This is a genomic window from Marinifaba aquimaris (genome assembly GCF_013328345.1).
GTDB lineage: Bacteria > Pseudomonadota > Gammaproteobacteria > Enterobacterales > Alteromonadaceae > Marinifaba > Marinifaba aquimaris.
In genome coordinates this window covers 1-57671 of record NZ_JABULX010000016.1, presented here as the reverse complement: position 1 = coordinate 57671, position 57671 = coordinate 1, and the positions used below count along the sequence as shown (strand labels likewise).

Genomic DNA, 57671 nt, shown 5'->3' with positions numbered 1-57671 from the left:
CGACAATGATATTAACGGCTGGATCACTCAAACCAATGATGTCGAATCCATAGCTAAAGTACTGAAAAATATTGCAACAATGACACCAAAAACCCTATCGCAAATGAAACAAGCCGCTAGGAAAAAGGCTGAGCAAGAATTTGCCATTGCCCCTATGTTAGAAAAGACGCAGGCGCTCTATCTAAGCTGCCAATAAAAAAGGCGCTAAATGCGCCTTTTTTATTGGCTATGAATTATCGAACTACACCTTAAAACTGGCAACCATTTCATTTAATTCCGTTGCAAATGCCGCCAAACTCTCACTTGATTTTGCAGTATGGGCAGCACTATCTGTTGTTTGCTCCGCCATATCATTAATCTGATTAATAATAGACTTAACTTGCTCGGTCGTAGCGTACTGCTCTTCGGTTGCTGTACTGATCATAGTATTAAGCTCAGCCACTTCCCCCATACCTTTATGCATTTGTTCAACTAAAGCGCCAGCTTCCTTGGCAAGCGATACACTTGATTCTGCTTTAACTTGGCATTCAGTCATATTACTAACCGCTTCTTGAACGCCGCGCTGTAAAGACTCAATCACATCAGTAATATTCGCCGTAGACTCTTGTGTCCGACTGGCTAAGGTTCTGACTTCATCAGCAACAACAGCAAAGCCACGCCCTTGCTCTCCAGCTCGGGCAGCTTCAATTGCAGCATTTAAAGCCAATAAATTAGTTTGTTCAGCGACACCTTGGATTGTCGATACAATTTCGCCAATGTCCTTACTTGCGTTTTCTAATGCAATAATTTGACTGGCAGAGCTTTCAACACGCTCACCTAACTGGCTAATTGAATCAATATTCTCATTCAAGACTTGAGCACAATGTCTAGTTTCATCAGTCGCTTTTCTAGTAGCGGTTAGAGTCGTGATGGTGTTTTCAGATACTTCAGCAATAGCGTGTACCATTTCATTTGAAGCCTGATCAGCCTTTTTCACATCGTCTCTTTGGCTGTTCATACCGTGATTGATTTGCTCAGTTACTGCTGATAGCTCTTCAGCTTGTACGGCTAAATCGCCCGATGACGCTGCGATACGTGTCAGTACTTGTCTAAAATCAACAAGCATTTTATTAAATGCATTACCAATTTCAGCGAGTTCGTCTTTACCCTCGGCTTTTAACGTCACAGTTAAATCGTTGTCCTTGTTAACTTGCAGCATTAAGTCGCGAATTTTATGTAAAGGCTTATAGATATTACGACCGATTAAATGTGATAACCAAGTTGCAGTGATCAAGAAAAACAGTGCAGTTGCAATCAATGTACGCGCATTTTCCCAGAAGATATCAGCCACATCATCTAAATAAATACCCGTCCCTATCACCCAGCCCCAAGGTGCAAATTCTTTTACGTAAGAAACTTTATCGACTGGCTCTTGTGCTCCGGGTTTATTCCACTGGTAATAAACATACCCTTGGCCTTCTCTATCGATAAGTTCAACCATATCAATGAAGAAATAAACACCATTTGGATCACTAATGTGTTTGACATTTTTACCCACTAAAGCGGTCTTTGGATGAGTAAGCATGGTGTAGTCTTTTGTGTTGACCCAAAAATATTCCTCCCCGTCATAGCGCATTTTGTTTAATGCGCCTAAAGCATGCTGCTTCGCTTCTTGTTCAGAAAAACGTCCTGCCCGGTATTCTTGATAAAAGTACTCAACAGTATGGGTAGCAGACTCTGTTAAATGAGCCGTTTTAATGTAGCGATCTTCAAGTAAATTAAATTTTAACGTTTTGACCGATACGGCCATGATAACCAAAAGACTGATTAAGGTGATTAGGGTTAATAAAGCAAGCTTGTAGCGAATGCTCAGCTTGCTAAGTAAGTACATCATGCTTTCTCTCTTACTTGCCTAGGCAGGGGGAATCAATGTTACAGTTTGGTTACATTCTAAAGAAAGGTAGTTTGATAAACGAATATGAAGAAAGTTAGAATTATTACAAATTGATATAAATAACGAAAACTATAAACTTCAAGCCGAAAAAAACCAATAAAAACCTTACAAAACAACAACTAATGAATTCACATTAAAACTTTAGAAATCAAACCACAATAACAAGCAAACGATAATGATAACCATTAACATTATCGTTTAGTTTAATGTAAATAAACTTTAACAAAACTGCAATAATTAATTAGTTGAACTTACCTTGAAGTACTTGCCATCTTCTAACCGATACATGGTGAGATCATTTCCCCAAACGCAGCCGGTATCAAGTGCGATCACGTTAGCATGTTGCGTCTGTCCAAGTAGAGAAGCCCAGTGGCCGAAGATGATTTGATGCCCTTTCATTTCTTCGTTTTGGTAATCAAACCAAGGATTTAGATGTGAAGAAGCCTGAGCAGGTGGATTTTTTTCTAAGAAGTCTAAAGCTAAATTGGAGTCTAAATAACGCATTCTTGTTAGTGCACTAACCGTAAAGCGAAAAGCATCTTCTTTATTGTGTTTTTTACTCCAAACTTTAGGCTCATCGCCGTACATAGTCGGCAACCATTTTTTATAACTTTTGCCTGCTAAAATTTTCTCTGCAGCCTTTGCTTGTTCCAGTAATTCGGACAAAGACCAAGCTGGATACCAACCGGCATGAGAAATTACGTGTAACTTCTCATGCATAGTGATGGTCCTAACTAACGGCTGTTTCCTGAGCCACTCGATATAATCATCAAGCTCAGACCAAGCGAGGAGATCATCTAAGTAATCTTTTCTTTTTGCTTTTCTGAGCCCGTGATAAACGGCAATAAAGTGGAGGTCGTGATTACCTAATACAGGTTGGACAGCATCACCTAAAGACAGCATCAACTTGGCTGTCGATAATGAATCACTACCACGAGCGACTAAGTCGCCAACAGGTAATAAAACATCTTTGCTTTTATCGAAGTTAACTTGCTCAAGTAACTGAACAAGCTCAAGGTAACAACCTTGAATATCTCCAACAAAGTAATGCGCCATAGGTTTCTAGTTTAAGATATTTGGAACCGCTAAACGGAAGACATCAATCGGCGCTTCAAACGAGCTACCGTCTTCAGTTTGCATTTCATAGTGGCCTTGCATGGTCGCTACAGGTGTTTCTACAACAGAGCCACTTGTGTACTGAAAGCTATCACCGGGCTCAATAACAGGCTGCTGGCCAATTACACCTGAGCCGTGTACTTCGTTTTTCTTGCCATTACTATCGGTAATTAACCAATGACGATTTATAAGCTTAGCCGTTTTCTCGCCAGTGTTTTCAATCGTGATGGTATAGGCAAATACGTAACGGTCATCATCAGGTTGTGATTGTGCCGCTACGTACTGAGTTTCAGTGGTGACTTTAATGGTATTTTCCATATTCGACTTACTTCTACTGATCGCGCTGTGAGATATATTGAGTTAATCGGATATAACTTTCAACGTCAATATTTTCAGCACGTAAAGATGGATCTATGTTTAGGTTTTCTAACTCTTCTGTGGTGATCAGCTTTTTCAAACTGTTCCTTAACGTTTTACGGCGCTGGTTAAATGCATTATGGCAAATAGAAGACAATAACTTAGCATCTAATTCTGCGCGTTCACTTACCGCTTTAGGTATTAAACGCACAACAGAGGAATCGACCTTTGGTGCAGGTTTAAAACACTCTGGTGGCACAAATAACACTTCTTCTGCATGACAGTAGTATTGCGCCATAACTGTTAAGCGACCGTAGTCTTTATTACCTGGCTCTGCACATAAACGATCAACCACTTCTTTTTGCAGCATAAAATGCATATCGTGGATAATATCGACATGGCTGAAAAGGTGAAACATTAAAGGTGTCGAAATGTTGTAAGGTAAGTTACCAAAAACTTTGAGTTTTTTATCTTTGCCTTCAACAAGCTGTGCGAAGTTAAATTTCATCGCATCCGCTTCGTGAATCGTCAGCTTATCCTTTAAAAAAGGATGATGACGCAATCGCTCAGCTAAATCTCTATCAAGTTCAACAACATTAAGGTGGTCAATTTCAGCCGCAGCGGGCTCAGTTAATGCTCCTAAACCTGGGCCAATCTCAACGTGTTCGTAGTCATTATCTGGGCCAATAGCCAAGACTATATCGGCGATAATATTTTCATCGAATAAGAAGTTTTGGCCAAAACGTTTACGCGCTCTATGCCCTAAATGAACTTTATCGTTACTCATTATTTAGCTCGTTTTGATGCCATATCAATGGCGGTATTAAGTGCGACTACAAAACTACCGTGATCGGCATTACCCGTTCCGGCTAAGTCTGTTGCTGTACCGTGATCAACCGAAGTACGGACGAATGGCAAACCTAAGGTAATGTTTACAGAGTTACCAAAACCTTTGTATTTGAGTACTGTCAAACCTTGGTCGTGATACATAGCTAATACCGCATCAGCTTGTTCTAAATATTTAGGCTGGAATAATGTATCAGCAGGTAGTGGCCCCACTAAATCCATTCCTTGAGAGCGCAATAAATCGAGAGCAGGCTCTATCGTATCGATTTCTTCTCGACCTAAATGGCCACCTTCTCCCGCATGAGGGTTTAAACCACACACAAAAATTTTAGGGTTTTCGATACCAAACTTTTGTTGCATGTCTCGATGTAAAATTTCGGTAATTTTACAAATACGTTCATGAGTTACTGCTTTTGATACGTAAGCAAGTGGGATATGAGTGGTCATCAAGGCAACGCGTAAACCTGTAGTGGCTAACATCATCACGACATCAGTTGTGCCAGATTGAGCAGCAAAATACTCAGTATGGCCACTAAAAGAAACACCCGACTGATTAATAATGCCTTTGTGAACAGGGCCTGTAACAACTGCATCAAACTCACCGTCCATGTTGCCATCACAAGCAACACGTAAGGTTTCAACCACGTAGTGGCCGTTTGCCGCGTCTAATTGCCCGGTAACCACATCTGCATCAGCTTCAACGGTTAACACCGTCAATACGCCTTTTTTCTGAGGGACAGCTTGAGCATTTTTATCATATGCTTCAATTTTGATATCTAAACCAAGTTCTTGCGCCCTCTGTTGCATCACTTTTGGATCAGCGATACAAATAAGTTGCGCAGGCCAATCTTGCTGCGCTAAAGCCAGTACTAAATCAGGGCCAATGCCTGCCGGTTCACCCGGGGTAACTGCTATTTTTAAAGTCATAAATTTATAATACTTCTATATAGGCGCTTTCACGAATTTGACGCAACCAAGCTTCGGCTTCTTCGGTAAACTTACGTTTGAAGATCATTTGATAAGCTTGGTCTTCTTGCATTTTTTCAGTTGCGTCTTGTGTGCGCTTTTCAAGTAATTGAACAATGTGCCAGCCGTGTACAGTCTTGAAAGGACCAGCGTACTCACCTGTATCAAGTGTTTTTAATGCGTCTCTAAATTCCGGTACGTAGACATTTGGGTCGGCAAAGCCTAATTCACCACCGCGAGCCGCTGAACCAGGATCAGCAGAGTGTTCTTTAGCTAGCGCTTCAAAATCGCCCTCACCAACTTTTAAATCTACGATGAATTCTTCAAGCATTTGTTTTGCTTTGTCATCGCTTAAAATAATAGATGGCTTAATAAGGATATGGCGAGCATTCACTTCTTGTACTTCTACAACTTGGCGACCGCGAACATCAAACAAGGTAATGATGTGAAAGCCAGCACCAGAGCGAATAGGCCCCATGATGTCACCTTTCTTTTTACCCGCAGCCACTTCAGCAAATAAGGTTGGCATTTCGTTGATGTTCATCCAACCTAAATCACCGCCATCAAGTGCACGAGGACCAGAAGATGCAGCAATCGCTACTTTTTTGAAATCACTCCCTGTATTTAGCATGTCTAATACTTTTTCTGCACGTGCTTTACTGTCTTCAATATCAGTTGCAGTTGCCTCAGGCGGAATTGAAACTAAGATATGACCAACGTGATATTCCTCATTTTTACTACCTTGTTCTTGAATTAAACGAACAAGCGAGTCAATTTCTTGAGGTGAAACATAAATACGACGAGAAACCGCATTTCGGCGAATTTCAGTCGTGATCATTTCAGTGCGAATTTCTTCGCGAAACACTTCGTACTTAGAGCCCGACTGCTCTATTTGATTGCGCATTTGCTCAACCGTTTGGCCTTGATTGGCAGCAATACGGCCGAGAGTTTGTTCTAACTGCGCGTCAGAAACTTGGAAACCAGCGCGTTGTGCCATTTGCATTTGTAAAGTGCGAAGAATAAGGCGTTCAATAACCTGTGTTCTCAAAGCTTTATCCGATGGCAAGCCCTGGTTCGCCTGCTCTGCTTCGCGCTTTTGCGTTTGGATCATGCTTTGTACTTCACTTTCAAGGATAACGCCTTGATCAACAATAACAGCTACCTTATCTAATAGTTCAGCAGCTTGTGCTGATGCAGTCATTAGTAATGCAAATACAATAGCCAGCTTATTTCTTATCTTCATTTCATTCTCACTGGTTAATAAAATACGGACGGCGATGACCGAAAATACCTTCTTCTAAAACATTGTGACGGTTGCCTGATTGACCGATACGACCAAAACTGAATCGTAACATAATACCGTTATCTGTTTCATTGCTGACTTCATTCGGGTTAGTGTCAGAAACTAAGTCGGTTACAATATGCGATTCATAGGCTAATTGCACACTCCAACAACAAGATTGATAAATAAAACCAATCCGACTTTCTAACTCGCGCGAGTTTTCAAAGTCGTGGTAAGTACTGCCAAACATTTGCCAGTTTTCATCAATCTCCCAACGCCCTGCTACACCTGCCATACTGATTGTATTACCAGAGACATCTCGAGCAAAACGGTGTGAAACTTGTACTACATGGGTTTCATCGAGTTTGTAGTCTAACTTGGTGTAACTTTTACGTGTCACACCTAAATCTGTGTCGTATTGCAAACCGTGGTGAAAAAACCAGGTATCGCGAATATCAAAATTAAAATCGAGTGCCAGTGCCGATTCACCACGCGCTAACTCGAGTTCTTCATCTAAAAAGTCGAGCTTAGTGTTATCTAGATAGAAAATCTGACCAATGCTAAATTGCAGCTTCTCTTGGTTTTTGTCATTGATGAGCCTAGAAGTCACACCTAGTGTTACCTGATCAGCTTCAACAATTCTATCTATACCGCTAAATGGGCTTTTGCGAAACAATCCATAGAAGTCATCTTGTAGTAGTGACGTGTCGTAAAGACCAATATCGGATTGGTCTTCATATGGGACCCATAGATATTGTGCTCTAGGCTCAAGTGTTTGCGTCATTGCCTTGCCAAACCAATTCATAGGCCTTTCTAGAATCATCCGGCTATTTAAGCGAACACGAGGAATGGCTCGAGTAATGGTTTCGTTATCTGATGTAACAGCAGTTGAACCGTCAACAGCACTCTCGATACCATCTTGGCGATAAGCACTGGCCAATAAACTGGTTTCAGCCGAAACTTCCCAGGCAGGTTGTGTCCACTGCCAAGTTAACGTGGGTTCAGTGTGTAAGCGAATGGCTTCAGGTTTTACTTGCTCTTCGTTTTCAAAGTAAGCCGCTTCCATAGGTACGGTCAATTTGAAGTTTTCATAACCTAAATCAGGTGTATATTCGGCTACAATTTCAGGTAACACTCGGTAAGGTTGTGATGTTTCACCAAATGATTGGAAGTCTCTGAAGTTTACTTCAACAAACCATTCTTTATGGTGCTGATAAAAGCTAATCAAACTTTCAATATGCGTATCAACGCTGTTAAAGCCGCGAAAACCAAAATCATTCAAATAAGCATCATCACTTACCTGGTTCAAGTCGACATTTGCTTTCCAGTCACCCCAAACGCCACCTTGATAAGTCAATTTGACGGCGTGACGATCTTCTTCAATCGGTGAATCTTTATCATCGTTAAGGTATTCACCGTAAAATTTAGTCAAACCTTGTTCACTCATATAGCGAACTTCACCGCCCATCATGGTGCCGCGCTCAGACATGTATCTAGGTGTTAATGTCGCATCATAATTTTCGGCAAGGTTAATATAGTAAGGCGTGCTGATATCTAAACCTTTTGATTTAGAACTATCTAGCTTAGGCATTAAAAAGCCAGTTTTGCGTTTATCCGTTAACGGGAACGAGATATATGGCAAATAAATAACGGGCACATCCATCACATCAAAGCGGTTGTGCCAAGCTTCGCCCCATTCTCCATCTACAGATAAAGTGATTTCGGATGAACGCAGCACCCAATCCGGTTCATCTTCAGGACACGTGGTAAATGTCGCATCGAGTAATATAGCAGAATGTTCACCTGGTGCTATGGCAATTTTTTCAGCTTCGCCATGACCGCGATAACCTGCTAATCGGTATTCAGTATCTGAAATACTCAAGGCTGAGTGCTGAACATCGACACTAAAATCTTGCCCTTCAACCACAACATTGGGGTGATTAAAGACGATCCGTCCTTGAGCTTGAAGTTGTTTCTTGTCTTTAGAGACAATGGCCTTATCGGCAACAATAGATGAGTTGTCGGAGAATATCTCTACATTGCCCTCGAATATGGCTTCATTGCCATCAGACATACGAACAGAATCTGCATCAATTGTTATATTTTGGCCAGAGAAATCGGGAGCTTGAGTAAAGGTTTTCGCTTCTTGAGTTTCAGCCTCTGATAGCTCAGCTAAAGCAGGAAAACATTGCTTAAAGTTATATTCTTGAGCGTAGGCGGGTATTAAGGAACTCAGAGAAATAATAGCAGCAGAAGTAGCAATAGTAGTTTTGGACGACATTAACGACCGGTTCCTTAACAAAATAAAACGGTTTCAAGCTAATTAACTAAGATTAATGTAAAAAATACGATTAGCATTGATTATTTGATGCTTTGCCTTATTTTATGACTGTTATAAAACTCAAGGCAATCTCTAGCCGGTTATAATACTCGATATTTAGCTGACAAGTAATGGCAAACAAGCCCAGATAAGCCTTAGTTGCTGCACTTTATTATAATAAGACAACGAATAGACATGACTTTTGACCTTAGACAACAAGAATTGTTCAATTGGATTGAAAAACTAAATTTAGGTGAGCTGACCAATTTTAGATTAATCTCAGGTGATGCCAGCTTCAGACGATACTTTCGCCTGCAAATAAACGGGGTTAACAGAATAGCCGTTGACGCTCCACCACAGACAGAAGACAACCCATTATTTGTTGCATTAGCAGAAACCTTGGCGTCGGAAAATATCATAGTACCGACAGTTGTTGCTCATCATTTCGAGCTAGGTTTTATGTTGCTTATCGATTTAGGTGATGTGCACTTAGCGAATATCATTAATCAAGAAAATTACCTTGAGCTCTATCCAACGGCGCTGGACGAATTACCGAAACTCATCAATATTCGTCAAACGCGATTAGGCGACATCCCGCAATACGACAAAAAACTAGTTCACTTTGAGCTGAGTATTTTTGTTGAATGGCTAGTTGAAAAACATTTAGGCTTAGTTTTACCTGAAACCGATCAAGCACTACTCAAAAGTACGTTTTCGCTATTAGCAGAGAATTTTCTTGAGCAACCCAAATGCTTTGTACATCGAGACTTTCACAGCCGAAACCTAATGCTACCTGATGAGAATATCGCCATCATTGACTTTCAAGGTGGTTTAATCGGCCCGATTACCTATGACCCGGTATCTCTATTAAAAGATTGTTATGTGAAATGGCCGATAGAAAAAACCAATCAACTTAGTCAAGCTTATCGACAAACCCATTTTGCTAACATCGCCCCTGCACAGTGGCAACGCTGGTACGATTTAACGGGTATGCAAAGACATATCAAAGCAGCCGGTATTTTTGCGCGGTTACACCACAGAGATGGCAAGCCTCATTATCTAGCCGATATTCCTCGAACCCTGAGTTATATCTCAGATGCTTGCCAACACTACTCTGAATTGACCGACTTTGGTCAATGGTTAGAACAGGTCGTTATTTGCAAACTCGATCAACAAGGATGTGTTAAATGAAAGCGATGATCTTAGCCGCTGGCAAAGGCGAACGCATGAGGCCATTGACAACACATACGCCGAAACCTTTACTAAAAATAGCGGGTAAGCCTTTAATTCAATACCATATCGAAAAGTTAGTCGCAGCCGGTATTACTGACATTATCATTAACATTGCTTGGCTAGCTGACTTGATACCACAACAGCTTGGTGATGGCTCAAAGTTTGGTTGTCGCTTGCACTATAGCCGTGAAGAGGTAGGCGCTTTAGAAACCGCAGGCGGTATTAAGCAGGCTTTAGATTTACTGGGCAATGAGGCGTTTTTAATCGTAAACGGTGATGTTTGGACTGACCTAAACTTTAAAATTTTACCAAACACTTTGATGCCAAATACAATGGCTCACCTGGTACTCGTCAATAACCCTGCTCATCACCCACAAGGGGATTTTGGGATAGCTGGCGATTACCTCAACCTTGAAAACAGCCAAAAGTGGACTTATTCAGGTATAGGTATTTACAGTCCAGAACTATTTTTAAACGTGAAAAAGCTTCCTGCACCACTTGGCCCTTTGCTCAAACAAGCCATTGGCCAGCAACAAGTAACAGGACAAATTTACCAAGGGATCTGGTCAGATATAGGCACACCTGAACGTTTAGCTCAGATGGAGCAAGCGTTAACAGAAAACTCACTAGGATAAATAATGCAAGTTTGGGGTAAAATTTTAGGCTGTGTTTTTGGCTTTATGTTCGCCAAAATTCCTGGCGCTATACTCGGTATTATCATTGGCCACTTTTTTGATAAAGGCTACAGCCGGGCATTTGATCGCGTTGGCGGCTTTTCCAGTTTAATAAAAAATACCGACTCACTAAAAAGTAGAGCGCTGTTCTTCCATACCTTATTTTCAATTATGGGCCATATCGCCAAATCGTCTGGCAGGGTTACTGAGGCGGATATTGCGCTTGCTAGCGCCTTAATGACGCGATTAAATTTAACAGGCGATACCAGAAAAGAGGCACAAAATGCCTACAATGCAGGCAAGAAAGCCGATTTCCCGATCAAAGAAACAGTGAAAGAATTTAAACAGTTTTGTTCTGGCCGAGCTGAATTTACCCAGATGTATCTTGAAATGCAGATTCAAGCGGCGTTGATCAATGGTGAGATTAATGACAAAGCAAGGCAGATTCTTGAGCTTGTTGCCAAAACACTGAATTACTCAAAAACAGAATTAGCGATCTTAATTAAACAAGTGCAAGCGGTAAATCGCTTTCATCAGGCTTATCAAGAGCAAGAAGCACAAAAAAAGGCGCAACAGCAACAAAATCGCCAGCAAAGGCAAGAGCGTTATCAAGAATATCAACAACAATATCGACCGCAATATTCTGCCAAGGCACAGCTACAAAACGCCTATGATATTTTAGGTATCGATGACAATACGCCAGAAAAAGCTGCTAAAAAAGCCTATAAAAAATTAATGTCGCAGCACCACCCAGATAAGTTGATGGCACAAGGCTTACCCGAACAAGCTATGGAGTTAGCAAAAGAAAAAACACAGGACATTCAAGCGGCATGGCAGATGATCAAAACACAGAAAGGTTGGTAATACTTACCAGCCCAAGTATTTAGAGTACGCGAGAATTTCTTTCATTAATCGCGCATCTCTTTGTTCCCATCCGTGATCCCCAAAAAGCTGACGCTGTCTATAATGCAAAGTCAGCTTTTTCTTTGCCATTTTTTGTCTTTTTTCTCTGGTTGCTAAAGCCCAAGGGTTATCAAAATCAGACCAAATATCCAAAATAGCAACTGGTAACTCTGCGATGGTTGTTGCCAACTTTTTATTGGCTTTAGTATCCGGTATGTAAGGTTGTACTAATACTAAAATATCGGGCAACGCATCTTCATCATCAGCCAATTTAGCAAAATGATTCACTACACTTGCCGCACCTACTCCCTGAGCAATAACTAATAAAACCCCAGGGTAATTTTCAGCTTGGTTCAATAACGCCATCAAGCGCATTTGCATTTGCATCTGATAATCTTGTTGAGCCTGTTCAGGAAAAAAAGCAAAATTGCTGTCAGCTCTTTCCATCCATTGCTTAGCACTTTCTTCATTCAGTGGCTCTGCAACTAACATAGGGTCGTGACTACTTGCCGCTAATGTCACCCAACCGTGATCATTTAATTCATGCCTTAATTGAGAAAAAGCAGCACTTTGACTAGGCGATAAAGTCCAGTCAGCTAATAAAATTGCAGTGCCTTTGACCATGAAAGTGTTTTGCTCGCTCAGCAGTGCAGGAAATTGCGAGTCACCAGCCATTAGGCTCAGAATCTCATCTTTGTCTTCAAACCGATTGATATCAACTTGTCTATATTGCGCTAAAGAGGGAGCTTTTACATTCTTGGGCATTTTAGACTTTGATGCGTTATTGCTTTGACTTGTTTCAGGAGGCTGCTCAGCTTCCTCTTGAGCTTGCAATGACCAAGCTAAGCTGAGAGAAAAGACTAGAGTTAAGGAATAAATAATCTGCATAGCTAAACTATCGACCAAATCTTTTAAGTCTTTAGTTTAAGAAAGCGCTAAAAGCCGTCATTCGTTTAAAATCTTTTATGGGATATGGTCAGGCGTACTAGAGGAATAATAGCTAATGGCACTGCCCCAGATAGTGCAGTGTAATGGTCAAAAGATATAGGTTTTAATGGTGCTTAGAAACCAACAGTACTCATTCACCAATCTCAACCGAATGCAAAATGAAAGACCTGACACCAGAGTTTTTAATCAATTATCTCAAATCTTAAAATACAGATTTGGTCAACTTTATTATTACCCATTTCAAAGGGAGGATACACAGATTTAGGAAAGTTGATGAAGTCCATTCGAACATATTTATTATCTATATCATCAATATACTTGATGAACTCTGCCCAGCACCCTTTTTTAAGTATGTTTTTGTGAGGTAATATTCTTATAAAAGAGCTCTTGTCAATCTTAAACTTATCTAAGCCACCTTTCTCATTTTTATCAAGGTAGAGTACACCTTTAATAGTTTCGTATTCACCTTGAATATAACTTTTTTTGTTATCTTTTAACTCTGCGTTGTTATCTTCTAATGATAAATAATTTACTAATGAGAATAAAATTCCAAAACAACAAAATACTCTCAATCCAACAGTTTGACTCCTGGTTTGAGAGACTATCGTTTTATGAGAAAGCCAATAATATATAAAAACAACTGTAGGGATAGCCAAAAGCCATCCCCAAGTTAAAGATGCTGTTTGTGTGGATATATCGTAAAGCATATTTACCTCGTGAATCAGCAACTCTGAGGACAGAGCTTTCTTTTTACATCGTTGATTATTCTACTTATTGTTGAATAAAGCACACTAACATAATCGGCTAATTTCATCTGATTATAACCACCACTTTGATAAGCTTTTGCTATTGCATCATTGCGTTTCGGGTAATGAGTTTGGTTATACCGTAATGGCTTAGCCTCTCGCCTTTGTTGTACCTATGCACTTCATTTGGTGGTGTGGCCAATATGCCCTAATTCAGCAAATTATCAAAAAGGAGCGGGACTGTAAAAAGATAAGTTCTTACCCGTTACAGGGTGAGTAAAGCTCAATGCTTGTGCATGCAAGTTTAATCTAGGTGCGGCATCAAAGGCCGCTTGATGGGCGTAAAACTTATCACCGAGTATTGGGTGCCCTAGGTGTAACATATGTACCCTTAACTGATGAGAACGTCCCGTAATTGGTGTTAATTCAATCCGACTACTTACATCATTGGTGCTAAGTACTCGCCATAATGTCGTTGAAGGTTTGCCATTTTCAAAACAAACCATTTGCTTAGGGCGATTTGGCCAATCGCAGATAAGCGGCAGCTCAATTACGCCTGATTGTGTTTTAGGCTTACCCCAAACATTAGCAATATAAGTTTTAGACGTTTCCCTTTCTTGAAATTGCCTGGCTATTGAACTGTGGGCAGGTTTATTTAGTGGCATGACCATAATGCCAGAGGTCGACATATCCAATCGATGCACTATACCAACAGTAGGTAAAACGGACTGTAATCTGGCTTCCAAACTATCTTGATGTTCTTTCGCTTTACCACGAACAGATAATAAGCCACTCGGTTTATCACAAACAATCAAATCATCGTCGCGATAAAGAATGTTTAAAAAAGGCTCAGTTGGTGGGTTGTAAACAAAAGACATGTATAAATTTTAGAAAAAGATGGTGATTAATGTAAAAAATGTATTCTACGTTAAGCAGTTGTTAATTGCATGGCCAGAATGATGTCTTTGCTTACAATTTAAGCATTGCTACACAAGTTAACGATCTAGATACTCAATAAATACAAAAGCTTGGGTTGTAGGAGTAGTAGATGTACAAGCTAGTAAGTTTTATTTTGTTATGTATCAGTTTCAATGCAAGCGCCAATTTAATTTTAAATGGTGACTTTGAAGACAAGCAAATCAAACGCAAATGGCAGTACCTTAACGCTGATAAAGTGAATGGTTGGCAAGGTGAGCGCATTGAAGTTTGGCATGGTCTGTTTGGTTTAAAGCCCTACTCAGGCAAACAACACATCGAACTCAACTCACACAAAAAAGATAACGAATACGCTATCTATCAAACATTTAATAGCCAAGCAGGCCAAAGCTATGATTTGAGCTTTGCTTATGCTGCACGTACCCGTAAAAATGAACAATTTTTAGTTGAGGTATTTTCAGGTCAAAATTTAGTGATGAGTCAATTAATAAACGACCATGCTTACAGAGAGTGGTCAGTATTTACCGATAACTTTGTCGCTACAGATAGCCAAACCACATTGAAGTTTACAGGTATTACCCCAAAAGGCTCTGTTGGTAACTTACTTGACGATATTCAAGTCAATGCACTAAATATTACCGCGCCACAAGGGTTGGCAAACGCTGTAGATGCACCAGCGACAATAGGGTTGTTATTATTAGCAGGCGGGTTATTAGTGATGCGACATAAAAGAGCCGCATCAACTAAATAAACGAAACTCAGCTTAATGTGAAACCACAATTAAGCGAACAGCGTCTAACTGAAGGCCGGCTTGATTAACATAGTTAATTAAGTCGGCTTTTTGGTTTTCAAGCGCTTCAAGTTCAACTGCACGGATGTTCGGGTTTAACTTTTGTAATGCCTGTAATCGTGCTAACTCTGTTGAAAGTTCAAGCTCTATCTTTTCAATGGCTTGCTCAATAATTTGTTGCTTTTGTTGCTCGGCAATCGCTTCTGAGCTCGCAATTAAATTCGCCATATCCGTTTGCAGTGCTGTCGCTATGTTAGAAGCAATGTGTTTACCAACAGGTTTTAATTGTTTGTTAAACCCTTCGTAAGCCACTTTTGCTGCTAGGTTATTACCCGCTTTATCAAGTAATAAACGCACAGGTGTTGGTGCTAAAAAACGCCCTGGTTGAAGCGATTTTGGTGCAGACGTTTCTACCACATAAATCAATTCAACAAAGAAAGTGCCTTCTGGCAGTGCTTTATTTGGCAATAAACTCACTGCGTTGTTACCCACATCAGAGGCAGCAATCATTTCAAAGCAGCCTTGAACCATAGGGTGATCCCAGCTGATAAACCTGACATCATCACGACTTAAAGCGGTATCGCGTTCAAAGCTGATGGTCATGCCTTCATCTGTCAGCTCAGGGAAATGCGGTTCAAGCATGTGCTCTGTTGGCTTTAATATTAAACACTGCTCGCCTTTATCTTCTTGCTGAACACCGTACACATCGAACACTTGGAACATATAAGCAATAAGCGAAGTATCATCATCAATTTCAGCAATCGCTTCGGCAATTGCCTCACCATCAGTACCTTTAGAGTTAAGCTCTAATAAGATATCTCTGCCTTGTTCCATTTGTTTGTTCAAATCAGCTACGTGCTCTTTTGCTTGGCTAACAAATGGAGCAATGACCGCATCGTCATGATCAATTTGGAACAGTGCTTGAATCAGTTCATCCGCTTGCTGTTCAAATACAGTCACGCCCGCAGGACACGTATCAGCAAAAGCATTGATACCGTGATCTAGCCACTTGAAGATAGATTCTGATGCAGTACCTGTGAAGTAAGGGATATGGAGCTTGATATCATTGAGCTGACCGATACGGTCTAATCGACCAATACGCTGTTCCAGTAAGTCAGGGTTAAGAGGAATATCGAATAACACTAAATTACTAGCAAATTGGAAATTACGACCTTCAGAGCCGATTTCCGAACAAATTAAAACCTGACAGCCTTCATCCTGATCAGCAAACCAAGCGGCAGCTCGGTCGCGCTCAACAATAGTCATCCCTTCGTGGAAAACAGCAGAGTTAATACCTTGTAAAGTACGCAGTGCTTTTTCCATTGTTAATGCTGTCGAAGCTTGGGCACAAATTACTAAGAACTTCTGATCTTTTTCTGCTTTTACTTTTTCGCTTAGCCAATCCACTCTCGGGTCGATTAACCACCAAGGTTGTTCATCATTACTACCAACAGCTTCATAAATAAACTCTGGTGTTAATAACTTAGCTAAGTCTTGCTGATTAGGCGCCTCTTGATGCTTATCAATCCACCAACGTGTAGCAGGCATAAATTCTTCAGGGTAAGTCAACTCAACAGGGTAAAGTTCACGCTTAGGGAAACCTTTAACTGAGGCACGCGTATTTCTGAATAACACTCGGCCTGTGCCATGGCGGTCGATTAACGCTTTTAGAATGTTATCTCGACTCGCTTTTCTTTCATCAGCATCATTTGAGTTAACGGTTAATAAAGCGTCATTTAGCAATGAATCTTCTTTTTGTAATTGCGCAAGTTCAGCTACTTGCTGATCATTTAGCGACTCATCACTAACGAGCGTTTTAGCTAATTCAGCAGTTGATTGGTAACCCGCTTCTTCTGCGACAAATTTTTCATAATCATAAAAACGATCGCGATCTAGTAGACGCAAACGTGCAAAGTGACTTTCATGACCCAACTGATCTGGAGTAGCTGTAAGAAGCAACAGGCCTTTACAAATGCCGGCTAATGCTTCAACCGCGGCGTATTGCGGACTGACTTGCTCTGGGCTCCACTTTAAGTGATGGGCTTCATCAACAACCACTAAATCCCAATTAGCTGCACAAGCTTGATTTAAGCGCTTTTCTTTATCGGCAATTAAGGACAATGGACAAATGATTAATTGTTCGGTTTCAAATGGGTTTTCATCTGAACCGTCATATTCAGCACAGCGCTCTTCATCAAAAATAGAAAACTTTAAGTTGAAACGTCTTAGCATCTCAACTAACCACTGATATTGCAGAGATTCAGGTAGTAAAATTAATACGCGAGAAGAGCGACCCGTTAAGAGTTGCTGATGAATGATCATACCCGCTTCAATGGTTTTACCTAAGCCCACTTCATCTGATAACAAGACACGCGGTGCAACCCTCTGACCGGCTTCTTTTGCAATGTGTAACTGATGCGGAATCAATGCTGTGCGAGCACCACTTAATCCGATCAAGTCAGAAGATTGATATTTATATTGATATTGTCGAGATTGATAGCGTAAGTCGTACCAGTCGTTCCTATCGATTTGACCGGTAAAGAGTCTATCTTGCGGTTTATTTAGCTTGAGGTGATGGTTGATACGCGTTTCTATTAAATGCGTCAGTTCACCTGTTTCAGAGTCGGGGCCGGTGTAAATCATTAAGCCATCCGTCTCATCTGCAGATTCAACCGTTATTGACCAACCATCAGCAGACTCAACCGTGTCACCAACATTGAAGCTCACTCGCGTTAGCGGCGCTGAGTCAATGACGTACTCTCGGGTTTCCCCTGTCGCTGGAAATAATAACGAAACACGGCGGCCTTCAATACCTACAACCGTACCTAAACCTAAATCAGATTCTGAATCACTGATCCATCTTTGACCTAATGCAAAATTCGACATAAAAATGTTCACCTAATTAAGTGATAACACGCTGAGCTGACAATGATAATGCACAATTTGTGCGAGGGGCGCGTATGCTACCTAAAGCACAGTTAAGTTAATAGCTGTTTTTGTAATTAAAGTTGAGATCTACTTAGTTTCATAGTTTTAATTCCAAATAATCTTCATCAATTGTTCACAATTTAACTCAAATATCTTTGCTATTGGTTAATAGGCAAAATTATTTAACTGACTGAAATTTGTATAAATCAATAATTCGTTGCTAAACCTAAAGTAATGCAAAATTTTTTGCTGCCATTCAAGGAGAGTTGAATGCCCCCAGAACTAAGAAAAAAATATGTCTTAGACACCAATATCTTACTGCATGACCCCTTCGCTTTTTTAAACTTTCAAGAACACGACGTCGTTATCCCAATGACGGTTTTAGAAGAACTCGATCATATTAAAGATCGTAAAAAAGATGTCTCTCGAGATGCGCGCATCGCGATAAGAGCACTAGAAGAGTTAATGCGTGATGCAACACCTGAAGAAATCGCTGAAGGTGTTCCACTGAAACACGGCGAAGAAGACGATGAAGATGTCAAAAAAGGCAACTTATCTATCTATCCCGATCATCAACTCACTTTACAAAAACACTCTTTACCTGGCCCAGAAAACGACAATCGCATCATTAACACAGCGATTCATTTACAAGAAACCTGTGTACCTAATAAGGTCGTCTTAGTCACAAAAGATATCAATATGCGCCTTAAGGCTAAAGGTGCAGGTTTAGACAACGTTGAGGACTACCGAACCGACCAATTAATTTCGGATATCAAATACCTGACGAAAGGTCATCATCAGTTTGAAGGCGATTTTTGGCAAAATATTCAAGACTGTGACAGTGAAACACATGGCCGCCACACCACGCATACAATTAGCCGAGATAAATTTCCTAAAACCATCTTTGTGAATGAATATCTATATGACGATACCAGTAATTTTGCGGCTAAAATTCTGGCTCATGATGATCATTCAGTGACAATCAAAGACTTAGGATTTGAACGAATGATGAGCCGAGAAGCTTGGGGGATCACACCTAAGAATTTCGATCAAGCTATGGCATTGGATGCATTACTCGATACCGACATGGATCTCGTTCTACTAACGGGCCCTGCTGGTTGTGGTAAAACTCTACTCGCTTTGGCAAGTGCACTTGAAATGGTGATTGAACAAAACATCTATGAAAAAATTATCGTCACCCGCAACACGCCAGAAATTGCAGAGTCAATTGGCTTTTTACCGGGAACAGAAGAAGAAAAGATGGCGCCTTGGCTTGCCGCGATTAATGACTCTCTCGATTTTCTACATCGCAATGATGAATGCCGTGAAAGCAGCATGAAATACATTATGGAGAAAGCCAACATTCAATTTAAGTCAGTCAACTTTATGCGAGGTAGAAGTTTACAAAAATCTATCGTGATTTTAGATGAGTGCCAAAACATGACCGCATCACAGTTAAAAACGATCATCACCCGTGCAGGTGAAGGCACTAAATTAATTTGCTGTGGTAACTTGGCACAAATTGACAGTAATTATTTGTCACCACTTACTTCAGGCCTGACTTATATCGTCGAAAGGTTTAAAGATTTTGAAGGCAGTGCAACAATCAACATCGCAGGTGTTATGCGCTCTCGCTTGGCCCGCTTTGCTGAGCAGCATCTTTAATCACTTTTAACCTGATTTTACTCCGTTCAACAATGGCTTGTTGCTCAGTATCGGAAGAAAAGATCCAATCATTTCTTTCCTGCTGAGTACGGCCACAACCAGTACAAATACCGTCTTCATTCAGACTGCAAACGGCACGACACGGATTATTTACAGTGCTTTTCATTGTGTTATATCTTTAAAACTACAGCGTAATTATATCTTTGAGCCTATACTTTTATCATGTGCGACAGCATCATGGAATACTCATTATTTTGCAGCAATTTAATTTAGGAGTGTAATCACTTTGGAAAAAGCGACAGTACTAGTCGTAGATGATGACCCACTAAATATCCAATTACTCGGTCAGGCTTTATCTCAACACTATAAAGTTAAAACCGCGATCAATGGAGAGGTTGCTTTGAATGTCGCTAGTGCCGAACCCAAACCTGATCTGATCCTGCTCGATGTGCAAATGCCACTGCTCAGTGGGTTTGAAGTACTCATTCAATTGCGTAGCCAAGATGCCACTAAAGACATTCCCGTCATTTTTATTACGGGTAATGATGCCGTTGAAGATGAAGCCAAAGGTTTAGAGTTAGGTGCAATGGACTACATTACTAAACCGTTTAACGTTCCTGTTGTACTTGCCCGCGTTCGAAACCAAATAATTCTGAAGCGAAAAAATGATTTATTGGAGCAGTTAGTTTCCATCGATGGCTTAACTGAAATCCCCAATCGCCGAAACTTTGAAGAAGTATTTGCTCAGGAGTGGCGACGCTGTTTACGCAATCAAACACCTCTGACAATGATCATGATTGATATCGATTTTTTTAAACAGTACAACGACAATTATGGGCATACTGCAGGTGATGAAGTATTGAGGAAAGTCGCGCAAACCCTTGATGCACAGCTAAAACGCGGTGCTGATTTTGTTGCTCGTTTTGGTGGCGAGGAGTTTGTCGTCGTTTTACCGGAAACAGACTTTCCTGCTAGTTTAAAATTTGCCGAAAGCTTGCGTTCAGCAGTTGAACAACTGGCCATTAAACACGAATACAGCGAGGCGGCTAAAGTAGTGACAATTAGCCTTGGACAATCGACGATAATTCCAACTAAGCAATTGTCAGCTATTGAACTTCAAGAAAGTGCAGATAAAATGCTCTACCAAGCTAAGGAGCTAGGAAGAAACCAAACTAGCGCCGTTGATACCCTTTCTAGTTAAGATTGAAAATATGACAGATAGCAAATCGGATTTATTATTAAAAGCTTTTAAAGCCATCTTGAAACAAGAGACATATGGCTCACAAAGTGAAATTGTAAACGCACTAAAAGAACAAGGCTTTGATAATATCAGCCAATCGAAAGTCTCTAGAATGCTAAGTAAGTTTGGCGCCGTTCGTACTCGAAATGCCAAACAAGAAATGGTTTACTGCCTCCCTCCTGAACTTGCTATCCCAACTGCACAAAGCCCATTAAAGCACTTAGTACTGGACATAGTTCACAACAATATGATGATTATCATCAGAACTTCACCCGGTGCAGCTCAGCTTATTGCTCGAATGTTAGATTCATTAGGACAAAACGATGGTGTACTTGGGACAATTGCAGGTGATGATACGATTTTTATCGCCCCAACCAATACAGATAAAATTGATGAGACGATAAAAACGTTAGAAGATCTGTTTGCTAATGCTTAATCGTTATTGAGTAAACGATAAAGTAATTGCTTTACTGTGGCAGGTTCAAAAGGCTTGTCACAGATGGCGTTAACGCCTGACTGCTCAATATTCGCTAAATGAGTGTCGTTCGCTTCTGAACTGACCATTAGTACAGGAATATGTGATTGCGCACTTTTATTGCGAATAAATTCTGTTAACTCACGCCCATCAACTTCTGGCATGTTATAATCCGTTACGACTAAGTCAAACATTTCATTTTCTAAAATAGCTTTAGCTTGACTGCCATCTTCCGCTTCTTGCATGCGTTGAATACCCAGGTTAGATAAAACGCGTTTAATATGATTTCTGGCTAATCGGCTATCATCAACAACTAAAACGCGCACATCTTGGACATCAAATAAATCGAGTTCTAACTCTTCAGATTCCAGTAAATCAATAGTCGCATTAATCGCTTTACCAAGATGATCTGGCGTAAAAGGTTTCGGCAAAATAGCGACGACACCCGCTTGTTTAAACTGCTCAAGTTGCTCGCGGCGAAACTCACTAGACACTAACATGAACGGAATATCCGCATCACCTTCTCGGTGGCGAATGTCATTTAATATATCTAAGCCCGTTCCATCTGAAAAATGCAGTGCTGAAATAATTAAGTCAGGAACGTGATTAGTAATAATTTGTTTAGCTTGTTCAACCGACTCAGCTTCTTCAACTTCGTTTATTCCTTCTTGCGCTAAATGCTTGCGAATGACCTTTCTTTGCATAGAAGAAGGTTCAATTAATAAAATGGATAAATCTGCCGGAGATAATGCGTGCATGAGGCCCCAAAAAATAAAAATTAGTCTAGTAATAACTTAATCAAGATTTCGTAAAAAAGTCACTAGCAAAATAATGATTCGTTACAAAACAGTAACCTTAGGTTGCCAAAATAGTGTATAAAAAAGATATATTTAATAAAAATTAAAATTAATCGTTAATAAGCGACTAACCCCCTTGATATTCATCAAAAGTTTATTAAATTTTAGTTAGTACAATTATTTTCATGGAAATGTCTTAGGAATCCATCAATGAGCTTGACTACCAACCTATCTGCCGACGGCAAAAACTTCACAATCCAGATCAAAGGCAAATTCGACTTCAACCTTGTACAAGAATTCCGCAATGCCTATGCCGACATTGGTGAGCAGACTCCAAAAATTGTTATCGATTTGCGTGAAACTGAATATATGGACTCTTCTGCACTAGGTATGTTGTTGAATATGCAAAAGAACTTAGGCACACGTGTTGAGAGCATTCGCATTGCTAACTGTCGTCCACAAATCAAAAAAATCTTACAAATTTCACGTTTTGATAAAAAATTCGATATCGATTAAATAACAATAATTAGCTGTATTCCCCCTCTTTTTTTAGGTGATTAAATGCAAATATTGGTCGTTGATGATCAGGAATTGAATCGCACTATGCTCCAATTCATGTTGGAGTCAGAAGGTTTTAAAGTATCATTAGCGGCAGATGGTGAAGCAGCCATTGAATCGTTCAAAGAAATCGAGCCAGATATTATCTTACTCGATGTCGTGATGCCCAAAATGGACGGTTACACTGTAGCCCCCATTTTGAAAAAAATGGCTGGTGATAAGCACTTACCAATCATTTTCATAACGGCACTGGATGATCAAAAATCCATGCTTAAATGCCTAGAAGTAGGCGGCGATGATTTCTTAGCAAAACCTTTCGATAAAGTTATTTTATCAGCCAAAATAAAAGCTCACAGCCGCAGCCGCGAACAATCTGCTCGTATCTCGAAGCAAAACGCAGCACTGATTTATCACCAAAACCAAACAGAACGCGAACACCAAATTGTTGAGCATATCTTCTCTAATGCACTAAAGAGCAATAACTACGAAGAGCATATTGTTCGTCACCACCTATCGCCTGCCAGTATGTTCAATGGTGATTTATTCCTGACAAACCGAAGCCCAATGGGTGGTGCCTATATCTTATTGGGTGATTTTACCGGCCATGGTTTAGCTGCTGCGGTTGGCGCATTGCCCACAGCTCAAACGTTTTTTACCATGACGGCTAAAGGTTTATCTGTTGGTGATATTGCACAAGAAATCAACTTGCAGCTGCTTCACCTATTACCTGATGACATGTTCTGTGCGGCCTGTATTGTCGAATTATCATCAACCGGTAAAACACTTTCTCTTTGGAGCGGTGGTATGCCCGATAGTTTGTTGCTCTCGAGTAAATCAGGGCTGAAAAAGCGAATCCCTTCGCAGCACATGGCTCTGGGTATACTCGAAGCAAACGAGTTTGATAACGATGCATATCACTTGGAAGTAACGCCAGAGGAAAGCATCATCCTGTATACCGATGGTGTGATTGAAGCTTCTAATGAATCTGGCGATATGTTCGGACAAGAGCGCCTTGAAGCTTGTTATCAAGCAAACCCGACAGCGGCTATTGAAGATATCATCCGCTCGCTGAAACGCTTCAGCGGTACCGCTGAGCAAGAAGACGACGTATCTATTGCCCAAATTCATTGTTTAGCCGCTACAGAAGTTGAGCAATCTAACGATGATGAGCTGGCTAACCTACCATGGCAATTTCAAGTTGAAATTGGCCCAGAAGAAATAAAAAGTACCGACCCTGTCTCTCATACACTCGATATGGTCAGTGCTTTTAAAGGCGTCCAGCAACACAGATCTGCGCTATTTTTATTATTAGCTGAACTCTACAACAATGCGCTCGATCACGGCTTACTCAACCTTGACTCTTCAACGAAAAACGACACTGAAGATGGTTTCTTTCAATATTACTGCAATCGACAAGAAGCATTAGATAACCTCAACGAAGGGCTCATTCGCATTGAAGCCAAGTTTTTACCACACGAGCACATTTTGCAGTTTACCGTACAAGATAGTGGTCAAGGCTTTGATTACCAAGCCATGGCTAACCTTGATAACTTAAATAATCAACATGGCAGAGGTGTGAGCTTGATCAACGAAATTTGCCATCATATTGAATACAGTAACGGTGGTTCTACTGTGGTAGTTCAATATAAGATTGACCAGCAACAACCTACCGCAAATCTGCTGTAGAAGCTGTTGCGCAAAGGAATGACTAACATGAATAAACTTACCCAATCTCTTTTTTTAACGAGCTTAATGCTCTTATCTCCTGCGCTTTTAGCCAATGATTGGCAATTATCGGAAAAAGTTTTAAATAAACTGAATTTATCTGAACAACAACACTCTAAAATTTTAGAAATTAAAAATTCATATAAATCAACATTTAATAACTTAAGAAAACAAATAAAGCAGGACAAAGATGCCTTATCTCAGCTAAACGCTGGCAGTGCTAACTATTTACAACAAACCGAGCAAATCGCCGATAAGATTGCTAGTTCAACCTCAGAGTTAACTAAGCAAAGGATTATGCTTGATGCGGAATCAAAACAAGTACTCAGCACAGAGCAAAGAGATAAACTCAATAAATTGCGCAACAAAAAGCGCAATAAAATGAAGAAGTGGCAAGACAAAATCCAAAGCTTTAAGCAATAAGGACCATTATGGCTGCATCAAATCAAGTTTGGTTAATTGACGATGACACGACATTAACTGAGTTATTGTCTGAATACTTAGAACAAAATAACTTTTCAGTGCGATGCTTTGATAATGGTGAGCCGTTACTCGCCGCTCTAAACAAAGATGAATCTCCCGATATCATGGTTTTGGATATCATGATGCCAGGTTTAACTGGTTTACAACTACTGCCTGCAATTCGCAATCATGTCGATACCCCAGTGATTATGTTAACGGGTCGAGGGGACGAGATAGATCGCATTCTTGGCTTAGAACTCGGCGCAGACGACTACATGGCAAAACCTTGTAACCCACGTGAATTACTTGCACGTATTCAAGCGATTGTCCGTCGTTATCAAGCTGCTCCAACACAATCACAAGGTGGCCAACAAATTGATCACCAAGGTGTCAACCTAGACATGGGGATGCTGACATGTAGCTACCAAGATCAAACCGTCGATTTAACCGGTATCGAGTTTTCAGTTTTAGCCGAACTTGTAAATAACGCCGGCAACTTAGTCAGCAAAGCTGATTTAACTGAACGCGTTTTACACCGCAAGTTAACCGCTTATGATCGAAGTATTGACGTTCATGTCAGTCGAGTGAGACAGAAATTGAAAGCCGCCGGTTTAGAAAACGACGTCATTAAGACAGTTCGTGGTAAAGGCTATCAGTTTATAAAATAATGAAAGTATTCGACTCATTGTTTTGGCGTATCTTTTTTGTTTTGTGGCTAACCAATGCCACAATCATCACAAGTGCAGCTGTTTTAATCATTCTAGATATAGAAAGCAGCCGCCAGCAACTACTGCAAGAGCAACGTATGGAACGCAGCATTTCTCCTCTCGTTGGCCTTTATGAGCAAGGCATGCCCATAATGAGCAATAAAGAGCAAAACAATGCTGTGGCTCATTTTTCTGAGATGTACAACCTAACAAAAAATGTAAAGGTTTACGGTAATATCCCAGAACAAGAGCGTCACAAAATACAAAGCTTCACGTTTACCAGTAAAAACGATCAAGAATACAAAATTAATTACTTGAGCTTGCCCCATAAAACCGAAATATGGGTAGCACTCAAAGCTTATTTCTCCCCTATTCGCGGTTTTTTTGCATTGCTCATTATCAGTTTGTTCAGTGCAGCTTTAAGTAAAACCATCATAAAACCGATCAAACAACTGAGGAGACATGTCAAAAACCTTGCTACCGGTGAGCAAGAAGTTGAAATGAATCAAAAATTGTTAGCAAGAAAAGATGAAATTGGTCATCTTGCAATTAGTATTCAACAAATGTCGACCCGCATTAACCAGCTAATTAATGACAAACAAAATCTACTCTATGACGTCAGTCACGAGCTAAGAGCACCTATTGCGCGTATGCAGGTTGCTAATGCCCTAGCGGCACAATTTGCAGAAAGCGCAGACTTGCCACAAAAAAGTTATAATCAGATTGATAAAGATATCGAATCATTGACCAAAATGATTGATGAGATTTTAACGCTTGCCAGAATTGAACACACTCCAGATAGTGGCAATACAGAATGCTTTTCGGTTAAGGCCTTTTTAACAGAGCAAGTTAATAATGCCCAAGTCACACACGCCGATAGAGTTATTAATTTATCTGGCCAAAATGTCGAGATCACAACAGATAAAAGCCTATTACAAAAAGCCATCAACAATTTTATTGCCAACGCATTAAAACACACCGATGAAAAACTCGATCTGAGTATCGATTCTGATGAGCAAAGTGTCACTATCACCATCAGAGATCACGGCCCCGGCATTGATGAAGAGAAGTTGAAAACCATCTTCAAACCTTTTGCTCGTGGAGAGACTAACGCCAAAGGTTTCGGTTTAGGTCTTGCGATTGCAGCAAAAGCCATCGACCGTATACATGGCAAATTAAATGTACAAAACGTAGTAAATTCAAGCGATACAGGCCTATCTATCTCTATTACACTACCGTTACATATCACCTGAAAATACATGTTATTGCATCGAAAAGACATATAAAATCGGCTATCTATTCTTTTTATATCTAATGAAATCAATTTATTTAACAAACGTAAAGATATGATTAGACAAGCTCATTTGAAATGATATAGTTAATTCTCAGCTCTAATTTTTAGACACGTTTTTCAGATCAACCAAAGAGTAGTTATATGAAGTCAGTTGCTAAATTTGCTTTACTAGCAAGCTCACTTACTTGCCTATCCAATGCTCATGCTGCAGTTTACCAATGTAAGGTCAATGGAAAGACTGAGTACAGGGATACGCCATGTAGCTATCAGAACGCAGGTTCTAGTGGTCAAGAAATCGAAGTTAAAACGACGAAGAAATCTGGAACGGTTTACAAAATTGCCGGTAACTGGTGTCAGTACGCTAAAGCAGATCAAAGAGGTGGCTCTCGTTCAATGGGCGACCCTAAAGACTGGCTTTTCTCTCAAGGTACAGTGAGTTACAGCACACCGCATGTAAAAGATAAGCAAACAGGTCAATACACAATTGCAAGTGACTTTATCCAAGTTAGCAACGCGGCTATAGGTAGTTGGTTCATTGAGCAATACTCATCAAGTGCAATGACGTTAACAAGCTCAAACCAAGGTGTGCGTTATCTAAAACGCGGAACTTGTGTAGTCAGACAAGTCAGCTAATACCAAACAGACATAAAAAAAGCGTTCATGTTTGAACGCTTTTTTTATGTCTGCTTTTCCTGTTTAGAATAACTCGATATCACCGTCATCCTCTTCTGGTTTTTCAGCGAGTCGGGCTCTGAATATTTCTAACGCCTCTTTTGCCGTTGCACCTTGCATGATGGTTTCATACATTAAATGCTCTTCTTTCATTGTGTAATGAGCGCGAATATGCTCTCTTAAACGACGCCAGTCTGCTGGATTCTCATTCTCAGTTTCTTGCAGTAAATCAGATAGCCCTTCTAAACTTGCCGCAACATGCTCCAACCTTTGACACAGCCTATCGTAAAATTGAAAAGCAACAATTGCCGCATCAACATGCGAACTCATGCTTTCTGCTTCTTTAGAAACAAGCGCTAAAGCGTCTTCACTTTGTGACTCTGCACTGTGGGTCAAACCTTCAACTTTCGAACAAATCGTTGCGAGCTCTTGGAAAGAATTAGTTAAGGTGTTAATTGAATTGTCACCTTCGGTCAGGCTCATGTGAATCTGGGCAATGGATAAGCCAAGTAAACGCGTTGTCTCCGCTCGATAACACCAGTTTTCAAGTTCTTCAGAATGTTTTATGTCTGTCATTTATAACCCCTAGTCGACATATATTTATCAGGTCCCACTTGTCTGGCCAATTTTGAAAAAGATAATCTAAATAAAACAGGCTCTTATCAGTATAACGAGGTTTTAGCAGAGCGAAAGTGATATAGAAAAAAATGCCATTGCCCGCTTTACCTTCAAGGTTTACCATTAATATCATCAATAGGGATTTGGAGCGGTTATGTTAGATTGGAATGATTTACTCAGTGGGCAGCGAAGAAAAGATAAACACGGCTCGGGTAGTACAGTTGCTTCGGCAAATGGGCGAATTGAACTGGAGCGAGATTACGACCGGATTTTATTTGCCACCCCAACTCGCCGGATGGCAGATAAAACACAAGTTTTTCCACTTGAACGAAATGACAGTGTCCGCAACCGATTAACGCATTCTCACGAAGTATCCAGTCTTGCTAGAAGCATAGGCATACGCTTGGCGTTTGATTATGGCAATGAACTGTTCCCACATCCTGAGCAAATTGAAATTGTCCGTTGTGTTCCCGCTTTATTATCAGCAATTGGTTTAGTTCATGATTTAGGTAACCCTCCTTTTGGTCATCAGGGCGAAACAGCGATTCAAGCCTGGTTTAAACGCAAGCAACGCGATGGATTGTTTAACCAATGCCCAAATTTAGCCGCTGACTTCACGCGTTTTGATGGCAATGCACAAACGTTCCGGTTGGTCACTAAATTACAAATATTAAACGACAGCTATGGTTTAAACCTCACTTATGCCACTTTGGCATCTATGCTCAAATACCCAGCATCTACTCAAGATCTCGCTAATACCAAATGGAAAAAACACGGGTTTTATTTATCTGAACAAGATATCGTCGAGGATGTATGGCAAGAAACAGGGCTAAGTTTAGGTATCAGGCATCCTTTTACTTATATTATGGAAGCGTGTGATGACATTGCCTATTCAGTGCTAGATGCCGAAGATATCGTCAAAAAAGGCTTTGCATCATTTTCCGATATTATCGACCATCTCGAAACTCATAGCCAAGACGATGAGGTAACCAATAAAGTCATTGGTAATGCCAAAAATAAAAACACCGAATTCAAACAAGCATCACTGAGTCCAAAAGAGCTAAATGATGTTTCGATGCAGATGTTTAGGGTATATGCAATTAGCGCCATGGTTGATGCCGTCGTTTCTTCATTCGTCGAGCAAAAAGACTTTATTTTATCGGGTCAAGCAAACGAATCTTATGACTTAATCAGCGCATCAAAAGCCCATGCTTTTTGCAGTGCAATGAAAGCATTTGATAAAGCACACGGCTACAATCACAAGTCTGTATTAGAGTTAGAGTTAAAGGGTAATAATTACATTTCCAATATGATGGATATGCTATGGCAAGGAATAGAGCAAAATAGTAATTCTGAAAATACTCGCAATGCGGATTTATTTAGTAAATATGCCTATCAGCGTATCTCTGAAAACTACCGCCGTGCATTTGAACAAGCCTCCAATGATTTACCATCAGATTATCGAAAAGCGCAATTACTCGTAGATGCGGTATCGGGAATGACAGATAGTTATCTGATTCAAGTACACGATGAGCTAAGTGCTTTAAATGGCTAACGTTGCACACTCAGCCCCGGTTTTGAAAAAACGCCTTCAGCGTTTTTTTCAATCACACAATACCGGCCGTCAACAAGTTCAGTTAGTCGTGGATCAGTTAGAAGCACTCGGCCCGACTTATCTTTTTGGTGGTGCAATCAGAGATATTGCTCTAGAAGGGATGAGGAATTTTTATTCGGATTTAGACTTTGTTGTTGATTGCCGCATCAACAAATTAGATAAGTTGTTGGATAAACTCAGCTTAGTATATAAAACTGAACGTAATAAATTTGGTGGCTACCGATTGTATTGCGCTAAATGGTGGTTAGATATATGGGCAATAGAAAATACTTGGGCATTTCGTCAACAAAAAGTCGTTTATCAGAACCACCTGTCATTACTAGATAGCACGATAATGAATTGGGACGCAGCTCTTTATCAACCTTCGTCTAATAAATTGCATACCCCAAAACACTACTTTGATCACTTAACTCAAGGTCATTTACAGGCAGTTTTACTGACCAATCCTAATCCTAAAGGCGCATTAGTCCGTATATTAAGAACACTAGCTGGCAAACAAGTAAAGCAGCTCGATGCAAAGCTTGCAGAATTTATTGTGCAAGAGCTAAATCATACAAGTTTAGAATGCTTGTTGGCCTATGAAATTGATCACTATCAAACGGCTCTACTGAAACAATTAGATAAGGTACAATTGCAACAAGCCTGTTCCAACCCAGAACAAAAAACGGTACTGGCATGGCAGCAAAAGAGAACCACATTTAATTTACCTTGGTAGCCTCATTTATGAATATTCGTTTTAGTGCCAAACTTATCATTCCTGTATTGGCAGTTGTGTTTGTTGTAATGAGTTATTTGTCATTGCATTTTTGGTGGCAAGATAACAGTCAACAAATCAACCAACAGTTAGATTTAGCTAACCATGCAGCCATGGAATACGCCCAAGAAAATACGCAACAAGCTTGCTTTGAAAAGACAATTGAAGACAGTCTAACTTGTCGAGAAGGCGCTTGTACGATGGAGCTTAAACACTTTTTAGCGGTGTGCTTTGAACACGCCAAGCCAGATGTTAGTTTCTGTCAAAGTACACCGAGCGCTCAAGATTACTTTGGCAATGTCAGCTGGTCGGTTTCGCAGTGCCGTAAACGCAAAGTAAAAAATGCTAACTGCCCCAATATAATCAATAACACAGCAAAACTTTGCGCCCAGTACACACCAGAGGCATTTGATGAACAAAGCTAAATTAACCATTTTCTTAGTTGCGATTGCATCGCTCGCTGTTGGCTTATTAAGCTACCAACAAATAAATCAACCAAAAGGCATCACCGCAACAGGAATATGGCAACACAGCTTTGAAAGTAATCATAACCAAATGAAGCTAGCAGACTTTCAAGGTCGTTACCTGATTGTCGATTTTTGGGCGACTTGGTGCAAACCCTGCGTTAAATCACTACCTTATTATCAAACACTTTTTGCCGATTACTCTGAGGAAGAGCTCAGCTTTGCAACCATCAACATTGACATGGAAAGAGCCGATGCAGACGCATTTTTAGCTAAAAACGCGCTGAACGAAATGAATGTTTTTTATGATAATCAAGGATTAGCAGAAAAAGCATTTTCAGTAAAAGGTTATCCAACCATGTTGATTTTCAACGAAAAACGCGAGTTAATTGAACACTTATCAGGCTACACTCAACAAAATAAAGAAGCGTTAAAACAGCGTCTAGCAGAGCTCAGACAATAAGCTAGCACTGCTCTATTTGGCGAGTCACATACTCGGCTAGTTGGTGACTCGTTAAAATACTTTGATACTGTTCATTCGGCGATCGGCCTACTTCAACCTGCTCAAAGAAACTCGACAACATGGCGTTAAATCCACGCTTTTCTAGGGTTGAGCGCCAATCATTTGCCGATACTTTTTTCTCTTCACTACCTGCATAATATTCAGTATCGGTAAGGTCTCTCACCTGCCAAGTTTTGTTTTCACCATAACAAGTAACGTGCTCTTCGGTTCGCCCATTCAACCGATTCATTTGCGCGGTTAACAGCATGCCTTGCTGTTGCCACTGAACTTGAACATGTGCCAACTTTGAGGTTTGTTTATGATTAAAAACCTGCAAATTATCATAACTAAGCTGGGTGTCGATACCGGCAAAAAAACACACACTATCTAAGACATGAATAAAGTCATCTAACACAAAAATTCGAGGCTCATCGGGCAAGTTGTATCTGTGCTTTTGGTAGTTGATATGTACTGGATTATTTCCTGATAAATCAGCTTTTAACGCCTGATGAGCCGGTGCATAACGGCGATTAAAACCAACAAATAGAGGCTGATTTTTTTGGCTGGCTAAATTTACTAATTGCTCAGTTTCAGCCAGCTTATAGCTGACAGGCTTATCAATAAAGACAGCAATTCCCGCCTCTATCGCTTGTTTAGCTAGTTTAAAATGGCTATCTGTTGCACTGTGAATCATTATGGCGTCAGGTTGCATCTGCAGTACTTGTTGATAGTCAGTCGCAACCTGTGCAATTGCATATTGTGCTTTTAGTTTTGCCAATGTTTGCCCATTACGGGTAGATAATATGGGCTCGACCTGTTCTCTCATGCCAGCAATTACCGGTAAATATGCTTTTTGCGCAATATCACCTAACCCTACCATAGCCACTTTTAACATGTTTACTCCCTAACAGAATAAGGCCAGCATAGCTGGCCTTATTTTTTATAAAATAAAATTGCGTCTGAATTAAGCAACCGTTTTTAGTTCACCACTTTCATCGCGTAGCGCCTGCTGCTTTTTATCTTTACGGCGTTCAAAGAACGCACGCGTATTGACGCCCATCATTAGCATACAAGGCGTAAGTACTAAGGTTAACAATGTTGCAAAAGCGAGACCACCAGCAACGGCAGTGGCAAGTTGAGACCACCACTGAGTTGAAGGCGCGCCAAATGAGACTAGGCGATTCATTAAATCAACATTCATCTCAAGCACCATAGGCATTAAACCTAAGATGGTAGTAACCGTTGTCATCAATACTGGGCGTAACCTTTGAGCGCCCGTTCGAAGAATGGCTTCTCTGATTTCAATACCTTTTTTACGCATTTGGTTAAACGTATCAATTAATACAATATTGTTGTTTACCACAATACCGGCTAATGAAATCACCCCAATACCTGACATCACAATACCAAATGGTTTTTGCGCAATAAGCAAACCAAGAAATACCCCAACCGTTGAGAATAATACGGCACTCAAAATTAAGAACGCTTGATAGAAACTATTAAATTGCGTAACCAAAATAATGGCCATCACAAAAAGAGCGACTGCAAAAGCGTTAATCAAGAAAGCTGAAGATTCCGCTTCTTCCTCGTTTTGCCCTTTTACTTCTATTTGCACACTAGGATCAATGCCAAGCGATGGGAAGACTTCCTGCATTCTAGGTAACTCTTGATTTAATAACGCGCCAGGAGCCATATCAGCCATAACCGTAATGACTTTTTTACTATCAACCTTATGAATAGATTCAACTTTTTGTGCGGCTTTACGCTCAACAAAATAACTAATTGGCACTAACCCATATGGAGTTTGGACATTAAGTGAATCGAGTTGACCTAAGTGACGATTTTCCACAGGTAAACGAACGCGAATATCCACTTCGCGATCGGCATCATCAGGACGATAATCGCCAATTTGCAGTCCGTTTGTCACCATAGAAACAGTATTACCGACCAAACTTGCATCAGCACCAAAGCGAGCCGCATCGGCACGATCAACAATCAGTTGCCATTCAATACCTGGTTTTGAAGCGTCATCTTCAACATTGGTAAATTTAGCATCGTTAGCTAAGGTCTTTTTCAAGATATGCGCAGCTTCGACGACTTTATCTGGGAAACGAGAACTCAATTGAATTTTTAAGTCTTTATCAGAACCACCAGGACCATTTTCATCTCGGCGCACTTCTAAATCGATACCGTAAATATCTGCCGTGCGTTCACGAACTTCTGCCACAATATCGTCTAACTTACGTCGCTGTTGCCAATCAACAGGGTTAAGACGCATCTGACCAATATCACCATCGGCACCCGTTAACGTATAAATCGTTTCAATCTCATCCATATCCATCAAACGAGATTCAATTTGACGCATCACTTTATCTTTTTCATAAACTGAGTAATCGCCATACGAACGAACGCTAATGTTAATGCCACCGCCATCAACATCTGGAAAAAATTCAGCACCTAAATCTGATGCGCCATAAGCGATAAACACACCAATTGCGATACCGATACTCGCGAATAATACTTTCACCGGATGGCGAATCGCTTTATCTAACGCACGAACATACTTACCAGTAAAACCCGTTAACTTAGTTAAGTCACCTTGCTCAGCTTGTAACATCTGCTTTCTAGCTTTAGCACTGAGTGGGCGAGCCTTGCCAAAAATAGATCCCAAAGTGGGTACAAAAACCAGTGCCATAAATAAAGAGGCAGCTAAGGTAGCAATGAGGGTAATAGGTAAGTACTGCATAAACTCACCCATAATGCCTGGCCAGAATAGCAGTGGAGCAAAAGCAGCAAGTGTCGTTGCAGTTGATGCGGTAATTGGCCAAGCCATACGTTTTGCAGCTTCTAAATAAGCTTGGCGCTTTTCCATGCCTTCACTCATACATCGGTCTGCATATTCGGTGACCACAATCGCACCGTCAACCAACATACCAACCGCCATAATAAGCGCAAAAAGCACCACGATGTTAATGGTCAAACCAAAGATGGCAAGCACCAAGATCCCCGTTAAAAACGAACCAGGGATTGCAATACCCACTAACGCGGCCGTTCGCGCACCTAAAATAGCCACAACGACAATAACAACCAAAATAACCGCAGATAACACATTGTTTTGTAAGTCAAACAACATCTCTTTTACGTCTTTTGATTGGTCGCCTGTATAAGTGATATTCATTGCATTTGGCCAAATAGCCAATTGAGACGCGCCATTGACAATCGCTTTAACCTTTTGCACCGTTTCAATGGCGTTTTCACCTGGGCGCTTTTTCACTTCAAGTGAGATTGAACGTTCACCATTCAAGCGAGCAAATGTGCTTGGATCCATGTAAGAACGACGAACTTCCGCTACATCTTTAAAAGTAACAATTTTATCGCCATTGACTTTTACGGGTAATTCCCAAATATCTTGTACCGTTTCAAACACTGAAGGGACTTTAATCGCAAAACGACCAGCTCCCGCATCCATAGTACCTGCGGCTATAAGGCGGTTGTTCTTACTCACTAAATCAAAGATAGCGGACTGATCAAGACCATAGCTTTCTAGCTTGAGTGGGTCGACAATGATTTCAAGAATATCACGACGGTCGCCACCAATATCGACTTCTAGTACTTCGCCTAACGTCTCTAATTTGTCTTTTAATTCACGCGCAACCATCAAGATACCGCGCTCAGAGATAGGGCCAGATAAAATCACAGTAATCACTGGGGTTTCATTGGCTAACGTGACCTGATGAACAGTTGGCTCTTCTGTATCAGACGGTAAATAACCTTTTGCTACCGCGACTTTTGCTCTGACATCGGCCAAAGCGGTATCGACATTAAAACCTGCAACAAACTCCATAGTGACAGAGGCATGCCCTTCACTGGCCGTTGCTTTCATTTCTTTGATACCTTCAATGCTTCTTAGCTCTTTTTCCATCGGGCGCACTAACATACGCTCAGCATCTTCAGGAGAGATGCCAGGATAAGGAATAGAAACATAAATGAAAGGGATCGTAATATCAGGATCGGCTTCTTTTGGAATTTGGCTATAAGTAATTGAGCCCGCTACCAAAAGCAGCATAAAAATCATTAAAACGGTTCTACCTCGACTGATAGCAGCGTTTATCATTCCTAACATGACTGGCTCCTAGTTTACCGCTTTGTAGCTAACATCAACTTGGTCGCCTTCGCGAACAAAGCCTTGTCCCAAAGTGATGATGTCAGCTTGATCGCCTAAGCCCGATAACCAAACACCGTCTTCTTCACTTTTAATGATTTCAATTGGGCTAAAGTTCACAACGCCATCTTTAACAGACTTGATCCCAATAGAACCATTTTCATCCAGAGCTAATACCGCTGGAGTCACTTTAATGGCCATTTGCTTATTTAAAGCAATATCTACTTCAGCACTCGCTCCTGCTTTCCATTGGCGGTTATCATTATTTATCGCAATTTCAACTTCAAAAGTATTGGTGTTCGTATCAGCCAAACTGGCGATATAGCGAATCTTACCAATCTGATGCTGACCATTTACAAACTTAGCATCGGCTGCTTGGCCTTTAGATAAGTAATTAACGTCAATCTCACTGGCTTGCACACGAATAATTAATGGATTTAAGTCAACGACTTGAGCGATGGGATCCGCGCGCTGAACAAAATCACCTACTTCGACAAAACGTTCATTCACCACGCCGTCAAAAGGTGCAACCACCAGTGTATTTTCAATAGAGATCTCTAACGCTCTGACTTCTGCTTTTGCCTGTGCAAGGTTAGCTTCTGCTAATGAAAGACGAGATTCATCTTGTAAGCCCTTATCAGATAAAGACTTTAAGCCTTTGTATTCCATTGCTCTTTGTCTAACCAACGCTTTAGCACTCGACAAACGTACCTCTAAGTCATTAATGGCGATACGTGCCAACGGCTCACCTTTTTTAACTTCTGCACCACGTTTTTCGAATACTTCAACAATTCGACCATGCACTTCAGCTTTAAGCGTTGCCTGACGATCAGGCTCACTGCGACCATATAAAGCGATTGTTTTTGCGATTGGTTCAGCGATAAAACGTTCAGCCTGAACTTTTTGTAAAGCTTGCTCAGCTTTTTCTTCAGGTTGTTCTGCTACCTGCTCTGCTTGACCACTAGACATCCAAACAATTAGCAACAAGGAAATAATTAAAGCGAGAATCCAAGGTTTATTACTCAGATTGGTTCGAATGGTTCCCATAGGAAAATCCCTCTATCAATTTTTTTAATTTTGTTAAATTAGCCATACCAGCATGTTATTGCACAAAACAAGCCAGAAAATAAAAGGCTTACTTTTCAGTGAGATGCAATTTCAAACTTTCTATTATTAAGCTTTATGACTAATAATTGGTAAATTTAACCAAACTTAACATTCGTTAAGGCACAGCTAAGATAATGACCACTACATAGTGCCAAACAATCATCTACTTAACCTTATAGATCCGCCCAAGTGACTTTTCAGCAAGGTAAAGATAATGAAGATGGTATCAGCATGCCAAAGTCCGTTTTTTGACTATAGTGACAAATGTAATGGATTTATAAAAAGGTAGGAAAACTCAGCAATAAAAAAGGGTGAAAAAATGGCAGGTATTGTCAAAAAAAGTGAACAAAAACAATAAGAGGGAGCCTTCTCCCTCTTAAAACACAAAGCGCATTAAATTAGTCTGTTAACGACTCAATCGCTTTATCAAGATCTTGCTCTGCTTTGAATGCTTTAAACTCTTCGTATAAGAACTTTTCTTGCTGTGGATCAATTGAACGCTGGCTTTGTTTTAAAATATCAGCAAATAATAATTTAGTTTGCTCAGGGTTTAACGTCATTAATGCACAGTAATGGTCTTTATCACCAATGTTGATAATATCCGTTTTAACCACTTGTGAACCATTTAGCTTTTGATTAGTAATTTGCTTAGACACAGAGCTAAAGTTCATACCTACAGATGTTTCTTCATTTGAGTCTGTACGACGGGCATAAGTTTTATCTAACCCTTGAACACGTGTTTCAATTTGCTGGGCTAAGGCAAGACGAGTATTAGCCGTCACAATTTTGCGATCTAATGAAATATTGCCAGAGTATTTAACGCAATCTGCAGCAGCAATACCGTTTTCAACTTTTGGGTTTAATACCCAATCTGGGATCCCAGCTTTTGACTCAGAAGCTTTAGTCGAATCTGGCGCACTACTACAACCAGCAAGAACAGTTGCAACCGTAGCTGCGAGTAATAGCTTAGAAGCTTTCATGACATCATCCTTATTATTTGTTTGTCAAATTAGTTACAGAATAGCTGTTGCCAGTATATTATGGCAGCTTAATCTTACAAGTTATCAATAATTTAGGTTCAACGACAGAGTCGTTATTTGAAATTTAAGTTAATTTAACAATATCTTATGGTCAGCAAGGCGTGTGCAATTAAATGTTAAAAATAGTCCAACTGTTTTTGCTCATTAGCTTGCTGTCTGCCTGCGCCAGTGGTTTTCAACCACATGCCGACCCCATCACAGAATTAAAAGCCGGTAATTACACCCAAGCTGAACAGGCCATTAGCCAAAGATATTCATCAACCGGTCGAAACCAGCTGCTCTATCACCTTGAAATGGGTATGCTCAAGCACCTTCAAGGTCAATATCTGGTCAGTAACCAGCACTTTGATAAAGCTGAAGATATTGGTGAAAAGCTCTTTACGACTAGGTTGACTGAAGAAGTGTCGGTATTGCTGACAGGCCCTAACCTGAGAAACTACAAAGGCTTTGTTTTTGAAAACACCTATATCAACTACTACAAAGCACTCAATTACCTAAAACTGGCTGAACAAGAAGCCGAATTAGATCAAGCAAAACTAGATGCCGCTCTAGTAGAAGTGAGACGATTAGCCATTAGGTTGAACGAGTTAAAGCACAAAACGGGTGGCTATCAAGCACCGCGCCAACCTAATCGCGAAGCGACATTAGCTTATCAAATTCTACAAATTTTCAAACAATCACTGGGCCGGGATCACCATGTCGATAAGTTTGTTTATCGAGACGATGCGTTTGCCCATTATATGTCTGGTATTTTGTATGAAATGAGTGGCGAATTAGACAGTGCCCGCATTGAATACACACAAGCGGCACAAAGCTATGAAAACGGCTTTGCTCAGCAATACAAGCTTGGAAATCAAGGGTTACAACAAGTTTGGTTTGATGTTGCAAAAACCATGACCTTAGCAGGTGGTTATCAAAATGAACTCGATATCATCACCAACAATAAGCTCAATAACCAACAGCGCGCACAACTGGCATCCCTAACGCCAGAATCGACCGATATCATCGTTATTCAACATGCTGGCACGGCGCCAAAAAGACAAAACTTAAACATGCTGCTGAGAATCGATAAAGACACCAAGTCTTTAGTGTTAACACCCATTGTCACCGGTAGCTATAAAGAGCGACAAGCCCAATGGCGCTGGTTCGAAATGCTGTATGCCGATACCGACATCATAGATATTCTGCAAAACTACGCATTGGGTGATTTGGGTAACGTTGTCATGGGGCAATTTACCAAACGCATACCACTGAGTTTTATTTGGGACGATGTTAAACGCTTAGGCTTACTCGATGCCTTACAAATTGGTGCGCGTATTTCGGTGCCTTATTACCCACCGCCAGAGCAAAAAATTAGTAAAACCCAAGTTTGGCTCAACGGTCAATTGCAAGGTGAATTAATGCCTGCCAGTTCAATTGCTCGCATCGCATTACAAGAGCAGTTGCGCATTGCCAACAGTCAGATTCAAGCGGCATTGGTCAGAGAATTAGTAAAAGCACTCATGGCGCAAAAAGCAATTAAAGAAGTGGGATTACACAAACAAGGTATTTGGGGCGATTTAGCTAAAATCGCTACAGCGACAATAAACGCGATAAACGCCTCGGCCGATACTCGAAATTGGCTCAGTTTACCTGCTAATATCAACTTTAAAAGGATCCCAGTTAAAGCTGGTCTTAACCAAATTAAGTTAGTGACCTACTTTAACTCTGGACAAATTAACACGCAAAGCACTGAAATTAATGTCAAACCTGAGCGACCTAGCTTGTGGCATGTCAGAACCTTTGCCGATACACCTATATCCAATCACTTGAATAAAAGTGGCACTTTATAAGGATGTCAAAAATGATCAATTCAAAATCTACACTGGCAATGGCGCTGCTAGCGAGCTTAACACTGAGCGCTTGCCAATCGACCTCAACAAAAGTTGAACGCATCGATGCCAATGAAGAAAGAGCATTAACCGATAACTGGAACGGCAAGGATTCACAATTAGTCGCAGAAGCGATGATAGACGATATGCTGAGTTTTCCTTGGGTCAGCCAACACTACCGCAACAATGACAACCGCCCAGCGATTATCGTACAAAACGTGCGTAATAAATCACATCAACACATCTCGGTAGAAACCTTTATCAATGATTTAAAACGCGCAGTATTAAGAACAGGTAAAGCAGACTTTGTTGCTGATGCGGATACTCGAGGTGACATTCGCCAAGAGCGTAAAGATCAAGAAATTAACGCAAGTTTAGCGACGCAAAATGAAATGGGACAAGAGCACGGTGCAGATTATGCGCTATCGGGTTCAATTAACTCTTTTGTCGATCAGCTTGAAGGGAAACGCGTTACGTTTTACCAAGTGGACTTAAGATTAATTGATATGACGACCAACCGAGAAGTGTGGAATGGTCAGAAGAAAATCCAAAAATATCAGGAGCGCGCAAACGTTGCGTTATAAACACTTCTCCCTACTGGGTTTGCTTTCGCTTTGTTTACTTTTATCTGCTTGCAGCAGTACAGATAAAACGCATAGTAATAGTCGCCAAAGCAAGCCTTTGTGGTTAAGCCAAACACCACAAGATAGTCGTTATATCTACGCAATTGGTATTGCCACTATCACTGACTCTGTAGCAACGGCTCAACAACGAGCAAATGATGCTGCACGCGTTGAATTGGCGAAAACGATTGCAGTCACATTAGCAGCAGATAGCCAATTACATCAGGCGGGTAATCAGCAGCAATTTGATTATCAAGTGACAGAAAATATTCAAAGTTCAACATCGGCTGAGAACTTACAAGGTGTGCAATTAATTGAAAGCTATCACGATAAAAGCAACAAAACCTTCTATGTCTTAGCTGCTTTTGATAAGGCCAAAGCCATTGCCCTGTTAGAGCATGAAATTGCTCAAGTTGATCTACAAATTGATCAGCTCGAACTCACCCAAGCGCAAGACAAACTTAAACAGCTAAAATTGGCCGCTCAAGTCAAACAGAAAATGGCACACAGAAATAAGCTCAACCAAGGCTTAGCGCAATTTCAAAGCCAAAAAATAATGTTGAGCGAACTTACGCGTGCTCAGTTAAATCAAGCGAATGCGATTTGGCAAAATACCCAATTTGCGATAGTACAAAACGTTAGTCGCAGTTCCCAAACCGATGCTTATAGCCAGCTATCAAGTGCACTGACCAAACAAGGCTTTTTATTAACCGATCGCCAGCAGGCTGACTTTATTTTGGATTATCGAATTGACTGGCAGCTACACGAGCAAAGTAATACCCATTTTGCTACGGCTCTTTGCCCAATAAGCTTATATTTTTCAGATAAGAAGATTGCAGAATTTAGCTTTAAAGCCAAGGCAGGTTCAGGTAAGCCATCACATGCCAAACAAAAAGCCATTGCTAAATTAGGTGAACGATTTAACCAACAACTTGGTCAGCAAATACAAGCCAGTTTCGCAAATTAGCTTATGTAGGGCTGTGTTGCTTAATTGTATTGACTGGAATAAAAAAAGGTCTGGGTGCACAACACATCCAGACCTTATTAAAAAAAAGGAGGTAAAATTCTTTAAGCGATTAACGATTAATCTTAAGTATTAAACTCGCCAACTTATCAAATTTCACTTTTACTCGGCCTTGGCCATTGAGCACCACCAAATTTGCCGTTTGCTCACCGTAAAGCTGTTCAGTTAATCGGTATTCACCATCCGCTAAACCTAACGCTTTGATATTCGATTGTGGGACCAACAGTTCAATCTCACCTAAATCTTTATTGGCAAAATTAGCGGTAATTAATAGCTTTTCGTTTTCATCAAAACGCAGATAAGTAAACAAACGGTCGCTGTAGTTTTGATTGGCCGAGCGGTTAACCGAATGCAGTTCTTGGTATTGCCCCATTAAAGCCGTGCTGGTTTGGCTAAAGTTAAGTAAACGCACGTAAAAATCGCGTAATTGCTTTTCATCCGCCGTTAACTGACCACCGTCAAACTTGCCATTGTTCATCCAGCGTTGGTGAGCAGGTACGCCAGCGTAATCAAAAATAGTGGTACGGCTTGGTTTGCCAAAGCCCATATCTTCTGAGCCATCTTCACCAACTTCTTGCCCAAAGTAGATCATCATAGGCGCTGATGAAATCGTCGCAGACACTAACATCGCAGGTTTGCCTTTATTGGCGTCCCCAGCAAACTCAGGGCTGGCAATACGCTGCTCGTCATGGTTATCTAAAAAGTGTAGTAAGTTATGCTCGATATCATCAAAGCGATCGGCAATCGAAACAATATTATCGGTACTGCCCTTACCTTGCATCACAGGTTTTAACGTATCGTATAAATCGACTTTATCGTATAAGTAATCCATTTTGCCTAAATAAATATAATCGCGATAAGCGTTCGGGTTATAAATCTCGGCCAGTAAAAAAGCATCAGGGTTTTGCATCTTGATATGCGAATTCATATAACTCCAAAATTCAACCGGCACCATTTCGGCCATGTCGTATCTAAAACCATCAACGCCTTTGGCTGTCCAATAAAGTGCGATGTCTTTAAATTTCACCCAAGAGCTAGGTACGTCTTTATCAGCCCAAAACGCATAATGCGCTTGATAGTTTTTATCAGCAAAACCTACTGGTAATTCAGGAAAATCTTTACTGCCATCTGGACGTACACCGTAATTCACTTTTACCGTTTCGTACCAATCACCGGCTTTTGGTTGCGCTAAGCGCGAGCCATTACCTGTCCATTTCGCTGGGTTTTCATCAAACTGACCATCGGCAAGTGGATGACGTTCTCCACCTAAAGGCTGATAATCATTTTCAGCTTCTGGTACTTTAAACGCTTCACCAACAACATAATAAAAATTGTTATCGCGCTTATAAGCCACAGACGTATCATCGCTGATGCCAAAATCTTCAACACCCGCTGGTTTTGCCAACGACTGATAATTACGTGCCACGTGATTAGGCACAATATCAATGATCACTTTCATATCATTGTTATGTGTGCGGGCAATTAAAGCTTCGAACTCAGCTAAGCGATTGGCAGGGTTTTCTGCTAAATCTGGATTAACCGTGTAGTAATCTTTAACCGCATAAGGTGAACCTGCACGGCCTTTAACCACATCGGGGTCATCATTGCTAATGCCTTCGGCGGTGTAATCGCGGATCACGGCATGATGTGGTACACCTGTGTACCAAATATGAGTGACCCCTAACTCTTTAATGCCTTGAAGGGCTGTATCGGTAAAGTCATTAAATTTACCCACGCCATTTTCTTCAATCGTACCCCAAGGTTTGTTGGTGGTATTAGTGTTTCCAAATAAGCGGGTAAACACTTGGTAAACAATGGCTTTTTCTTGTTTTACCTGTTCTGCTTGGTTCAATTGCGCGTCCTGTGAAGGCTTATCATGACTAATCTGACTACAAGCCGTTAACGCTGCAACCGATAAACCTAGCATGAGTTTTTTTGAAAATTGTTTCATCATTATAAATCTATTTTGTTAGTGCAACGGGTGAATAGAGATGTCAGTAGCTTGTTCAACATTCCAGTTAAGGAAAACCGTTAAGCCATCATCAGTAAGTTGATAACAAGTTTGCAGCTTAGTACCCACGCATTGTAATACCGCAGTGGTGTTTTGTTGGTGGACTTTGACTTGGCTTATTGGTTGATTCCAATGCTTAATTGTCAGGGTCAATTGCCTATTATTAGGCATATCATACTGGGTATGTTCAGCGGCTAGTGAGATTGTCAGAGCTTGGTCAAAGGTTGCGGTAAAATTCAATTTTTGATTAGCCTGACCTTGCTCAGCATAAGGCGTGATACCGTCGTCGTGATAGAGTACACCACGTGAATTTTTTACTGAGCTATCGTGGTAATAATCCAAAATTAACTGTGTAGTGTCGTATTGCTCAGTTGAAGACATTGCACTCGCTTGCGGTACAAAACTACCGGCTTTAACAAGTACTGGAATGGTTTCAAGCGTAACGGCAATTTCAGTATCTAAGCCACCTTTTTTCCCTTGGTATTGCTGACCACTCCAATAATCAAACCAAACGCCTTGTGGTACTTTTACCATTTGTTTAGTTGCACCAGCATCAGTTACAGGTGCAACTAAAAATGCATCGCCCCAAAGATAAGCATCTTTGTAATCAATCAGCGCTTTAGTCTCATCAATGAAAAATAACGGACGCATCAACGGCGTACCTTGAGTGGCGTTTTGGTAGGCTAAGGTATAGTTATAAGGCAGTAATTGATAACGTAACTTTATGAAATTACGCACGATATCTTGGGTTTCTTTGTCGTGAAAAACTGGCTCTGGCGCGATATGCTCTTGTGCATGCGGACGGTAAATCGGTTGGAAGACACCGTATTGTAACCAGCGGATATAAAGCTCTTTATCAAAGCTATCGCCGCCGGCAAAGCCACCTAAATCAGAGTGAATATAACCTAAGCCAAACATTCCCATTTGCAGTGCCAATTCCACTTGCGGTTTTAAGCCACCCCAGGTGCGGTTAACATCACCTGTCCAAGGGATCAAACCATAGCGCTGTGAACCTGCAAAACCGGCGCGCATTAAAATAAACGGACGCTTTTGTGGGTTCACTTTTAATGTTTGCTGATACACCAATTTTGCCCATTCGTGACCATATACATTGTGTAATTCATCGGCTGTGTATTGCTGGCCATTCAAGGTATGTAACATATCGTGTGGATGTACTTCAGGCTCACCGAGATCGCCCCACCAACCTTCAACACCTTGTTCGAGTAAAGGCTGATATTGTGACCAGAACCAGTCTCGTCCTTGATCATTAAAAACATCGACTAAACCCGTTTCGCCAAAATAGAAATTAAATACTTTAGGGTCGCCCGCTAAATTGGTGCCTAAAGCATCGGCTTGAACGGCACTGTCCCATTTACTCGATGTGGTTAAGATAAAAGGCTCTGAAATCAGTACTGTTTTAATGCCATCATTTTTAAAGTCTTTGATCATTTTCTCAGGAGTTGGAAAGGCATTGCGATCCCAATCTAAATTGCCCATATGACCTTGAATGTCAGGACCAAACCAATATAAATCAAAGATGATGGCATCCAGTGGAAAATCTTGCGCTTGGTGCATTTTTACAACATTGCGCGCTTCAGCTTCATTGCGATAACCAAAGCGAGATGCAAAATTACCCAAGGCCCAACGCGGTAATAACGGTTGCTTACCCGTCAAATCAGTGTAAGTGCTAACTAACTCTGAATAACTATTATCAGTTGCAATAACATAAGAAGAACGACCACCAACTGCTTCAAATTGCACGATATTTTTCTCGGCATGAGCAATATCAATGGCACCTTTTGCGGTGTTATCAAATAGCACCAAATACTTTTTGCTCGACATTAATGCGGGCAAGCTGTAATTCATTTGATTCGATTCAGTTTCATAACCGTAATGGGCGCGGTTATAAAGTGGAATGCGATGACCACGTCTGTCCATGCCTAATACGCGCTGACCGCCACCTAAAAATTTTTCATCTTCATCGACTTTAAAGCGAAAACCTAATAAACCAGTATGAGAGAAAAAGCCTAACTCTTCTGCAATTAATAATTCTTGGTCTCGGTAAAATGCAATATTAAAAGGGGATTTAGTGATCACCGCAGTCAAACCTGAAGTGGTAAACACCAGTTCTTTTTTATTGTTTTTCAAACGAGTTTGCGGCTGATTTTTTTGCTCAATCAAGGAAAAAGACGGCAAGTTTTTCACCCCAACTTTTTGGTAAAGCACTTCCATGGCTTGCGAATGAATAGCTTTGATTTTGACTTCACCTTGGTCAGTTTTGACGATCAAATTTGAGTCAACAACTTGATGCGAAAGATATTCTCTCGCCTCAAGTAGGCCAGTGCTGAAAATGAATATCAGCGCTATGCCAAGCAAGCGTGGAAATAACATTAAAAAACTCCTGTGTTATTGCGTAGAAAAACTCTCGAGTGTTTTTCGATGAGATTGAAAGTTGAGTGAACAACGGTGAATGAAGTCCAGTATGTGAGCCGGGTTATGCTGACTGGCAATGTCTTTGGGCGCCTGTAGTTGCTGCGCATCGGGATATATGCCATAGCCAGCTAATAAGCAATGCCATGAAATAGAGGGGTAGTAATCGCCTATGTTTTGGCGATCGATTTCATCGGATAAGTTTTTACCTTGCATCCAAGTCGATAAAATATCGTACAGTGAATGTGATAACTTGTTGTTATTCGCATTGGCTAACCAGTATTGACTATCGGTACGAGAGTTAATGCGATAATGCCCAACAATATAATCGCGAATGGCTTCAAATCGGCGATTAATATTTTGGTTGTAGCTCGCTTGATACTGGTCAGTAAAATCACCTTTTTGGTAATGCTCAATAAAACCTTGAATGGTTTCCTGAACGATATGCAGCGCGGTAGCCTCTAGTGGCTCAATAAAGCCTTGTGATAAGCCAACCGCCACACAGTTTTTAGCCCAGTGCTGTTCAACTCGTCCCACTTTCATTTTCAAGTGTCTTGCTTGCACGTCTGAATCTAATAAACCTAGGTGAGCTCTTAATTCAGTTTCCGCTTGATCACTATCAGTAAAGCTCGAACTATACACATAGCCATTACCGGTTCGGTTGGTCAGAGGAATTTTCCAAGCCCAGCCATTTTTAAGCGCTGTTGACTCGGTTTGAGATGCAATTTCAGCTGAGGCTGACGTTGGCAGCACCACTGCAGAATCGTTAAATAGATTATCTTTATAAAATTTGAAAGGGACTTTAAGTGTGTCTTGCAATAACAAACTGCGAAACCCTGTGCAGTCGATAAAAATATCAGCTGCAAGTGTATTGCCTTGAGCCGTTACGATATTGGCAATGTCCCCACTGGTGTTTTGATTGACTTGATTAACTGTACCTTCGATTCGCTTCACACCTAGTGTTTGGGCATTTTCCGCTAAAACTTGCCCTAATAAATGAGAGTCAAAGTGATAGCCATAATTCATTTCAAACGGAAAAGAATATTGTGCCTTCGGTGCTAATTGTTTATTAGCTAGATACGTTGCTAAAAAGAAGTGATCAGGGTGACCTTCTAAATTGACCCCCTGGCGGCGTAAAAAGCTATTATGGAAAAACGCAGGCGCCGTATAGTCATCAGGTTGAGCGGGAAAAGGGTGAAAATAGCTCTCATAACCAGGTTTTGTTGACCAATTATTAAAACGTATACCATTTTTAAACGTCGCATTACATTTTGGCATCCAGTCTTTTTCAGCTAAACCTAAAAAATCCATAAAGCCCTTAAGTTGAGGTGTTGAGCCCTCTCCTACGCCGATAATGCCAATATCTGACGATTCGACCAAAGAAATATCAACACCTAAACCTTGCCAACTTTTAGCAATTAAATTAGCCGCCATCCAGCCGGCAGTGCCACCACCTAAAATAACAATGCGTTTACCTTTTGCTTTTGAAAAATCCATCCAGTTCTCCTACTTGCTCATTTATTGAGTTTAAAAAAAGCCACTCAAGATCTCGCCTTGAGCGGCTTTAAGTTTAGTAAACCTCTGTAACTATTGATGAATTTAATAGCTAAAGTTAATACCGAAGTAGAACTGGCGACCAAACTCTTTGTAGGTACCTGTAGCCAAAGAGTTGCCATATGTAGTGATATTAGCTTCGTCAGTTAAGTTATTAACTTGGATAACGGCATCAATACCATTTTCAAAATCATAACTGGCTTGCCAATCGACCACTGTATAAGCTTCTGCTAATTGTTTGCTCGAACCGCCCGGTGTTGCACCATCATAGATATAGTCATCGCGACAACGTGCATTAAAGTGCGTACTAAAATTGCCTATATCCCAGAAAATAGTACCGCTCCATACATGTTCAGAGAGCCCTGGCATATCGACCATTTCATTGCCTAAATTAAGACCACCATTAACTTCAACATCCGTTTGGGTAAATGAGTAGTTTGCATTCAAACCTAGACCAGCGAAAATACCCGGTAAGTTGTCAAATACCGTTGTATAAGCAAACTCTAAACCGCGGATATAGCCACCTTCATCGGTGTTTTGTACCGTTTGATATTGACCTTCAACATAACCTTCTGGTGCTTCAATACCAATTTCTGACCAGTCGACTTCACCTTCTTGATACACGATGGTTTCAATTAAAGACTCGACATCTTTGTAGAAAGCCGCAACTACATAAGCACTGCCATCATCAGCATAATGCTCGTAAGAAATATCAAGTTGTGTTGCGCGGAATGGGTCTAGGTTAGGGTTACCTTTAGACCAAACGTTGTATCTTGGGCTCGTACCATCATTTGCAGTATCAACCCAAGAACCGGCACCACCGCGAAGTTGATAAACAGGTGGGCGTGCCATTACCTTAGCAGCAGCTACACGAAGCTGATCATTTTCTGATAATTGGAAGTTTAAATTGATCGATGGCAAGGTATCTGAATATTCAGGACCGTATTTAATGTTTTGATAATCTGTGCGTGTTACGCCATTATCATCGGTAATTTCATCACCGATTTCACCTGCAGGTAATTGTTGGATACCAATCGATTTGGTGTCAGTTTCAACATAACGCACACCCACGTTACCTGTTACTGGAATATTGCCAACTTCCGCTTCAAAGTTCGCCATAAAATAAAGTGCAGTCACTTCTTCTTCCAACGCGCCACTTTCTATTAACGTCCAGTTATGTTCCCAAGTTTGTTGTGCATCGTAATTGCCAGGGCCAAAGATATCGTTAGCAATACCTGGTAAATCCAGCTCTAAAAACTGCAAACCTTTAACATTATCTACTTTAACAAAACCGTCTAAAGAAGCAGGTTGGCAAGGGTGATTCATATGGTTGAATTCACAACCTTTAATGTTGGTGATATTGCCATTTGCATCAACATAACCTTGTTGACCTTCGCGTGTACCCCAACGGAATGTTGAACGTTCATCGGTAAATTTACGCTCAGAGTACCTAAAGCCAGTCTCAATTGAAGTGATAAAGTCACTCGCAAGGTAATATTTAAAATCAGTTTTAAAGCTATCAATTTCGTCAGTGTATTTATGCGGGAACTGTTCCCAAATACCTAAACGCATATGACTAAGGTCAGTGTAATCTGTGTTTAAGCCAATAATAGGCGCTTGCCCACTGCGGTTTTGGAATGAGATCTCTTGGCCTTCTAACTCTTGCCAAGTATCAACTGAGACACCATCAATAACATCAGAGCCAAATTGGTAAGCATGCATTGACGCAATGCGATCGAGCCTTGTCTTCTCACCTTCACTGTGCGCTACATCAACACTGATCTCAAATTTATCAGTTACATATTCAATTTGAAGGCCTATGCTATCCGTCGTCGATTCGGTTGATTGATCCTCAGAGCGCATTTCAAACCAAGGACCATCTGCGGCTATGTTAGTGACCGTACCACCTGATAAGTAATCACCGGTAAAACTTGGGTTTTCCAATTGGTATAAACCGCCCAAGTCTTTTGACATACCTTCAAAGTTCAGGCCATTTTTCTTGTCTTCGGAATCAAATGATGAATGGAAATAATCAAATTGTGCTTTGAAGTTATCATTCGGTTGATAAACTAAAGTCGCTACTGCGCCAACACGTTCATCCGTACCTTTAGCTGCGCGAATTTGATAGCCATCACCAGAGCGATACATAGTGCCATTGCCAGCGTAATCTTGTTCGCGTTTCACTTCATGACCTATGATGTCATAAGCACTGTTAGGTTGCTCTAAGACGGCAACACCTAAACCGACACCAAAAGTATCGTCGGCAAATTTACCTTGATAAGAAAAGCTAACTCGATGTCCGTTTTCATCAGCCCCTACATCTTCAGCAGCGTCGTTGTATGATAAACGCAAAGCGCCTTTGAAATTATGGTCCTTTTCAGCCATTAATGGGTTAGCCGTTTTCATCTCAACTGTACCGGCAACGCCACCTTCAACCAATGATGCTTTTGGTGATTTATAAACCGCAGCTTGGTTGATAAGTTCTGCAGGATACTGGTCAAAGGCAATCCAACGACTCCCCGCCGTATAACCAGATGTTGAGGCTTGCTCTCGGCCATTTAATGTAGTTTGAATAAAGTCGCCATTCATACCACGGATGTTTAATTGCGATGATTGACCGCTGTCTCTAACGGCTGTTACACCAGGTAAACGACCCAAAGCATCAGCGATAGAGACATCAGGTAGCGAGCCTAAATCACCGGCATCAACAAATTCACTGACCGAGTCGGTATAACGTTTTTTATCAATCGAGCCAAGAATACTTTGGCGGATACCGCGAACTTGGATAACTTCCTGTACTTCGACATTTTCTGTATCAGCAGATTGTTCTTCTGCTGCAAATGCATACGAGCCGTAGGTCAAACCGCTCGACATCATGGCTAGCGTTAATAAATTAGGTTTGAATTTATTCATGTGCTTGGTCTCTTTTTGTTTAGCGAATTTTTCAACTCACTACCCTGAAAATTGTATTTTGTGTCTCTGCACAAATTTGGTGTTACTTTTCTTCTAATTAGTGCAACCCGTTAAGGCATATATTCATCTTAGGTGGTTTTGAAAGCCCTACAATCTTCTGCATACGTATGAATAAAACTACAAATGTAATAAATTATTACTAAAAGCAATAAAAACGCACTACTAAGGTGCAAAACAAGGGTTTATTTGCTTTTCAACTGAACAATTAAGAGGCAAACAGTAAATTTAGGTAAGGAAGATGTAGTCGATAGTTAAGTGAAGCGAATGCTGTCAGCGCAAAAAGGACGGTTAAAAACTAAAACTAAGCAACAATATTGAAATAAAATTACAGAAAAAGTGACAATTCTCTTCTAGAAATGCACTTGGGGTTATTAAAGAAATCGATTCGGGCATAAAAAAACCCATGCATTTGCATGGGTTTTTAAAGCGAATAGCTCTAAATCTAACGAGTTTAATTACTCACCGTCAAACGGGTTAACTAATACAATCGTCTCTACGCGATCTGGGCCTGTTGAGATAATATCAATTGGCGTTTCACATACTTCTTCTAAACGCTTGATGTAGTCTTTAGCTGCTTGCGGTAACTCATCGTAGCTTTGAACACCGAACGTGTTTTCAGACCAACCAGGAACAGTCTCGTATACTGGCTCAACTGCCGCGTAACCTTCAGCATCTAAAGGCGTAACGTTAGTTACTGTACCATCTGCTAACTTGTAGCCAGTACAGATCTTGATTTCTTCTAAGCCGTCTAATACGTCTAACTTAGTTAAACAGAAACCAGTAATTGAGTTAAGTTGAATTGCACGGCGCATTGCCACAGCATCAAACCAACCTGTACGACGTAAACGACCTGTTGTGGCACCGAACTCGTGACCTTTGTCACCTAAGTGTTTACCAACTGGGTCTTGCTTGTCTTGACCGTCGTATAACTCAGTCGGGAATGGGCCTTCACCAACACGCGTAGTGTATGCTTTAACGATACCTAAAACGTAATCTAAGTTACGCGGACCAAAACCACAACCTGTCGCAACACCACCAGCAGTCGTGTTAGACGAAGTTACGAATGGGTATGTACCGTGGTCGATATCTAATAATGTACCTTGTGCACCTTCAAACATGATACGGTCGCCATTGCGGCGCGCTTGATCTAATGTCTCAGTTACATCGATGATCATGTCTTTTAAGATAGGTGCTAATGCTAATGCATCGGCTAAAGTCTTATCGTAATCAACTGCTTCAGCTTTGTAGAATTGCGTTAGCTGGAAGTTGTGGTATTCCAATACTTCTTTTAATTTTTCAGCAAAACGCTTTTCACAGAATAAATCACCAACACGTAAACCACGACGAGCCACTTTATCTTCGTACGCAGGACCGATACCACGACCAGTTGTACCAATTTTCTTGTTACCACGCGCCGCTTCACGAGCTTGGTCTAATGCAACGTGGAATGGCAAAATTAATGGACATGCTTCAGAGATTTTTAAACGCTCACGTACTGGTACGCCACGTTCTTCAAGCATAGTTACTTCTTTCATTAAGGCTTCTGGTGATAACACTACACCGTTACCAATAATACAAGTCACTGAATCACGTAATACGCCTGATGGGATCAAGTGTAAAACGGTTTTCTCACCATTGATTACTAAAGTATGACCAGCATTATGACCACCTTGATAACGCACTACATATTTTGCAGTGTCTGTTAGTAAGTCAACGACTTTACCTTTACCTTCATCACCCCATTGGGTGCCTAGCACGACTACGTTTTTACCCATTTTTGACATTCTTTCTAAAAAATAAGGGCGGGGATTTTACCAAGATGTCGTGACAAAATCACCAATGGATTTTGATTTAAGCCTAGTTTCTCTGTCATTTTTAGTACCATTGAGTGATAAAGTATTCCCAATAATGCTTTATTGAGAATATAAAATGATGCAGGCAATCAGCAACATCACTAGCCCGTATCCCCTAAAATGCTCTGCAGGTAATGTCGACAGCTGTTTTAAATAACGGCTCCAACGCTTGGGAAATAAAGCAGGGCCTATGCCTTCAATAATCAATACTAGTGCTATTACCTTCAGCCAAACTGCATCCATCTTTTTGCTCCTATTGTATTTTTTGCCAGTGTAGATAAAAAAAGCCCCACAACCAAGGTCGTGGGGCAAGTGCTATTAAAGGAGCAATAAATAGCAACAACAGAGAAATAAGTCGGTTAGTTCAACTTGGCAAATAACACACCTAATGCAGGTAAGTGCAGTTGATGTTGTTCGAGTTCCCCCTGCTCAATTAGCAAGTCGAGATAAATTTGTTGGTAATTGGCCTCAACATTTAGCTGGGCAACTTCATCCGTTAAATTAAAAACACATAACCAAGTTTGACCTAGGTAATGCCTGTTAAACATCAAAATACCCTGATATTCAGCATTAATAAATTCGATGTCACCATATTTCAAAACAGGTGCCGTTTGACGCCAACTAAACCATTGACGATAAAAATTCAGCACAGATTCAGTCTGTTTTTCTTGCTCAGCTACTGCTAAAGCAAAATGTGACTCTGCTACCGGTAGCCAAGGTTGATTGTCACTAAAACCAGCATGTTCCGCAGTTTTATGCCATGGCATAGGTGTTCTGCAGCCATCACGACCTTTAAATTTAGGCCAAAATTCAATTCCGTAAGGATCTTGTAACTGCTCAAACGTTAATTCAGCTTCTGTTAAACCTAACTCTTCACCTTGGTAGCTACAAATTGAACCTTTTAAAGACGTAACCAATGCAGTAAACATTTTTGCTTTTTGCGCAAAGCTATTGTTTTTCCCCCAACGAGAAGCGACACGCTCTACATCGTGGTTACTGATAGCCCAACATGGCCAACCATCAAGTACTTTCGCCTCTAGTGCTTGAACCGTATTGCGAATATGCTCGGCAGAGAAGTCATCGGTTAATAACTCAAAGCTATAGGCCATATGTAGGCGTTGCCCTTTAGTGTAATCAGCCATAGTTTGAATGGAATCTTCAGAACTGATTTCACCTAACGCCACCGTCCCCGGATAACGATCTAACAAAGCGCGAATCGCTTCCATGAAGGTTTCATTTTCAGGCTGAGTATTGTTGTAATAATGGTACTGATAGGCATAGGGATTATCAGGCGAAAAGCCACGCCCTGCTCTTTGATCAATTGGCTTAGCGGGATTGTCTTTTAACTCAGCGTCGTGATAACAAAAGTTAATCGCATCTAGGCGTAAACCATCAACGCCTTTTTTCAGCCAAAACTCTACATTGTCCAGCACTGCCTGACGAACTTGTGGATTGTGAAAATTTAAATCGGGTTGCGAGGACAAAAAGTTATGTAAATAGTATTGCTGACGACGAGAATCCCATTGCCAGCCAGGGCCGCCAAAAATAGATAACCAATTATTAGGCGGCGCACCGCAGGGCTTTGAATCAGCCCAGACATACCAATCGGCTTTATCATTGTCTTGTGATTGGCGACTTTGCTCAAACCAAGCGTGTTGATCAGAAGTATGACTTAATACCTGGTCTATCATCACTTTCAGTCCAAGGGCATGAGCCTTGTCTAGCAAAATATCAAAGTCATCCATGTCACCAAACATAGGATCAATAGCTCGATAGTCACTAATATCGTAGCCAAAGTCTTTCATTGGCGATTTGAAAAACGGTGATATCCAAATAGCATCAACGCCCAAACTGGCGATATAATCTAATTTTTGAGTAATACCCGCTAAATCACCAATCCCATCGCCATTAGCATCAAAAAAAGATCGCGGATATATTTGGTAAATGACAGCACCACGCCACCACGCCAATTGATTCATATTGTTTAACTCCACCACATCTGGCTTCCATGCTCTTGCTTTAATTTTTTTAGCATAGGGGATGGTGAACTTAACTGGCAATGAACTGCAAACGTATGCAAAAAACAAAGCTCAGAGCGCAAACACATAGAAACCACATAAGAAAGATAAAATAAACCCTTTAAAATAAGCAGGTTATAAAGACTTCGATTTACCTATTGGCATTTGACAATAGATGATAACGAGAGTGAATACGTATGCAGTAAGTTGTTGTTATCTATAACAAGAAGATACATTCAAAGCTAAGCATTAAATTGTGGCGTGAATCTGCAGAACAAATAAAAGTCTCCTAGACTGATATCAAAACAAGACAAATAACGCCGCTGACAATACTAGAGAACAATATGAAGCAACCTAAACTTTCCTTTTGGCAAATGTGGAATGTCAGTTTCGGCTTTCTTGGTGTGCAGTTCGGCTTTGCCCTGCAAAATGCCAATGTCAGTCGTATTTTGTCAGACTTAGGCGCCGACCTACATTCATTATCACTGTTTTGGTTAGTCGCCCCAATTATGGGTTTGATTATTCAACCGATTGTTGGCTCTGCATCTGATCGCACTTGGACCAAGCTAGGCCGTCGTAACCCCTTTATCCTAGCAGGTGCACTAGCAGCGGCAATTGCCATGTGCATGATGCCAAATGCACCTATTTTTGTAGCCTTTATGGCTCCAATGATTTTTGGTGCGGTAATGTTAGCGGTAATGGATGCTTCATTTAATGTGTCATTCCAACCTTTCCGCTCTTTGGTATCGGATATGGTTCCGGGCGAGCAAAGAACCAAAGGCTACTCCATTCAATCGTTATTGATTAATGTCGGCGCCATTATTGGTTCGATTCTGCCATTTTTATTAACCAATGTAATTGGCCTTGAAAACGCGTCTAAAGCAGGTGAAGTAGCGCCCTCTGTGACTATTGCTTTTTATGTCGGGGCAACGGTGATGCTAGGGTCAGTATTGTGGACAGTGATTCGCACCAAAGAGTACGAACCCGCGCAATATTATCAGTACAAAGGTCTAGACCAAGCGAAAGTTGAGGCTGAAAAAGCCGAGCAACAACAACGTACTCTGGGGCAAAAACTCGGTGCATTTTTTGGTTTAATGCTGACTATGCCAAAAACCATGAAACAACTAGCCGTAGTGCAATTTTTCTCTTGGTTTGCGCTGTTTATTATGTGGGTTTACACCATGCCTGCTATCACTCAACACGCCTGGGGTTTAGAAGCTAAATGGTTCGATTCTCAGTACCTTGCCTCTTTACCTAGCGTGCCTGAACATATCTCTCAAGCAAAAGGAGCAGCAGGTGATTGGGTTGGTATGTTATTCGCCGCTTATTCACTATTTGCCGCGTTATTTTCAATTGTCTTAATCAAAGTAGCCGATAAAGTTGGCCGTAAACTGACCTATAGCTTGTCTTTGTTAGCAGGGGGATTAGGCTACCTGAGCTTCTATTTATTTAACGACCCAACCATTGTTGAAGCAAATGTGCTAGTTGCTACTGTCAATATTCCACAAGGTGCCTTGAATTTACTATTGCCTATGGTTGGCATTGGTATTTCATGGGCCGCTATTTTAGCCATGCCCTATGCCATTTTAGCCGGTTCATTACCTGCAGAGAAAACAGGTGTTTACATGGGGATCTTCAATTTTACGATTGCTGCTCCTCAGATTATTTCTGGCTTATTCTCGGGCTGGATATTGCATTCAGTGTTCGAAAATCAGGCCATTTACATCATTATGCTGGCAGGTGTGTCTATGGTACTTGGGGCTATTTCGGTTTACTTTGTCAAAGACGACAACTAAATAAAATCGAACAATTAGCAGTCGGTATCCACTTATCGACTGCTGATTTTTTGTATTTGGGTTCTTAAGCCTGACTGCCGCATGATTCTCTAACGATCAGTTCAACATCCATTAAATAATCATCAACCTGCTAACCATTAATTAAATCAATGAGTTTAGTCACCAGTAGCTCTCCGGCTTTATTGGTGTTTTGCTTAATGGTTGTTAATGGCGGCGAAGTAAAACGGGCAATCGGAATATCATCAAAACCAACGACCGCGATATCCTTAGGAACCTCTAAGCCGCGTTCTCTAATGGCTCGAATCGCGCCAATCGCAATTAAATCTGATGCCGCAATGACAGCATCAAATTGATGGCCGGTATCGAGTAAATCCAACATAGATTGATAGCCTGAATCCTCACTCGAAACCGCGTCTATATCTAATTCAGAGTGCAAAGGTAAATCAGCAGCCACTAATGCATCACAAGCACCTTGATAGCGAGCTTTAAATTCAGGGCTACCATCGCCTCGACCACCAATAAAACTGATATGACTATGACCAAGCTTTAATAAATGCTCTGTCAGCTGATAACCACCTGCGTAGTTATCACACGAAATCGCTACACCGGCATGTTCTGCAGGTGAGCCCCAACGAACACAATGGGTTTCTTGTTCTGCTAACTGTTTTAACTTATCTTCAAAATCTAAGAAGTCCCCATAGCCCAATAAAATAATACCATCAGCGCGTTTGCTATCTTCGTAATCCGCATGCCAATCATCACTTAATTGCTGGAAAGAGACGAGTAAATCATAGCCATTTCGAGCGCACGTACGCGTAATACTACCTAGCATCGCAGTAAAAAAAGGGTTAATTAATGAATCGTCAGATGTTGGATCTTCGAACAACAACAGGGCCAAGGTTCGGCTATTTTGCGTGCGCAAGCTGCTCGCATGTTTATCCACTTTGTAGTTAATTTCTTTGGCAATAGCTTGGATTTTAGCGCGTGTTTCTTCACTCACCAGCGGTGAATTACGCAATGCACGGGACACCGTAGACTGAGATACTCCGGCTAAATGGGCGATATCAAAAGAAGTCGCTCGGGATTTCATTTACTTCAACCTATCAATTCAGATAAACCTTTATATAAAAGGTAAACTATAGAGTAAAGCAGGCTATTTAGCAGTAAAAGTAGTAATAAAAAAGGCCGGTATTGGCCGGCTTTTTTAAACATTTTGACCCGTCCTGAATAAGGTTGACACTTTTCCAACTTCAATTTGGAGAAGATAATGAAACCAATAACTAAGCGTACACAAAAAGATTATTCACTTGCCTTTAAATTATCCGTCGTTGATAAAGTAGAAAAAGGCGAATGTACTTACAAACAAGCTCAAAACCACTATGGAATACAAGGGGCTTCAACCGTTTTAACTTGGCTTCGCCGGTATGGTCAACTAGATTGGAGTAAAGGTACACCCAATCATATGAATGAGCTTCCCCTTATGTCTAAACCCAATGACTTAACACCTGAGCAAAAAATCAAAGCCCTCGAAAAAGAGCTAGAAGATACCAAGATAAAAGCACAATTCTTTGAAACGATAGTCGATGTACTTGATAAAGATTTCGGAGTACGTATCACAAAAAAGCAACGCAACGCGTTATTGAAGAAAAAAACATAACCAAGCTATCTGTCAGTAGAGCTTGT

General features: G+C 40.8%; 47 protein-coding genes and 2 pseudogenes (1 of these 49 running past the window's edge). 23 read left to right on the top strand and 26 right to left on the bottom strand.

The features are described 5' to 3' along the window. Nucleotides 1-196, top strand: partial view of a glycosyltransferase family 4 protein gene (locus HR060_RS11335; RefSeq protein WP_174200410.1) — the 3' end only. Its footprint begins 917 nt before the window's first position; 196 of the gene's 1113 nt are visible here — the last part of the coding sequence; the start codon falls outside the window, past its left edge; it ends in the stop codon at nucleotides 194-196. Between the two features lie 45 nt (nucleotides 197-241). Here the strand turns inward: HR060_RS11335 and HR060_RS11330 are convergent, their stop codons facing one another. The 7 genes from HR060_RS11330 to HR060_RS11300 form a co-directional block, all read right to left on the bottom strand. Further along, the gene (locus HR060_RS11330) at nucleotides 242-1873 is read right to left on the bottom strand and encodes a methyl-accepting chemotaxis protein (RefSeq protein WP_174200409.1); all 1632 of its coding nucleotides are present in this window, start codon (nucleotides 1871-1873) and stop codon (nucleotides 242-244) included. A gap of 297 nt (nucleotides 1874-2170) precedes the next feature. Continuing rightward, the gene (locus tag HR060_RS11325) at nucleotides 2171-2989 is read right to left on the bottom strand and encodes a symmetrical bis(5'-nucleosyl)-tetraphosphatase (protein WP_174200408.1); all 819 of its coding nucleotides are present in this window, start codon (nucleotides 2987-2989) and stop codon (nucleotides 2171-2173) included. A gap of 6 nt (nucleotides 2990-2995) precedes the next feature. Then, nucleotides 2996-3367, bottom strand: a complete 372-nt coding sequence (apaG, locus tag HR060_RS11320; protein ID WP_174200407.1) for a Co2+/Mg2+ efflux protein ApaG — start codon at nucleotides 3365-3367, stop codon at nucleotides 2996-2998. 13 nt (nucleotides 3368-3380) lie between these two features. After that, nucleotides 3381-4193 (bottom strand): 16S rRNA (adenine(1518)-N(6)/adenine(1519)-N(6))-dimethyltransferase RsmA, encoded by an 813-nt coding sequence (rsmA, locus tag HR060_RS11315; protein ID WP_174200406.1) that lies wholly within the window; start codon nucleotides 4191-4193, stop codon nucleotides 3381-3383. Then, on the bottom strand, nucleotides 4193-5179 hold the full coding sequence (pdxA, locus tag HR060_RS11310; RefSeq protein ID WP_174200405.1) for a 4-hydroxythreonine-4-phosphate dehydrogenase PdxA: 987 nt from the start codon (nucleotides 5177-5179) through the stop codon (nucleotides 4193-4195). The genes rsmA and pdxA overlap by 1 nt, the downstream gene beginning before the upstream one ends. Nucleotides 5180-5183: 4 nt before the next feature. Beyond that, nucleotides 5184-6461 carry a peptidylprolyl isomerase SurA gene (gene surA, locus HR060_RS11305; RefSeq protein ID WP_174200404.1) on the bottom strand — a complete coding sequence of 426 codons (1278 nt, stop codon included), beginning with the start codon at nucleotides 6459-6461 and terminating at the stop codon, nucleotides 5184-5186. Nucleotides 6462-6468: 7 nt separating this feature from the next. Beyond that, the gene (locus HR060_RS11300; protein WP_174200403.1) at nucleotides 6469-8781 is read right to left on the bottom strand and encodes an LPS-assembly protein LptD; all 2313 of its coding nucleotides are present in this window, start codon (nucleotides 8779-8781) and stop codon (nucleotides 6469-6471) included. A gap of 234 nt (nucleotides 8782-9015) precedes the next feature. Here HR060_RS11300 and HR060_RS11295 point away from each other — a divergent pair, with 234 nt between their 5' ends. From HR060_RS11295 to djlA, 3 genes are read left to right on the top strand one after another with little or no spacing between them, the layout of a single operon-like run. Beyond that, complete coding sequence (locus tag HR060_RS11295; protein WP_174200402.1) at nucleotides 9016-10011, top strand: aminoglycoside phosphotransferase family protein; 996 nt, start codon at nucleotides 9016-9018, stop codon at nucleotides 10009-10011. Then, a complete protein-coding gene (gene murU / locus HR060_RS11290; protein ID WP_174200401.1) occupies nucleotides 10008-10688 on the top strand; it encodes an N-acetylmuramate alpha-1-phosphate uridylyltransferase MurU in 681 nt (226 codons plus the stop codon). Before HR060_RS11295 ends, murU begins: the two co-directional genes overlap by 4 nt. Nucleotides 10689-10691: 3 nt before the next feature. Continuing rightward, entirely contained in the window at nucleotides 10692-11591 is a 900-nt protein-coding gene (djlA, locus tag HR060_RS11285) for a co-chaperone DjlA (RefSeq protein WP_174200400.1), read from the top strand. Nucleotides 11592-11594: 3 nt separating this feature from the next. Here djlA and HR060_RS11280 read toward each other — a convergent pair whose 3' ends face one another. From HR060_RS11280 to rluA, 3 genes are all read right to left on the bottom strand, one after another. Further along, nucleotides 11595-12518: a DUF3530 family protein gene (locus HR060_RS11280; protein ID WP_174200399.1), complete on the bottom strand. Its 924-nt coding sequence runs from the start codon at nucleotides 12516-12518 to the stop codon at nucleotides 11595-11597. Between the two features lie 242 nt (nucleotides 12519-12760). Continuing rightward, a complete protein-coding gene (locus HR060_RS11275) occupies nucleotides 12761-13285 on the bottom strand; it encodes a hypothetical protein (protein ID WP_174200398.1) in 525 nt (174 codons plus the stop codon). A 263-nt stretch (nucleotides 13286-13548) separates the two neighbouring features. Further along, nucleotides 13549-14202: a bifunctional tRNA pseudouridine(32) synthase/23S rRNA pseudouridine(746) synthase RluA gene (gene rluA, locus HR060_RS11270; RefSeq protein ID WP_174200397.1), complete on the bottom strand. Its 654-nt coding sequence runs from the start codon at nucleotides 14200-14202 to the stop codon at nucleotides 13549-13551. A 170-nt stretch (nucleotides 14203-14372) separates the two neighbouring features. On the opposite strand from rluA, the gene HR060_RS11265 reads away from it, so the two are divergent. After that, nucleotides 14373-15011 carry a DUF642 domain-containing protein gene (locus HR060_RS11265; RefSeq protein WP_174200396.1) on the top strand — a complete coding sequence of 213 codons (639 nt, stop codon included), beginning with the start codon at nucleotides 14373-14375 and terminating at the stop codon, nucleotides 15009-15011. Nucleotides 15012-15023: 12 nt separating this feature from the next. Here the strand turns inward: HR060_RS11265 and rapA are convergent, their stop codons facing one another. Then, nucleotides 15024-17936, bottom strand: a complete 2913-nt coding sequence (gene rapA, locus HR060_RS11260; protein WP_174200395.1) for an RNA polymerase-associated protein RapA — start codon at nucleotides 17934-17936, stop codon at nucleotides 15024-15026. A gap of 312 nt (nucleotides 17937-18248) precedes the next feature. On the opposite strand from rapA, the gene HR060_RS11255 reads away from it, so the two are divergent. Then, nucleotides 18249-19643 (top strand): PhoH family protein, encoded by a 1395-nt coding sequence (locus tag HR060_RS11255; protein ID WP_174200394.1) that lies wholly within the window; start codon nucleotides 18249-18251, stop codon nucleotides 19641-19643. Here HR060_RS11255 and HR060_RS11250 read toward each other — a convergent pair. Continuing rightward, nucleotides 19600-19809, bottom strand: coding sequence for a DUF1289 domain-containing protein (locus HR060_RS11250; RefSeq protein ID WP_174200393.1), 210 nt, complete (start codon nucleotides 19807-19809; stop codon nucleotides 19600-19602). The genes HR060_RS11255 and HR060_RS11250 overlap by 44 nt on opposite strands. A 120-nt stretch (nucleotides 19810-19929) precedes the next feature. On the opposite strand from HR060_RS11250, the gene HR060_RS11245 reads away from it, so the two are divergent. Beyond that, on the top strand, nucleotides 19930-20844 hold the full coding sequence (locus HR060_RS11245) for a diguanylate cyclase (protein ID WP_217434910.1): 915 nt from the start codon (nucleotides 19930-19932) through the stop codon (nucleotides 20842-20844). Nucleotides 20845-20854: 10 nt separating this feature from the next. Beyond that, nucleotides 20855-21319: a transcriptional regulator ArgR gene (gene argR / locus HR060_RS11240; protein ID WP_174200392.1), complete on the top strand. Its 465-nt coding sequence runs from the start codon at nucleotides 20855-20857 to the stop codon at nucleotides 21317-21319. On the opposite strand, the gene HR060_RS11235 is transcribed toward argR, so the two are convergent. Beyond that, the gene (locus tag HR060_RS11235; RefSeq protein WP_174200391.1) at nucleotides 21316-22116 is read right to left on the bottom strand and encodes a response regulator; all 801 of its coding nucleotides are present in this window, start codon (nucleotides 22114-22116) and stop codon (nucleotides 21316-21318) included. The two genes, argR and HR060_RS11235, sit on opposite strands and share 4 nt — an antisense overlap. Nucleotides 22117-22365: 249 nt before the next feature. Here HR060_RS11235 and HR060_RS11230 point away from each other — a divergent pair, with 249 nt between their 5' ends. From HR060_RS11230 to HR060_RS11205, 6 genes are all read left to right on the top strand, one after another. Further along, nucleotides 22366-22671: an STAS domain-containing protein gene (locus tag HR060_RS11230; protein WP_174200390.1), complete on the top strand. Its 306-nt coding sequence runs from the start codon at nucleotides 22366-22368 to the stop codon at nucleotides 22669-22671. A gap of 45 nt (nucleotides 22672-22716) precedes the next feature. Continuing rightward, a complete protein-coding gene (locus HR060_RS11225; RefSeq protein ID WP_174200389.1) occupies nucleotides 22717-24399 on the top strand; it encodes a fused response regulator/phosphatase in 1683 nt (560 codons plus the stop codon). A 27-nt stretch (nucleotides 24400-24426) separates the two neighbouring features. After that, nucleotides 24427-24861, top strand: a complete 435-nt coding sequence (locus tag HR060_RS11220) for a Spy/CpxP family protein refolding chaperone (protein ID WP_174200388.1) — start codon at nucleotides 24427-24429, stop codon at nucleotides 24859-24861. 8 nt (nucleotides 24862-24869) lie between these two features. Beyond that, on the top strand, nucleotides 24870-25568 hold the full coding sequence (locus tag HR060_RS11215; RefSeq protein ID WP_174200387.1) for a response regulator transcription factor: 699 nt from the start codon (nucleotides 24870-24872) through the stop codon (nucleotides 25566-25568). Beyond that, nucleotides 25568-26860, top strand: coding sequence for a sensor histidine kinase (locus HR060_RS11210; RefSeq protein ID WP_174200386.1), 1293 nt, complete (start codon nucleotides 25568-25570; stop codon nucleotides 26858-26860). Before HR060_RS11215 ends, HR060_RS11210 begins: the two co-directional genes overlap by 1 nt. Nucleotides 26861-27042: 182 nt before the next feature. Next, the gene (locus tag HR060_RS11205) at nucleotides 27043-27534 is read left to right on the top strand and encodes a DUF4124 domain-containing protein (protein ID WP_174200385.1); all 492 of its coding nucleotides are present in this window, start codon (nucleotides 27043-27045) and stop codon (nucleotides 27532-27534) included. Nucleotides 27535-27597: 63 nt separating this feature from the next. On the opposite strand, the gene HR060_RS11200 is transcribed toward HR060_RS11205, so the two are convergent. After that, nucleotides 27598-28149: a hypothetical protein gene (locus HR060_RS11200; protein ID WP_174200384.1), complete on the bottom strand. Its 552-nt coding sequence runs from the start codon at nucleotides 28147-28149 to the stop codon at nucleotides 27598-27600. 196 nt (nucleotides 28150-28345) lie between these two features. Between HR060_RS11200 and HR060_RS11195 the strand changes: the two genes are divergently transcribed. From HR060_RS11195 to HR060_RS11180, 4 genes are read left to right on the top strand one after another with little or no spacing between them, the layout of a single operon-like run. Beyond that, the gene (locus HR060_RS11195) at nucleotides 28346-29746 is read left to right on the top strand and encodes a deoxyguanosinetriphosphate triphosphohydrolase family protein (RefSeq protein WP_174200383.1); all 1401 of its coding nucleotides are present in this window, start codon (nucleotides 28346-28348) and stop codon (nucleotides 29744-29746) included. Continuing rightward, a complete protein-coding gene (locus HR060_RS11190; RefSeq protein ID WP_174200382.1) occupies nucleotides 29739-30521 on the top strand; it encodes a hypothetical protein in 783 nt (260 codons plus the stop codon). Before HR060_RS11195 ends, HR060_RS11190 begins: the two co-directional genes overlap by 8 nt. Nucleotides 30522-30529: 8 nt before the next feature. After that, nucleotides 30530-30985, top strand: coding sequence for a hypothetical protein (locus HR060_RS11185; RefSeq protein WP_174200381.1), 456 nt, complete (start codon nucleotides 30530-30532; stop codon nucleotides 30983-30985). After that, nucleotides 30972-31487 carry a TlpA family protein disulfide reductase gene (locus HR060_RS11180; RefSeq protein WP_174200380.1) on the top strand — a complete coding sequence of 172 codons (516 nt, stop codon included), beginning with the start codon at nucleotides 30972-30974 and terminating at the stop codon, nucleotides 31485-31487. Before HR060_RS11185 ends, HR060_RS11180 begins: the two co-directional genes overlap by 14 nt. A gap of 1 nt (nucleotide 31488) precedes the next feature. Here HR060_RS11180 and HR060_RS11175 read toward each other — a convergent pair whose 3' ends face one another. The 4 genes from HR060_RS11175 to HR060_RS11160 form a co-directional block, all read right to left on the bottom strand. Further along, entirely contained in the window at nucleotides 31489-32421 is a 933-nt protein-coding gene (locus HR060_RS11175) for a Gfo/Idh/MocA family protein (protein WP_174200379.1), read from the bottom strand. 69 nt (nucleotides 32422-32490) lie between these two features. Then, entirely contained in the window at nucleotides 32491-35649 is a 3159-nt protein-coding gene (locus HR060_RS11170) for an efflux RND transporter permease subunit (RefSeq protein WP_174200378.1), read from the bottom strand. 9 nt (nucleotides 35650-35658) lie between these two features. Continuing rightward, nucleotides 35659-36735: an efflux RND transporter periplasmic adaptor subunit gene (locus tag HR060_RS11165; protein ID WP_174200377.1), complete on the bottom strand. Its 1077-nt coding sequence runs from the start codon at nucleotides 36733-36735 to the stop codon at nucleotides 35659-35661. A gap of 458 nt (nucleotides 36736-37193) precedes the next feature. Continuing rightward, nucleotides 37194-37775 carry an LPP20 family lipoprotein gene (locus HR060_RS11160; protein WP_174200376.1) on the bottom strand — a complete coding sequence of 194 codons (582 nt, stop codon included), beginning with the start codon at nucleotides 37773-37775 and terminating at the stop codon, nucleotides 37194-37196. A gap of 173 nt (nucleotides 37776-37948) precedes the next feature. Here HR060_RS11160 and HR060_RS11155 point away from each other — a divergent pair, with 173 nt between their 5' ends. Genes HR060_RS11155 through HR060_RS11145 form a run of 3 tightly spaced genes read left to right on the top strand, consistent with a single transcriptional unit; the run spans nucleotide 37949 to nucleotide 41296 of the window. Further along, nucleotides 37949-39667, top strand: coding sequence for a COG3014 family protein (locus HR060_RS11155; RefSeq protein WP_174200375.1), 1719 nt, complete (start codon nucleotides 37949-37951; stop codon nucleotides 39665-39667). Between the two features lie 11 nt (nucleotides 39668-39678). Further along, complete coding sequence (locus tag HR060_RS11150) at nucleotides 39679-40290, top strand: penicillin-binding protein activator LpoB (RefSeq protein ID WP_174200374.1); 612 nt, start codon at nucleotides 39679-39681, stop codon at nucleotides 40288-40290. Continuing rightward, nucleotides 40280-41296, top strand: a complete 1017-nt coding sequence (locus tag HR060_RS11145; protein ID WP_174200373.1) for an LPP20 family lipoprotein — start codon at nucleotides 40280-40282, stop codon at nucleotides 41294-41296. The genes HR060_RS11150 and HR060_RS11145 overlap by 11 nt, the downstream gene beginning before the upstream one ends. A gap of 109 nt (nucleotides 41297-41405) precedes the next feature. Here HR060_RS11145 and HR060_RS11140 read toward each other — a convergent pair whose 3' ends face one another. The 7 genes from HR060_RS11140 to HR060_RS11110 all read right to left on the bottom strand — a co-directional run bounded on the left by HR060_RS11140 (nucleotide 41406) and on the right by HR060_RS11110 (nucleotide 54153). Then, nucleotides 41406-43307, bottom strand: coding sequence for an alpha-amylase family protein (locus HR060_RS11140; RefSeq protein ID WP_246283147.1), 1902 nt, complete (start codon nucleotides 43305-43307; stop codon nucleotides 41406-41408). A gap of 15 nt (nucleotides 43308-43322) precedes the next feature. Then, nucleotides 43323-45755 (bottom strand): glycoside hydrolase family 31 protein, encoded by a 2433-nt coding sequence (locus tag HR060_RS11135; protein WP_174200372.1) that lies wholly within the window; start codon nucleotides 45753-45755, stop codon nucleotides 43323-43325. A 15-nt stretch (nucleotides 45756-45770) separates the two neighbouring features. Further along, complete coding sequence (locus HR060_RS11130) at nucleotides 45771-47291, bottom strand: tryptophan halogenase family protein (RefSeq protein WP_174200371.1); 1521 nt, start codon at nucleotides 47289-47291, stop codon at nucleotides 45771-45773. Nucleotides 47292-47393: 102 nt separating this feature from the next. Continuing rightward, the gene (locus tag HR060_RS11125) at nucleotides 47394-50261 is read right to left on the bottom strand and encodes a TonB-dependent receptor (protein WP_174200370.1); all 2868 of its coding nucleotides are present in this window, start codon (nucleotides 50259-50261) and stop codon (nucleotides 47394-47396) included. 515 nt (nucleotides 50262-50776) lie between these two features. After that, the gene (locus tag HR060_RS11120; RefSeq protein ID WP_174200369.1) at nucleotides 50777-52096 is read right to left on the bottom strand and encodes an adenylosuccinate synthase; all 1320 of its coding nucleotides are present in this window, start codon (nucleotides 52094-52096) and stop codon (nucleotides 50777-50779) included. A 138-nt stretch (nucleotides 52097-52234) separates the two neighbouring features. Beyond that, a complete protein-coding gene (locus HR060_RS11115; RefSeq protein WP_174200368.1) occupies nucleotides 52235-52417 on the bottom strand; it encodes a DUF2065 domain-containing protein in 183 nt (60 codons plus the stop codon). 116 nt (nucleotides 52418-52533) lie between these two features. Beyond that, the gene (locus HR060_RS11110; RefSeq protein WP_174200443.1) at nucleotides 52534-54153 is read right to left on the bottom strand and encodes an alpha-glucosidase family protein; all 1620 of its coding nucleotides are present in this window, start codon (nucleotides 54151-54153) and stop codon (nucleotides 52534-52536) included. A 383-nt stretch (nucleotides 54154-54536) separates the two neighbouring features. Between HR060_RS11110 and HR060_RS11105 the strand changes: the two genes are divergently transcribed. After that, complete coding sequence (locus HR060_RS11105; protein WP_174200367.1) at nucleotides 54537-55988, top strand: MFS transporter; 1452 nt, start codon at nucleotides 54537-54539, stop codon at nucleotides 55986-55988. A gap of 133 nt (nucleotides 55989-56121) precedes the next feature. Here the strand turns inward: HR060_RS11105 and HR060_RS11100 are convergent. Then, a pseudogene (locus tag HR060_RS11100) lies at nucleotides 56122-57078 on the bottom strand (LacI family DNA-binding transcriptional regulator); the annotation flags it as partial. Between the two features lie 177 nt (nucleotides 57079-57255). Here HR060_RS11100 and HR060_RS11095 point away from each other — a divergent pair. Beyond that, a pseudogene (locus HR060_RS11095) lies at nucleotides 57256-57642 on the top strand (helix-turn-helix domain-containing protein); the annotation flags it as partial. Nucleotides 57643-57671: the final 29 nt, after the last annotated feature.

Bases quoted from the DNA above. Each gene is read 5' to 3' on its own strand.
- HR060_RS11295 (WP_174200402.1), top strand. From the start codon at position 9,016: ATGACTTTTGACCTTAGACAACAAGAATTGTTCAATTGGATTGAAAAA.
- HR060_RS11330 (WP_174200409.1), bottom strand. From the start codon at position 1,873: ATGATGTACTTACTTAGCAAGCTGAGCATTCGCTACAAGCTTGCTTTA.
- HR060_RS11110 (WP_174200443.1), bottom strand. From the start codon at position 54,153: ATGAATCAATTGGCGTGGTGGCGTGGTGCTGTCATTTACCAAATATAT.
- murU (WP_174200401.1), top strand. From the start codon at position 10,008: ATGAAAGCGATGATCTTAGCCGCTGGCAAAGGCGAACGCATGAGGCCA.
- HR060_RS11325 (WP_174200408.1), bottom strand. From the start codon at position 2,989: ATGGCGCATTACTTTGTTGGAGATATTCAAGGTTGTTACCTTGAGCTT.
- HR060_RS11170 (WP_174200378.1), bottom strand. From the start codon at position 35,649: ATGTTAGGAATGATAAACGCTGCTATCAGTCGAGGTAGAACCGTTTTA.
- HR060_RS11220 (WP_174200388.1), top strand. From the start codon at position 24,427: ATGAATAAACTTACCCAATCTCTTTTTTTAACGAGCTTAATGCTCTTA.
- HR060_RS11200 (WP_174200384.1), bottom strand. From the start codon at position 28,149: ATGACAGACATAAAACATTCTGAAGAACTTGAAAACTGGTGTTATCGA.
- HR060_RS11275 (WP_174200398.1), bottom strand. From the start codon at position 13,285: ATGCTTTACGATATATCCACACAAACAGCATCTTTAACTTGGGGATGG.
- HR060_RS11300 (WP_174200403.1), bottom strand. From the start codon at position 8,781: ATGTCGTCCAAAACTACTATTGCTACTTCTGCTGCTATTATTTCTCTG.
- HR060_RS11190 (WP_174200382.1), top strand. From the start codon at position 29,739: ATGGCTAACGTTGCACACTCAGCCCCGGTTTTGAAAAAACGCCTTCAG.
- HR060_RS11140 (WP_246283147.1), bottom strand. From the start codon at position 43,307: ATGATGAAACAATTTTCAAAAAAACTCATGCTAGGTTTATCGGTTGCA.
- HR060_RS11135 (WP_174200372.1), bottom strand. From the start codon at position 45,755: ATGTTATTTCCACGCTTGCTTGGCATAGCGCTGATATTCATTTTCAGC.
- rsmA (WP_174200406.1), bottom strand. From the start codon at position 4,193: ATGAGTAACGATAAAGTTCATTTAGGGCATAGAGCGCGTAAACGTTTT.
- HR060_RS11280 (WP_174200399.1), bottom strand. From the start codon at position 12,518: ATGCAGATTATTTATTCCTTAACTCTAGTCTTTTCTCTCAGCTTAGCT.
- rluA (WP_174200397.1), bottom strand. From the start codon at position 14,202: ATGTCTTTTGTTTACAACCCACCAACTGAGCCTTTTTTAAACATTCTT.
- surA (WP_174200404.1), bottom strand. From the start codon at position 6,461: ATGAAGATAAGAAATAAGCTGGCTATTGTATTTGCATTACTAATGACT.
- rapA (WP_174200395.1), bottom strand. From the start codon at position 17,936: ATGTCGAATTTTGCATTAGGTCAAAGATGGATCAGTGATTCAGAATCT.
- HR060_RS11120 (WP_174200369.1), bottom strand. From the start codon at position 52,096: ATGGGTAAAAACGTAGTCGTGCTAGGCACCCAATGGGGTGATGAAGGT.
- HR060_RS11180 (WP_174200380.1), top strand. From the start codon at position 30,972: ATGAACAAAGCTAAATTAACCATTTTCTTAGTTGCGATTGCATCGCTC.
- djlA (WP_174200400.1), top strand. From the start codon at position 10,692: ATGCAAGTTTGGGGTAAAATTTTAGGCTGTGTTTTTGGCTTTATGTTC.
- HR060_RS11195 (WP_174200383.1), top strand. From the start codon at position 28,346: ATGTTAGATTGGAATGATTTACTCAGTGGGCAGCGAAGAAAAGATAAA.
- HR060_RS11155 (WP_174200375.1), top strand. From the start codon at position 37,949: ATGTTAAAAATAGTCCAACTGTTTTTGCTCATTAGCTTGCTGTCTGCC.
- HR060_RS11215 (WP_174200387.1), top strand. From the start codon at position 24,870: ATGGCTGCATCAAATCAAGTTTGGTTAATTGACGATGACACGACATTA.
- HR060_RS11175 (WP_174200379.1), bottom strand. From the start codon at position 32,421: ATGTTAAAAGTGGCTATGGTAGGGTTAGGTGATATTGCGCAAAAAGCA.
- HR060_RS11205 (WP_174200385.1), top strand. From the start codon at position 27,043: ATGAAGTCAGTTGCTAAATTTGCTTTACTAGCAAGCTCACTTACTTGC.
- HR060_RS11125 (WP_174200370.1), bottom strand. From the start codon at position 50,261: ATGAATAAATTCAAACCTAATTTATTAACGCTAGCCATGATGTCGAGC.
- HR060_RS11235 (WP_174200391.1), bottom strand. From the start codon at position 22,116: ATGCACGCATTATCTCCGGCAGATTTATCCATTTTATTAATTGAACCT.
- HR060_RS11160 (WP_174200376.1), bottom strand. From the start codon at position 37,775: ATGAAAGCTTCTAAGCTATTACTCGCAGCTACGGTTGCAACTGTTCTT.
- pdxA (WP_174200405.1), bottom strand. From the start codon at position 5,179: ATGACTTTAAAAATAGCAGTTACCCCGGGTGAACCGGCAGGCATTGGC.
- HR060_RS11255 (WP_174200394.1), top strand. From the start codon at position 18,249: ATGCCCCCAGAACTAAGAAAAAAATATGTCTTAGACACCAATATCTTA.
- HR060_RS11165 (WP_174200377.1), bottom strand. From the start codon at position 36,735: ATGGGAACCATTCGAACCAATCTGAGTAATAAACCTTGGATTCTCGCT.
- HR060_RS11210 (WP_174200386.1), top strand. From the start codon at position 25,568: ATGAAAGTATTCGACTCATTGTTTTGGCGTATCTTTTTTGTTTTGTGG.
- HR060_RS11250 (WP_174200393.1), bottom strand. From the start codon at position 19,809: ATGAAAAGCACTGTAAATAATCCGTGTCGTGCCGTTTGCAGTCTGAAT.
- argR (WP_174200392.1), top strand. From the start codon at position 20,855: ATGACAGATAGCAAATCGGATTTATTATTAAAAGCTTTTAAAGCCATC.
- HR060_RS11185 (WP_174200381.1), top strand. From the start codon at position 30,530: ATGAATATTCGTTTTAGTGCCAAACTTATCATTCCTGTATTGGCAGTT.
- HR060_RS11265 (WP_174200396.1), top strand. From the start codon at position 14,373: ATGTACAAGCTAGTAAGTTTTATTTTGTTATGTATCAGTTTCAATGCA.
- HR060_RS11150 (WP_174200374.1), top strand. From the start codon at position 39,679: ATGATCAATTCAAAATCTACACTGGCAATGGCGCTGCTAGCGAGCTTA.
- HR060_RS11130 (WP_174200371.1), bottom strand. From the start codon at position 47,291: ATGGATTTTTCAAAAGCAAAAGGTAAACGCATTGTTATTTTAGGTGGT.
- apaG (WP_174200407.1), bottom strand. From the start codon at position 3,367: ATGGAAAATACCATTAAAGTCACCACTGAAACTCAGTACGTAGCGGCA.
- HR060_RS11115 (WP_174200368.1), bottom strand. From the start codon at position 52,417: ATGGATGCAGTTTGGCTGAAGGTAATAGCACTAGTATTGATTATTGAA.
- HR060_RS11225 (WP_174200389.1), top strand. From the start codon at position 22,717: ATGCAAATATTGGTCGTTGATGATCAGGAATTGAATCGCACTATGCTC.
- HR060_RS11105 (WP_174200367.1), top strand. From the start codon at position 54,537: ATGAAGCAACCTAAACTTTCCTTTTGGCAAATGTGGAATGTCAGTTTC.
- HR060_RS11230 (WP_174200390.1), top strand. From the start codon at position 22,366: ATGAGCTTGACTACCAACCTATCTGCCGACGGCAAAAACTTCACAATC.